This window comes from Latilactobacillus sakei subsp. sakei DSM 20017 = JCM 1157, assembly GCF_002370355.1.
GTDB lineage: Bacteria > Bacillota > Bacilli > Lactobacillales > Lactobacillaceae > Latilactobacillus > Latilactobacillus sakei.
This window is the reverse complement of record NZ_AP017929.1, coordinates 519,043-576,713: the sequence shown is the minus strand read 5'-3', so window position 1 is coordinate 576,713 and position 57,671 is coordinate 519,043. Positions and strand designations below refer to the sequence as shown.

Below are 57,671 nucleotides of genomic sequence, written 5' to 3'. Positions count from 1 at the left end.
GTGACGTTGATATCGTCCTTGATTATCTTTGGGGCGACGTTGCCGCAAACGCCATGACCGCCATCATCCCCCACCGTCAAAATGCCGAACAACTTTTGCAATGGGTTGAAATCGGCTCATCTGCCGGCCAAACCGCACCCATTCCAGGCGCTGCCTTCCGCGCCGTTGCTTTGCGCTTAATCGGCTCTGGTCAGGGTTCAGTTGCGCCTATCAATATGATGAAATCATTGAACGCCATTTTAACCGCTGAAAAAGAACAACCTTTTACTTTTACAACTCGGACACTGCCATTATCAGATGTTGAAGCTGGCTGGCACCTCCCTGGCAATGAACGCCTCGTTTTCACTATCTAGTCGGTCCCTCGCACCACAGCATCGCGCCGCATACGAATCCCGTATTCCGCCAAGCCAATTACAACCGCAATCGTCAACAGAATGAGGAGACTCTTCCAATCTTGTTTCAAGATTAATAGATCTCCAGCAAAAGCGTAAATAAAAGCAACGATCGTCGAACCGGCTAAACAAGCCCAGCTTTGTGCTTTAGCCGTTAAATGCGTATCACCGGCGGCTAGATTCACAAAAGCAGTCGGGATCATTGGTACTGCATAACCAATCAAGACGCCCACTGCCGGATGCCGCATTTTAACTAGCGCACGATAAACGCGTGAATCCGGCTTTTTGTGGCGGCGATCCCGCACTCTGGTCAATAACTGCACTTGCAGTAAATTCCCGAGCGTTAAACCAATCGCATTAACGACAAAGCCGCCCCAATGCCCTAGGCAAACCCCGACAAGCATCGCGACTGCTGACGTCGGCGCGCCAGGAATCACTGTCATCACGACCATCACTAAGCCAAACACCAAGAACGCATACGGTCCCAGATGACGAATATCCAACACATATTGCCGATAATCCTGCCACTGCGCTAAAAAAGCAATGACCGTCCTCTGATGGCGCCAACCAATCAATAAAACAATCAGCGCTAGTAAGATGATACTTACCGCCAGTATCAGCCGCTTTTGTTGGTGCGCCGTCATCCGATGACACCTTCTTTTAAGTAATGCTCAATCGTCGTCAAGATACCATCGTGATTATGATCCGCTAACGCAATGTTAGCGGATTGTTTTTTTATCGACTCATAGGCATTAGGCATCGCAAAGCCCCAAGGCGTCATCGTCAGCATCCCCAAATCATTTTCATTATCCCCAAAAGTCATCAATTCATCATCGGCAATTTGGTAACGCGTCTGTAATTGACGTAGACAGCTCACCTTATCCACACCAACATTACCAATCAACTCCGTTTGAAATCCCGAATTCTGACTCATCAAACCTACCGGTAAGGAGCCCCGTAACTGCTGAACCGCCTGTGAATAATCAACATCCGGCCCAAACGTGATCCCGACTTTAGTAATTTGATCGTTGACTGAGCGCCCCGTCAACTGATCAAAATGATCGACCAACGTCACCGCATGGTAATACTGTTTAATGATTGCTAGTGTTTCGGGTGAAGCCTGTCGCGGCACATACGTTTGGGCCAACCCAGAAATTGTTTTTTGCACAATTGTCCCCGCTGGAAAGCCCTTCGCAATTAACGCTAACAACGCTTGTAAATCATCATCAGCCAATGCGTCTACTCGCAGTAAATCATCCCCATGATGCACAATCGCCCCATTTTGAGAAATGAAATCTAACGACTGACGATACGGATCAAATTGATTTTGCAGCCGTTGATATTGCGATCCACTAGCGACTACAAACTTAACTTGGCGTGCTTGTAACGCCTGAAAAACTCGCGCAAACCGCGCCTGATTATATTGATTATTCTGGTCCAAAAAAGTCCCATCCATATCAACAACGATCATTTTAACACCCATGATGAAAACCTCACTTTTATTCAAAGTCACTTATTCTAATCTCTTTAGTATAAACAATCATAGATAAACACAAAAGATGTATTTAAGTAATGATAAAAATACTACCATACTTAAGACAACAAAAAAGGCTGAACCCTAAGGTTCAACCTTTTTAATTTGCGTGGCAACGTCCTATCCTCGCAGGTAGTTTCCCACCAACTACTATCGGCGCTAAGAAGCTTAACTACTGTGTTCGACATGGGAACAGGTGTATCCTTCTTGCTATCGCCACCACACTATTTGTGCTTTCGCACTGAGAAGAACTTCGTTCTCTCAAAACTGCATAATAAGTAATATTTTCATTTCAAAAGCCTAACATTGCACCTTTGGTTAAGTCCTCGACCGATTAGTACTAGTCCGCTCCATACATCGCTGTACTTCCACTCCTAGCCTATCTACCTGATCATCTTTCAGGGGTCTTACTTCCATAAAGGAATGGGAAATCTCATCTCGAGGGGGGCTTCACACTTAGATGCTTTCAGCGTTTATCCCTGCCATACATAGCTACCCAGCGATGCGCCTGGCGGCACAACTGGTACACCAGAGGTATGTCCATCCCGGTCCTCTCGTACTAAGGACAGCTCCTCTCAAATTTCCTGCGCCCGCGACGGATAGGGACCGAACTGTCTCACGACGTTCTGAACCCAGCTCGCGTACCGCTTTAATGGGCGAACAGCCCAACCCTTGGGACCGACTACAGCCCCAGGATGCGATGAGCCGACATCGAGGTGCCAAACCTCCCCGTCGATGTGGACTCTTGGGGGAGATAAGCCTGTTATCCCCAGGGTAGCTTTTATCCGTTGAGCGATGGCCCTTCCATACGGAACCACCGGATCACTAAGTCCGACTTTCGTCCCTGCTCGATTTGTCAATCTCACAGTCAAGCTCTCTTATACCTTTACACTCTACGAATGATTTCCAACCATTCTGAGAGAACCTTTGAGCGCCTCCGTTACACTTTAGGAGGCGACCGCCCCAGTCAAACTGCCCACCTGACACTGTCTCCCGCCACGCTAAGTGGCGCGGGTTAGAGTGGTCATACAGTTAGGGTAGTATCCCACCAACGCCTCAATCGAAACTAGCGTTCCGATTTCTACGGCTCCTACCTATCCTGTACAAACTGTACAAACACTCAATATCAAGCTACAGTAAAGCTCCATGGGGTCTTTCCGTCCTGTCGCGGGTAACCCGCATCTTCACGGGTATTATAATTTCACCGAGTCTCTCGTTGAGACAGTGCCCAAATCATTACGCCTTTCGTGCGGGTCGGAACTTACCCGACAAGGAATTTCGCTACCTTAGGACCGTTATAGTTACGGCCGCCGTTTACTGGGGCTTCAATTCTGGGCTTCGCTTGCGCTAACTCATCCTCTTAACCTTCCAGCACCGGGCAGGCGTCAGCCCCTATACGTCATCTTACGATTTTGCAGAGACCTGTGTTTTTGATAAACAGTTGTTTGGGCCTATTCACTGCGGCTGACCTGACGGTCAGCACCCCTTCTCCCGAAGTTACGGGGTCATTTTGCCGAGTTCCTTAACGAGAGTTCACTCGCTCACCTTAGGATATTCTCCTCGACCACCTGTGTCGGTTTACGGTACGGGTAGTTTATTTCTCACTAGAAGCTTTTCTTGGCAGTGTAACATCAGGAACTTCGCTACTTAATTTCGCTCCCCATCACAACTTGTCCTTAAAGAATCAAGCATTTCACTCAACTCAAGACTTGTTGCTTGGACACACATTTCCAGTCGTGTGCATTCCTTAGCTTCCTGCGTCCCTCCATCATTCAAACAAAATAAACTAGTACAGGAATATCAACCTGTTATCCATCGACTACGCCTCTCGGCCTCGCCTTAGGTCCCGACTAACCCTGGGAGGACGAGCCTTCCCCAGGAAACCTTAGTCATACGGTGGATCAGATTCTCACTGATCTTTCGCTACTCATGCCGGCATTCTCACTTCTAAGCGCTCCACTAGTCCTTACGATCTAGCTTCGTCGCCCTTAGAACGCTCTCCTACCGCGGACACTTACGTGTCCACCCACAGTTTCGGTATTATGTTTAGCCCCGGTACATTTTCGGCGCAGCGGCACTCGACTAGTGAGCTATTACGCACTCTTTAAATGGTGGCTGCTTCTGAGCCAACATCCTAGTTGTCTGTGCACCGCCACATCCTTTTCCACTTAACATAAATTTTGGGACCTTAACTGGTGATCTGGGCTGTTTCCCTTTCGACTACGGATCTTATCACTCGCAGTCTGACTCCCGGAACTAAATCAATGGTATTCGGAGTTTATCTGAATTCAGTAACCCATGACGGGCCCCTAGTCCAAACAGTGCTCTACCTCCATGATCCAATATTCCGAGGCTAGCCCTAAAGCTATTTCGGAGAGAACCAGCTATCTCCAAGTTCGATTGGAATTTCACCGCTACCCACACCTCATCCCCGCCATTTTCAACTGACGTGGGTTCGGTCCTCCAGTGTGTTTTACCACACCTTCAACCTGGACATGGGTAGGTCACTTGGTTTCGGGTCTACATCTATATACTCACTCGCCCATTTCAGACTCGCTTTCGCTACGGCTCCAGCTTTTCACTTTAACCTCGCATATAAACGTAACTCGCCGGTTCATTCTACAAAAGGCACGCCATCACTCATTAACGAGCTTTGACTAATTGTAGGCACATGGTTTCAGGATCTATTTCACTCCCCTTCCGGGGTGCTTTTCACCTTTCCCTCACGGTACTGGTTCACTATCGGTCACTAGGGAGTATTTAGCCTTGGGAGATGGTCCTCCCGGATTCCGACGGAATTTCACGTGTTCCGCCGTACTCAGGATCCAGAACGGAGGTCAAGTTGTTTAATCTACGTGGTTATCACACTCTTTGACTCAGCTTCCCAGCTGATTCGATTACAACTTAACTTGGTAACTCCAAAGTTCTGTCCTACAACCCCAAGAAGCAAGCTTCTTGGTTTGGGCTCTTCCCCGTTCGCTCGCCGCTACTTAGGGAATCGATTTTTCTTTCTCTTCCTGAAGGTACTTAGATGTTTCAGTTCCCCTCGTCTACCTTCATTAAGCTATGTATTCACTTAATGATAATACTCGATTAAAAGTATTGGGTTCCCCCATTCGGAAATCTCCGGATCAAAGCTTACTTACAGCTCCCCGAAGCATATCGGCGTTAGTACCGTCCTTCATCGGCTCCTAGTGCCAAGGCATCCACCATGCGCCCTTTATAACTTAACCTATCTTTACCTACGGTAAAGGGTTATTATTTGAGTTTAGCGATATGAACTAATTCATATTTCTATTATTAAAAAACTCTTTAAAACGCAATGTTTTTCTCGGCTTTTAAAACTAATATATTACTTATTATCCAGTTTTCAAAGAACAAAGTTTGAGAGTAGACCTCTCAAAACTAAACAAAGTTTTGATTTCGCAAATGTACAAGGTTTTCCGTATTATTCCTTAGAAAGGAGGTGATCCAGCCGCAGGTTCTCCTACGGCTACCTTGTTACGACTTCACCCTAATCATCTGTCCCACCTTAGACGGCTGGCTCCCCGAAGGGTTACCTCACCGGCTTTGGGTGTTACAAACTCTCATGGTGTGACGGGCGGTGTGTACAAGGCCCGGGAACGTATTCACCGCGGCATGCTGATCCGCGATTACTAGCGATTCCGGCTTCATGTAGGCGAGTTGCAGCCTACAATCCGAACTGAGAATGGTTTTAAGAGATTAGCTAAACCTCGCGGTCTCGCAACTCGTTGTACCATCCATTGTAGCACGTGTGTAGCCCAGGTCATAAGGGGCATGATGATTTGACGTCGTCCCCACCTTCCTCCGGTTTGTCACCGGCAGTCTCACTAGAGTGCCCAACTAAATGCTGGCAACTAGTAATAAGGGTTGCGCTCGTTGCGGGACTTAACCCAACATCTCACGACACGAGCTGACGACAACCATGCACCACCTGTCACTTTGTCCCCGAAGGGAAAGCTCTATCTCTAGAGTGGTCAAAGGATGTCAAGACCTGGTAAGGTTCTTCGCGTTGCTTCGAATTAAACCACATGCTCCACCGCTTGTGCGGGCCCCCGTCAATTCCTTTGAGTTTCAACCTTGCGGTCGTACTCCCCAGGCGGAGTGCTTAATGCGTTAGCTGCGGCACTGAAGGGCGGAAACCCTCCAACACCTAGCGCTCATCGTTTACGGCATGGACTACCAGGGTATCTAATCCTGTTTGCTACCCATGCTTTCGAGCCTCAGCGTCAGTTACAGACCAGACAGCCGCCTTCGCCACTGGTGTTCTTCCATATATCTACGCATTTCACCGCTACACATGGAGTTCCACTGTCCTCTTCTGCACTCAAGTTTCCCAGTTTCCGATGCACTTCTTCGGTTGAGCCGAAGGCTTTCACATCAGACTTAAGAAACCGCCTGCGCTCGCTTTACGCCCAATAAATCCGGACAACGCTTGCCACCTACGTATTACCGCGGCTGCTGGCACGTAGTTAGCCGTGGCTTTCTGGTTGGATACCGTCACTACCTGATCAGTTACTATCAGATACATTCTTCTCCAACAACAGAGTTTTACGATCCGAAAACCTTCTTCACTCACGCGGCGTTGCTCCATCAGACTTTCGTCCATTGTGGAAGATTCCCTACTGCTGCCTCCCGTAGGAGTCTGGGCCGTGTCTCAGTCCCAGTGTGGCCGATTACCCTCTCAGGTCGGCTATGCATCACGGTCTTGGTGAGCCTTTACCTCACCAACTAACTAATGCACCGCGGGTCCATCCTAAAGTGATAGCCGAAACCATCTTTCAACCCTACACCATGCGGTGTTAGGTTTTATGCGGTATTAGCATCTGTTTCCAAATGTTATCCCCCACTTTAGGGCAGGTTACCCACGTGTTACTCACCCGTCCGCCACTCACTCAAATGTTTATCAATCAGGAGCAAGCTCCTTCAATCTAAACGAGAGTGCGTTCGACTTGCATGTATTAGGCACGCCGCCAGCGTTCGTCCTGAGCCAGGATCAAACTCTCGATTAAAAGTTTGTAGCTCTTGTTTTGTTACTTAATTTATTTGCTAGCGAAATTGACTTCGCAAATATGTTGTGCCCCGAAGGGCGACCCTACACATTTGGTTTATCAAAACTTTGTTCAGTTTTCAAAGATCTACTGTGTTGAAACAGCTTTTTAATTATATCATATAACTAATTACCTGTCAAACACTTTTAAAATTATTTATCACTTAGAAGTTATAGCTCCGTAAGCAACATATGATATGTTATCACGATTAGAAATAAATAACAAGTGTTTTTCAAAAACATTTTAATTATTTATTTTCTCACTCATTACTGAGCTACTCGCTTGCGACAACTTTACTAGTATACCAACTTACAATAGCAGATACAAGGACTTTCTGAAAAAGATTCAAAAAAAGAAGACCCGCGACACAAATCCGTGTCTGCTGGTCTTCTCTCGTTATTAAGCGTATAGTTTAGCAACTTGTTTTTGTAATTCTGGATGTGCTAAGAATTCATCATAGTTTGTTTCGGCACGATCAACTAAACCGTTAGCTGAAACTTCAATGATGTGATCTGCAATTGTTTGAATAAATTGGTGATCATGAGATGTAAAGATCAAAGCACCCTTGAAATCGATCAAGGCATCATTCAATGATGTAATTGATTCCAAATCCAAATGGTTAGTTGGATCATCTAATAGTAAGGTGTTTGATTTTTGAAGCATGATCTTAGATAGGATACAACGAACCTTTTCCCCACCAGAGAGAACATTAATTTCCTTCGTTACTTCATCCCCAGAGAATAACATTTTCCCTAAGAAACCACGTAAGAAGGTATTGTCGTCTTCACCCTTAGCGGCAAATTGACGTAACCAGTCTAAGATAATGAGTTGATCATCATTAAAGGCTGAGTTCGTATCTCTTGGTAAGTATGATTGTTGACTCGTCACACCCCATGTCACTGTACCACTATCTGGTTCTACTTCACCAGCTAAGATTTGCATTAAGACAGCTGTCGCAACGTCATTTCGTGAAACGATTGCTGCTTTTTCGTCTGGCTTAACTGAGAAGCTGATGTTATCTAACACTTTAACACCATCGATTGTTTTTGAGACGTTCTCAACCCGTAAAAGGTCATTTCCCAATTCGCGTTCGAAATCGAACTTAATGAATGGGTATTGACGTGAAGAAGGTTGGATGTCTTCTAATGTAATCTTCTCTAATTGCTTCTTACGAGAAGTAGCTTGTTTTGATTTTGAAGCATTAGCACTGAAACGTGCGATAAAGTCTTGTAATTCTTTGATTTGTTCTTCTTTTTTAGCATTAACGTTTGATTGTAACTTAGCTGCCAACTTACTTGATTCTAACCAGAAGTCGTAATTACCAACAAATGTCTTGATGCGACCAAAGTCCACATCACACATCATTGTACATACTTGATTTAAGAAGTAACGGTCATGGGAAACAACGATCACGATGTTCGGGAAGTCAGCCAAGAAGTTTTCTAACCATTCAACTGAGGCACTGTCCAAACCATTAGTTGGTTCGTCCAATAATAGGATATCAGGTTTGCCAAAGAGCGCTTGACCAAGTAAAACCTTAATCTTTTGCCCTTCCATCAATTCACTCATCTTCACATGGTGTAAAGATTCATCGATACCTAAAGCTTGGAGTAATTGAGCAGCTTCTGATTCAGCATCCCAACCATTCATTTCAGCGAATTCAGCTTCTAGATCAGCAGCCTTCATCCCATCTTCTTCAGTGAATTCAGCTTTAGCGTATAGGGCATCCTTAGCTTGCATCACTTCATATAACTTCTTATGACCTTGGATCACGGTCTCTAACACTTCGAATTCTTCAAAAGCGTAGTGATCTTGATTCAAACTCGACATCCGTTCATTAGGGCCCATTGAGATGTGGCCTGATGATGGTTGTAATTTACCTTCTAATAATTTTAGAAAAGTTGACTTACCTGCACCATTGGCACCGATCACGCCATAACAATTTCCAGGTGTAAACTTCAAATTAACGTCTTCATATAACTTACGCCCAGAAAGCGTTAAGCTCATTTCACTAACAGTTATCACTTGATTCCCTCACTTTTCTTTCATGACTCTAAAAAGCCAACCGTTTCATGTGAAACGGCTGGCTTTCTACCATTGACAATATATGCTTAACTCTAACATATCTAATGACTAGTTATCAACCAGGCTATTTGACCTTAGCAATCTTACCTTGTTGAATATAGACGCTTAGAATCCCGATATCGGCTGGGTTCACCCCACCAATCCGACTTGCTTGTGCAAGTGTTTCGGGTTGAATTTTTTGTAATTTTTGACGACCTTCTGTTGCAAGGCCTTCAATTGCATCGTAATCGATATTGGCTGGAATCTTCTTAGCTTCCATCCGTTTTAACTTCGCAATCTTAGCCTTTTCCTTATCAATATAACCTGCATATTTGACTTGGATTTCAACTTGTTCCACAACACGGTTATCGATTCCTTCAACCGCTGGAATGAATTGAATTAAATCGGCATACTTCACTTCTGGTCGTTTTAAGAAGTCACTGGCTAAAACACCATCTTTAAGTGGCGCTTCACCCTTAGCAGCTAAAAAGGCTTGGATTTCTGGTGTTGGTTTTAAGCGAATCTTTTCTAAACGTGCTAATTCAGCTTCAACCGCTGCTTTTTTCACTTCATAACTGTCAAAACGGTCATCATTGATTAAACCTAATTCATGACCCTTTTCCGTTAAACGCAAATCAGCATTATCGTGACGAAGCATTAAACGGTATTCTGCACGTGAGGTTAATAGACGGTAAGGTTCCTTAGTCCCCTTAGTGACCAAGTCATCGATTAAGACCCCGATGTAAGCTTCACTTCGATCCAAGATGAATGGGTCGCGGCCCGTTTGTTTGAGGGCGGCGTTAATCCCGGCCATCAAACCTTGACCAGCAGCTTCTTCATAACCTGAAGTGCCGTTCATTTGGCCAGCTGTATAAAGATTTTCAACCACTTTAGTTTCAAGGGTTGGTTTTAATTGCCATGGTTCAACGACATCATATTCAATCGCATAACCAGGGCGCATCATTTGGGCATTTTCTAACCCTTCGATAGAATGAATCATTTTGTGTTGGATTTCTTCTGGCATTGATGTTGAGAAATCACCAACGTAGTATTCTTCTGTTTCGCGGCCTTCTGGTTCCAAGAAAATTTGGTGGCGAGGCTTATCCGCGAAGCGGACAATTTTATCTTCAATTGATGGGCAATAACGTGGGCCGACACCTTCAATCACACCGGTAAACATTGGGGCGCGGTCGAGATTATCGCGAATCACTTGATGCGTCGTATCATTCGTGTACGTCATCCAACAAGAAAGTTGGTCTTTCAAATAAGCACTATCAGGTGTTTCAAAACTAAAGTGGTTCGGTTCCTTATCCCCTGGTTGTTCTTCCGTCTTTGAAAAATCGATTGTTGTGCCGTCCACTCGTGGTGGTGTCCCCGTTTTAAAACGCGTCAACACAAAACCGTTATCTTCAAGACTCTCTGAAAGTTTAATAGAAGGAATTGAATTATTAGGACCTGATGAATACGTTAATTCACCAATGATAATCTTGCCTCGTGAGGCTGTTCCGGCTGTTAAAATCACACTGTCAGCACTGTAACGGGCACCTGTGTTAGTCACAATCCCTTTGCAGACACCGTCTTCAACGATCAATGATTCAGCAATCCCTTGACGGAGTGTTAAGTGGTCCGTCGTTTCGATTGTCCGTTTCATTGTCCGGTGATAGGCATGCTTATCAGCTTGGGCGCGTAATGCGCGGACAGCTGGGCCTTTACCTGTATTTAGCATCCGCATTTGGATGTAAGTCTTATCGATATTGCGGCCTATTTGACCACCTAAGGCGTCAATTTCACGGACCACGATGCCTTTTGCCGGGCCACCCAATGATGGGTTACATGGCATAAAAGCAACCATATCTAAGTTAATCGTTAATAATAATGTTTCGCGGCCCATTCGTGCAGCAGCTAATGCCGCTTCGGAACCCGCATGGCCGGCACCAACAACAATTACGTCGTAGTGCGCTGCGTCATATTCTCGCATGTTTTGTTCTCCTTTAATATGGTTCAAGACCTATTTACCTAAACAGAATTGGCTAAAGAGTTCCGTAATCAATTCATCTGGCGCTGAATCCCCGGTAATCTCACCGAGCTTGTCCCAACAGTTGGTCATATCGATTTGCACGAGGTCAACTGGCATGCCAGCTGCAATCCCGCTAATAACTTCATCTAATGATTGTTGTGCTTGGTTTAATAAGCCAATTTGACGGGCGTTGGTAATCATCACCGTACTTTGGCTATTTTCAATCCCACCGAAGAAGAGTTTGGCGATTTGGGCTTCCAAATCAGTCACCCCTTCACTCGTTAAAATTGACGTTTGAATCACTTCATCTGCACGTACTAATGTTTGGAGTTCATCTAAGTCCAATTGATTAGGTAAGTCAGTCTTATTTAAAATAATGATCCGTTTTTTATCAGTTGTCGCTGTGATTAGTTCGCGATCTTCAATCGTTAAAGGTTCGCTTTGGTTTAGGACCAATAAAATCAAGTCGGCTTTGGTAATTGCTGCGCGACTTCTTTCGACCCCAATCTTTTCAACCTTATCTTCGGTATCATGAATCCCCGCCGTATCAACCAGCTTCAATGGTACACCGCGGACGTTGACGTATTCTTCCAAAACATCACGGGTCGTTCCAGCAACATCCGTCACAATAGCTTTATCTTCATGTAAAAGATGGTTTAACAAACTTGATTTACCAACGTTTGGTCGCCCAACGATGGCCGTTGCCAACCCTTCACGCAAGACTTTACCTTGTTGCGCTGTTTGGAGTAATTCACCAATCCGCCCTTTAACAAGTTCAGCTTTTTCAAGTAAAATTCGGGTCGTCATTTCATCGGTATCGTATTCGGGATAGTCAATGTTAACTTCGACTTGCGCCAATACTTCTAAGATTTCTTGGCGTAAATTCTTAATGAGATGCGTTAAGCTCCCATCCAATTGATCAACAGCAACTTGCATTGCCCTGTCAGTTTTAGCCCGGATAAGATCCATCACAGATTCAGCTTGGGTTAAATCAATCCGCCCGTTTAAAAAGGCCCGCTTCGTGAATTCACCTGGTTCGGCCATTCGTGCACCGTAACTCATCAATAGTTGCAAGATTCGGTTAGTCGCCACAATCCCACCATGACAATTAATTTCAATCACATCTTCGCGCGTAAATGTTTTAGGCGCACGCATGACAGAAACCATGACTTCGTCGACCACCGCATCCGTTTTAGGGTCAATAATATGGCCATAATTAATCGTATGGCTTGCCACTTTATCGAGATCCTTGCCGCGATAAACCCGTTTAATGATGGCTAAACTGTCATCTCCTGAAAGACGCACAATTGAAATTGCCCCCTCACCAGGTGGTGTTGAGATCGCCGTAATCGTATCAAATTCTGTGACTGTCGTTGGCATTATAAAAGCTTCCTTCCTAAAATAGCTGCATAAAAAAAGCGCTTAGCGTCCACCCCTCCCGTCATTGCGTAAGGGGTGGACAAAGCACTTTCACTACTTTATCGATATTTAATTAGTTTCATTATACACGATTTCTATCGACCGTCAATTGACAAGTCTTAAAAAGAACGGGCTGATTCAACCACAATTACCCGGCGATCGCCGCGCCCTTCTGAGTGAGTTTGGACGTGACGGTTGTTCGTTAAATAGCCATGAACAATCTTCCGTTCAAACGCTGGCATTGGCTCTAAAGTGACCGCCTTACCAGTTGCGACCACTTCTCTGGCCGCCTTATCCGCTAAATGTTTAACAATTGTCGCTCTTCTTTGCCGATAATCGCCAACATCCAGCATCATCAACTGTTTTCCTTTGGTGTGATGATCGTAATACGTTTGCGCTAAATATTGGAGCGCATTGATCGTCTTCCCGTGTTTGCCAATCAGCAAACCTTCCTTAGTCGTCTTTAAATGGAAGATGACTTGCTTGTGTTCTTTTGTAACGGTCATCGTGACCGGCGTGCCAATCTGCGCTGTTATGTCGGTAATGTATTGCTTTAAAGCTTCGATCGTCGCCTCACGACTCTGACGCATTGGGGCCTTTTCTGGCTGATCTGCTGGTTCAGTTGCCACGTCTTCAACGCTTGGTTGTTCCGGTTCAACTGGGGTTGGTTCAGCGACCGTTATCGGATTTAACGTAACGATTGCTGGTTGCTTACCAAACCCTAAAAAACCCTTCTTACCTTCTTCAAGGACATCAACTGTGACCTTATCACGCGTTAATTTTAACGCTGCTAACCCCGCATCAATTGCGGCTTGAATATCCTTACCTTCAAAAGTTGGCATTTTTAAACCTCCGCTCATTAAGCGTCAGTTTGTCACTGGACGCTTATTTTTATCTAATATCAGTATAACATGCCCGCTTTTTAAGCGACACTTAATCTAAATCGGTAGCGGTTAGTTCTAAAAAGAGCGCCACATCTTTGGCAATCGAATCCGCCGCCGCTTGCCAAAAGGCCGGTTGCGTCAAATCAACGCCTAAGTGTTTTTGCGCCAATTCTTCAGTACTCATATTGGCCGTGTCTTGCAAGAGTGCGATATAATCCGCTTCAAAGTGCGGCACACTTTGCGCTTTGGCGTAAATCCCCATTGAAAAGAGATATCCAAATGTATACGGGAAGTTATAAAATGGCACATCATCGAAGAAGAAATGTTGTTTGTCTGCCCAGAATAATGGGTCATAATCTGTTAGTGCGTCCGCATAGGCTTCTTTTTGGGCGCTCAACATGATGCCTTTCAAATCGTCAGGCGTTAGTAGCCCTTGTTGCCGCATTTCATAGAAGCGATGTTCAAATAAATAGCGCGCATGAATATTCATAAACATATCGATGGCGTTTGTTATTTTTTGATCGAGTAAGTTAATCTTCGTTGCGCGATCTTGTGCTTCATTGACCGTTGCATCGACCACGATTAATTCCGCCAACGTCGAAGCTGTTTCGGCGACGTTCATCGCGTAATCTTGGCGCCAGCCAGGTAATTGATTAATCATCATTGTATGGAAGCCGTGCCCTAATTCATGCGCCAAAGTTGAGACGCCGCCGGGTGTGCCATCATAGGTCATGAAAATTCTAAAATCATTCGTCTCGGGTAAATCGGTCATGTAGCCACCCGGTTGTTTACCCGGCCGATCTTCCGCTTCAATCCACCGCTTTTCAAATGCCGTTTGTGCGACGGCTGCCATTTTCGGACTGAAATCTCGGAAATGCGCAATGATAAATTCAGCAGCTTCGTCATACGATTTTTTAGTCATCTGGAAATCATCAACCACGACCGGTGCCCAAGTATCTTGCCAAGCTAACTGCTTTTTACCCATTAAAGCGGCCTTCCGGTTCAAAAAAGCAACCAGTGGTGCTTTATTTTGGCTGACTACCGACCACATCGCATCCAGTGTAGCTGGTTTCATCCGGTTATATTCTAGCGGTTTTTTCATAAAGTCGGTGGTCCCATGAGCTTGGTAAGTCGTTAATCTAAAACCAGCTAAGTGATTCAAGGTATCCGCCAACATTGGTGAGAAACGATCCCAGGTTTGTTGCCAATTTTTAAAAACCACTTCGCGGACTTTAGAATCTGGATCTGATTCAAACTTATTTTGAGCCTGCCCAGCTGATAAGGTTTGATCTAAATAAGGAATCTGGGTTTCCGCAACGATCGTATCGTAGTGATCACTCCATCCTTGCAACCCATCGAGTGCCAATTGGTCCAATAATTTTTCGGTTTGTTCATCTAATAAGTCCGCCCCTTGTTGGCGTTTTTCCCGTAGGTTGAACTGAATCGGCGCAAAGGCTGGTTGGCTGACTAATGTTTCGAATTGTTCAGTCGTTAAAGCCACCAATTTTTTCGTCAATAAAACATCAATTTGACGGGCGGTATTTTGCAATTGATTAATCCGGTCCATCATGGGCGCCACTTGTTGGTTGCGTTCGTCAACCGATTGAATCATGTTGACGAAACTGCCTGTTTGCTTCAACCCGGATTCAATTTGTTGTAATTGCGTCGTGATGGCCTGCATTTGTTCAAAGGCCGGTTCATCAAACACAAATTGCCAGTCACTTGTCATTTTTAAAACAACCGGAATCTGTTGCCCCAATGCTTGGAGTCGATTTTCTAAGGCTGGTGAGGCTAAGCCCCCTTTAAAAATGGTTTCTAAATCCCATTGTTCTGAGTAAGTCATATCCTTGCCCTCCGCTTTTCAACTATTGCGCCTATTATAACGAATTTTAACGACCAGTGCGACGATTTTAAGCGGCCGCCTACTAGACATTTAATTTAAATCTGTTATATTAGCGATGTAAGCAGATACATAACTGCTAGAAAGGCGATGCTGAACATGACCATTGAACAAATACCAGCCAACACATTGGCAGATTTAGCCGCATTATTAAATAGGCGTGAAGTCCCTGACGAAATCATGGCGACCGGACCAGAATTGATCCAGTACGGTCAACATCTCATGGCTAGCCAACTATCAGATGAAGCCCACCTCGGCAGCGATCTAGGTGGTGCCGGTCTTTTAACCCTTATCGAACAAGCTAACACGGCGTTTTTCGATCACTTTCATCTCTTTGATGACGCAACCCCAATCGACGCGAAATTAACGCGCAAAGTGGTCACGCTCTATCGTCTAAAACCAATTGACGACCAGCACTTCTTATTCCGCTTGAAGCAGTTGGATTATTAAAACACAAAAAAGACCGACCAGCATAAAATGCTGGTCGGTCTTTTAATTTTAAAATTAACGTTTTTTCGTTGCTTTCTTACGTGCTTTAGCAAGTGCTTTTTCCCGATCACGTTTAGCTCGTTCTTTAGCTTCACGTTCCCGACGGATCTTGAATGGGTTTTGAATCACCATTGTTTGACCAACAGAAAAGGCATTTGTGACCACCCAGTAAATTGAAACGGCTGACGCAATGTTCATCGCCATCACGAAAATCATGATTGGCATTACCCAGAGCATTGCGGTCGTTGTGGCATTCTTCGTTGGTTGTGACATCATCGTTAAATATGATGTGGCAAACGTAAAGACGGCCGCCAAAATCGCCATAATAAAGTACGGATCAGCTTTACCAAGTTGCATCCATAAGAATGACCCACTCTTCAAAGCAGATGTCCGGTAGATGGCTTGATACAAGGCAATCAAGACTGGCATTTGGACCAATAATGGTAAACAACCAATCACAGGATTGACCCCTGCTTCAGCGTAAAGTTTCTGTGTTTCTTCACGTAATTTTTGTTGTGTTTCAACATCTTTAGAAGCGTATTTCTTTTGAAGGGCTTGAATTTCAGGTGCCACTTCTTGTTGCTTCATCATTGTCTTACTTTGCCACCAAGTTAATGGCAAAATAATCAACCGGATAATAATAGTAAAGGCAACGATGGCCCAACCATAACTACCACCAAAGATATCAGCTAACCACAACAGGAATCGTGAGAAGTTATAAATAATATAGTGATCCCAGAAACCAGTGCTAGCACTGCTAACAGGTGCAGTACTACACCCAGCAGCAATTAGCATAAATAAGAATAAACTAGCGACTAATAATAGTCGTTTGCGATTTTTTGAATTCACTCTCAATCCCTCACTTATTCAGAAGCAGAATCTGCTTCTTCCTTTAATAACTTAGCTAGCTTGAAGACATGGATTAAATTTTGTTTTGTTTCTGCCATCGTTAATTGGTTAGCGCCACGTCTTGCGATCACCAAAAAGTCAACGGGTTGCAACAAATCTGGTTTCAACTCCGTAATACTTTGGCGAATATAACGTTTCACCTGATTACGCATCACTGCGTTACCCACTTTTTTACCGACAGAAAGACCGACTCTAAAATGTTTTTGACCAGGTTTATCTAAGCGGTAAACCACAAAATTGCGGTTGGCCACTGATTGACTTGCATCAAAAACCGTTTGGAAATCTTGTTCTTTTTTAACACGGTACGACTTTCTCATAATTCACTCCGGCATTTCTATTAATAAATTGAGGATAATAAAAAAACCACTGAAGCATCAGTGGCCTATGCAGATAATACTTTTCTGCCCTTAGCACGGCGTCTTGCAAGTACCTTGCGACCGTTCTTAGTATTCATACGTTTCATGAAACCATGAACACGTTCTTTATGGCGTTTCTTTGGTTGAAATGTTCTCTTTGTAGTCATTAATCTGGCACCTCCTAATTGACTATGTCTATTGTTTTCTTATCTGAGAAACAACTGGCGGCAATAACCACCTATGACATTCACTAAAATATAATAGCATATTTCTATAGAAGTTAAAACACTTTCTGTAAAAAAATTCGTTAAATTTGGTTGTCCACAGATCTGAAAAATTTTGTTTTTCTTGTGGATAACCTGAATAGTCGATTTTAACATAATTTTTATCCCCAGCAAACCTACCAGAGTTATCCAGAGAATCACAGGGTGTTTATTAGTTATCCACACCTGTTTTTAACGTTGTGAATAAGTCTGAAGAACCCGCACTATGAAAGCGTCTATTTTCAATTCGTTTTTGTGGATAACTCTAAAATTGCTGTGTATTTCTCAGTTGTCCACACCCCAGAATAAAAGTTATCCGCCTCGTTGTGGATGAGTGCATAACTTTTTATTTTTATCCTGTGGATTTTGTTCTTGTTGTGGAAAACTTTTTTTAGAATGCTAGAATGTATTTAGTCTTTCTTTATTGAGTATTTTTCAATAAAGTGGTGATTTTATGTGAGGAGGACACGCTACATGCCTGATCTTCAGGAACTTTGGAATTATCTGCAAGAAAAATTCCAAACCGATCTAACCACGGTTGGCTTTAACGCTTGGATTAAAACCGCTAAGCCGCTTGCTTTTAGAGCTAACGAACTACTAATTGAAGTGCCTTCTGTCTTGCACAAAGAATACTGGGAAAATAACTTGGCGACTAAAGTCGTTGAAGGGGCCTATGAGTTTGCGGAAATCGAGCTGACCCCTATTTTTGTGTTACCTGGTGAATCTGACAACTTAACACCGCTTGAACCAGAAGAAGAACACGTTTTAACGAAGGCTGAAACACCAACCTTTTTACGTGAAACGCATTTAAATAGTAAATATACATTTGATACGTTTGTCACTGGGAAAGGCAATCAAATGGCCCACGCTGCGGCGTTGGTGGTTTCCGAAGAACCCGGTGTCTTATACAATCCCCTCTTCTTATATGGTGGTGTTGGTTTAGGTAAAACCCATTTGATGCAAGCAATTGGTCACCAATTACTCGAATCAAAACCCGAAACGAACGTTAAGTACGTGACGAGTGAGGCTTTTGCCAACGATTTTATCAATTCGATTCAAACGAAGAATCAAGAGAAATTTAGACAAGAATACCGGAACGTCGACCTTTTATTAGTGGATGATATTCAATTTTTCGCTGATAAAGAAGGAACGCAAGAAGAATTCTTCCATACATTTAATGATCTCTATAATGATAAGAAACAAATTGTGTTGACCTCTGATCGCCTCCCAAATGAGATTCCCAAGCTGCAAGAACGCTTGGTTTCTCGGTTTAAATGGGGGTTACCAGTCGATATCACGCCACCTGATCTTGAGACGCGAATTGCGATTTTAAGAAATAAAGCCGATGCGGAACATCTGGAAATTCCAGAAGATACGCTCAGTTATATTGCTGGGCAAATCGATTCCAACGTTCGGGAATTAGAAGGCGCACTCGTGCGGGTCCAAGCCTATGCAACGATGCAAAACGCTGAGATTACAACCAGTCTAGCGGCCGACGCGCTCAAAGGCTTGAAACTCAACGGTAAATCTAGTCAGCTCTCGATTGCCAAGATTCAATCGGTGGTTGCTAAATATTACAGCTTAACCGTTGCTGATCTTAAAGGTCGCAAGCGGGTCAAAGAGATTGTGTTGCCGCGCCAAATCGCAATGTACCTTGCTCGCGAAATGACCGACAGCTCATTACCTAAAATTGGCCAAGAGTTTGGCGGTAAAGATCATACGACCGTCATGCATGCTCATGAACGGATTAGTCAAAGTTTGACAACCGATCAAAACCTAAAAGATGCCATTTTGGATTTAAAGAACACAATGAAGTCTTAAAAATGGGTTGTGGATAAAGGTAAAAGTTATCCTAAGGATTTCTCACATTTTATCCACAGGTGGAAAACTATGAGATTCTTGGCTTTCAATACTTATCCACAGGTTCCACAGGCCCTACTACTATTACTTTAAAATCTTTTAATATATATATAATATTCACCCTCGGAGGTAGCACCTATGAAATTTTCAATTAACCGCGCCCTATTTATCAAAACGCTCAATGATGTGCAACGGGCCATTTCAGCTAAAACAACGATTCCGATCCTAACAGGGCTTAAACTTGTTCTATCGCAAGAAGGCTTGACGCTAACCGGTAGTGATGCGGATATCTCAATTGAAGCAACATTGTCAGCCTCAGATGAAAAAAACCAATTAGTCGTCGAAGAAGTTGGCGAAATTGTGTTACCAGCACGTTTCTTTAGTGAAATCGTTAAAAAATTACCAGAAGATCAGATGCGAATTGCAGTTGGAAATAATTTCCAAACAACAATTCGCTCCGGTAAATCAGAATTTACAATCAACGGGTTAGACGCTAATAGTTATCCACACCTTCCTGAAATTGCAGGGCAAAATACATTTAGCATCAGCACTGATGTTTTGAAACAACTCATTCACCAAACCGTCATCGCTGTTTCTAATCAAGAAAGTCGCCCAATCTTAACTGGGGTCCACTTGGTCCTAGCCAATGGCGAAATGTTAGCCGTTGCGACTGATAGCCATCGTTTAGCACAACGTAAATTAACAGTTGCGCTTCCAAGTGATGCCAATTATGACGTCATCATTCCTGGTAAGAGTTTGGTAGAACTTTCAAGAACGCTTGCGGATGATGCCGAAGACGTTGAAATTCGGATTGCTGAAAACCAAGTCCTCTTTAAAGCTGGCAACTTAGCCTTTTATTCACGCTTATTAGAAGGTAACTATCCTGATACAGCACGTTTAATTCCAACTTCATCAAGTACCCAAATCGAATTTAACGCGCCAGTCTTATTGGCCGCTATCGAACGGGCGTCATTGTTATCCCATGAAAGTCGGAATAACGTTGTCCGTTTAACACTCGACACAGAGGCTAACACAGCGATTATTTATGGTAATTCACCAGATGTGGGGAATGTTGAAGAAGCCCTTCAATTTGAAAACCTCACGGGTGAATCCCTTGAAATTTCATTTAACCCTGACTACATGAAGGATGCCTTGCGTTCATTTGGCCAAACAACAATCGTGATTAACTTTACGGCTGCTTTACGACCATTTACGTTGGTTCCAAGTGAAGATCAAGAACACTATATTCAATTGATCACACCAGTCCGGACATTCTAAAATTAAATAACAACTCAAAAACGCCTCGATGAGAGGCGTTTTTTTGTGAACTAGAATTAAAATAAATTCGGTTACAGCGATTTAAGATATTTCTAGTAGGAGAGGGGTAATTTTGTCAAAAACGCTGAGAAAGCATTTTAACCATGTTTATTTGTTTTTAGTGCTAAAAAAGTCTATAATTACTAGGTATAACGGATCGTTATTTTTCCAGTAATTAATATCGTTAAGAATGGTGGGTTAATATGACACAAGAAATTAAACTTGAGGCTGAATTCGTCACATTAGGACAACTCCTAAAAGAAGCCGGCATTATTGAAACGGGTGGCAAAGCCAAATGGTTCCTAAGAGAAAATACGGTTTTAGTCAATGGCGAACCTGATGATCGACGTGGCCGGAAGTTATATCCAGAGGATGTCATTGAAGTCCCAGATAACGGCCAATTCATCGTTAAACAACAAGAAAGATTGTAGGCAGCTATGTATCTAAGCGAACTACAACTGAATCATTATCGTAATTATGAGTCAGTTGATGTGCACTTTTCACCAGATACGAACGTCTTGATTGGTGAAAATGCGCAGGGGAAAACGAACTTACTAGAAGCAATCTACGTTTTAGCCTTGGCCCGCTCACATCGCACGAATACCGATCGCGAATTAATTCAATGGCATGAAGACTTCGCTAAAATTACCGGTTTGGTCCAACGTTCTGCAGGGAAAACCCCGTTAGAGCTCGTTTTAAGCCAAAAAGGTAAAAAGGCGAAGGTCAATCATTTAGAACAGGCCAAGTTATCACAATATATTGGTCAGCTAAACGTCGTGTTATTTGCGCCGGAGGATTTAAACATCGTTAAGGGTTCGCCCGCTGTGAGACGTCATTTCATTGATATGGAATTCGGGCAGATGAGTAGCAAGTATCTCTATAATATTTCGCAATACAAATCAATTCTGAAACAACGTAATCAATATCTTAAGCAACTCCAACGGCGCCAAGCCAAGGATCTTGTTTATTTAGGTGTTTTATCGGATCAATTAGCGGCTTACGGGGCGGAAGTGACCGTCGCCCGTCGCCAGTTTCTCCAACAAATGGAAAAATGGGCCCAAAAATTGCATCAGGAGATTACGAAGGATCGGGAAGTCTTGACGTTTAAATATCAAAGTCAAATTCCAGAAGAACAATTAGATCAAAGTGTCGAAGAACTCTATCAACAATTTCAAACCTTGTATGAGAAACAACAAACCCGTGAGGTTGAACAAGGCACGACGTTGATTGGTCCCCACCGCGATGATGTTCAATTTTTAGTCAACGATAAGGATGTGCAGGCCTTTGGTTCCCAAGGGCAACAACGGACAACCGCGTTGAGTGTCAAATTGGCCGAAATTGACTTGATGAAGGCCCAAACCGGGGAATACCCGATTTTATTACTGGACGATGTGTTGTCGGAATTAGACGATTTACGCCAAACACATTTGTTGAAGACGTTCCAAAACAAAGTCCAAACATTCCTCACAACAACCAGTTTAGAGAATGTTAAAAAAGAAATTATTGCGACGCCGCGCGTGTTTACAGTCACCAACGGGGTCGTCACAGAAGAACAAGCAGAATAGTTGGCATAATAAGACGATCAAATGGAGGTATTTTTCTTGGCAGATGATCAATTGAACAAAGAAACAGAAGCCCAAATTGAGGCAAAAGAAGAACGGGCCAAATCTTATGATGCGAGCCAAATTCAAGTCTTAGAAGGACTCGAAGCGGTTCGTAAACGACCAGGGATGTACATTGGGACAACGAGTTCTCAAGGGTTACATCATTTGGTTTGGGAAATTATTGATAACGGGATTGATGAAGCGCTCGCTGGGTTTGCGACTGAAATTAACGTTGTCGTTGAACCTGATAATAGTATTACGGTGACCGATGATGGCCGGGGGATTCCAGTTGGGATTCAAGCTAAAACGGGTAAATCAGCGCTAGAAACCGTCTTTACGATTTTGCATGCCGGTGGTAAATTTGGCGGCGGCGGGTACAAAGTTTCTGGTGGATTGCATGGTGTTGGGGCCTCAGTCGTTAATGCCTTGTCAACCGAATTAGATGCCGTTGTTACACAAGGCGGCAAGCGTTATTACATCGATTTCAAACGTGGGAAAGTTCAAACACCAATGAAAATGATCGGCGACGCGCCCGAACATGAACATGGGACTAAAGTCCATTTCGTGCCAGATCCTGATATTTTCACGGAAACGACAATCTATGACGATAAAATTTTAACGACTCGGATTCGCGAATTAGCATTCTTGAATAAGGGCTTAAAACTAACGTTTACCGACAAACGGGCTGATACCCATGAAAAGCTTGAATTCCACTATGAAGGTGGGATTAAGAGTTACGTTGAATTCTTAGACGAAAAGAAGGAAACACTCCTTGATGAACCAATCTATGTTGAAGGCGAACAAAACGGGATTACCGTTGAAGTGGCGCTTCAATATACGAATGATTATCGGACCAATTTGTTAACATTTGCCAACAATATCCATACCTACGAAGGTGGGACGCATGAATCCGGCTTTAAGACGGCTTTAACGCGGGTCATTAACGACTACGCAACAAAGCAAAATATTTTCAAAGCAAGTGATGCGAACCTTTCAGGGGAAGATGTTCGTGAAGGGTTAACGGCTGTTGTCTCAGTTAAACATCCAGATCCTCAATTCGAAGGTCAAACTAAGACGAAGTTAGGAAATGCGGATGCTCGTTCAGTTACTGATCGGATGTTCTCAGATCACTTTACGAAGTTCTTGATGGAAAACCCATCAATCGCTCGTCAAATCGTTGATAAAGGCTCATTGGCTGCTAGAGCACGCTTAGCCGCTAAACGCGCACGTGAAGTTACCCGGAAGAAAAATGGGCTTGAAATCTCTAATTTACCTGGTAAGTTAGCTGATAACAGTAGTAAAGATCCTGAAATCTCAGAATTATTCATCGTCGAAGGGGATTCTGCCGGCGGTTCAGCGAAATCAGGTCGTTCACGTTTAACGCAAGCCATCTTGCCAATTCGTGGGAAAATCTTGAACGTTGAAAAAGCTAGCATGGAAAAAATCTTAGCGAATGAAGAAATTCGGACGCTCTTTACGGCCATGGGAACAGGCTTTGGACAAGAATTTGATGTCGAAAAGGCCCGTTATCATAAATTGATTATCATGACCGATGCCGATGTCGATGGCGCCCATATCCGGACGTTATTATTGACGTTATTCTATCGTTACATGCGCCCAATCGTTGAAGCTGGCTACGTCTATATCGCGCAACCACCTTTGTACCGGGTTAAACAAGGTAAGATGATGCGCTATATCGATTCTGATGAAGAATTGCAAGATGTCTTAGGCACCCTACAACCAAGTCCTAAACCAGAAGTACAACGTTACAAAGGGTTAGGTGAAATAGATGCCAGCCAATTATGGGAAACAACGATGGATCCTGAAAACAGACGGATGCTCCGCGTTAACGTGGAAGATGCTGAAGAAGCGGACCAAATTTTCGAAATGTTAATGGGTGATCGTGTTGAACCAAGACGCTTATTCATCGAAGAAAATGCCGTATACATGGATCCAAAGAGTATTGATGCGTAGTAATCTACTGATCAATGAAGACTGACTGAGAGGGGTTTAATAGATTAATGGCAAACGAAAATGGCCAAGATGGTCGGATTGAAAACGTCAATTTATCTAAAACAATGCGTAAATCATTCCTTGAATACGCAATGAGTGTCATTGTTGCCCGTGCTTTACCAGACGTTCGTGATGGTTTAAAGCCCGTACAACGCCGTATTTTATACGGGATGAGTGAATTAGGGGTTACCCCTGAAAAACCTTATAAGAAGTCCGCCAGAATCGTTGGGGACGTTATGGGGAAGTACCATCCACATGGTGATTCAGCGATTTATGAAGCAATGGTGCGGATGGCGCAAGAATTTAGTTATCGTTACATGTTAGTTGATGGTCATGGGAACTTTGGGTCTGTCGATGGTGATGGCGCGGCTGCGATGCGTTATACCGAAGCTCGGATGAGTAAAATGGCTGTTGAAATGTTACGCGATATCAACAAAAATACAATCGATTATGTGCCTAACTACGATGAATCAGAACGCGAACCTGCTGTTTTACCAGCGCGCTTCCCGAACCTGTTAGTCAATGGGGCCACTGGGATTGCGGTCGGGATGACGACCAATATTCCACCTCATAATTTGGCTGAAGTGATCAGTGCCATCCATATTTTGATGGATAATCCTGATGCAACAACCGCCGACTTGATGGATGCTTTACCAGGACCTGACTTCCCAACTGGTGGGTTAGTAATGGGTAAATCTGGCATTCGTCATGCGTATGAATCCGGTAAAGGAACGATTACGTTACGGGCCAAAGTCGATGTTGAAGTTAAGAAAAACGGTCGCGAACGGATTATCGTGACTGAAATTCCTTACATGGTCAACAAAGCAAAATTGGTCGAAAGAATTGCCGAATTAGCACGGGACAAGCGTCTTGAAGGGATCACTGATTTAAACGATGAATCTGATCGTGACGGGATGCGGATCGTGATTGATGTTCGTCGTGATATGAGTGCTTCAGTGATTTTAAATAATCTCTACAAACTCACACCATTACAAACCTCATTCTCATTCAACATGGTGGCCATCGTTAACGGTGCCCCAAAAGTCTTAAGCTTAAAATCAATTCTTGAACACTACTTAGTGCATCAAGAAGAAGTGATTCGTCGTCGGACTGAATTTGATTTGAAGAAAGCCGAAGCAAGAGCCCATATCTTGGCCGGTTTGCGAATTGCATTAGATCATATCGATGCTATTATTCAAATCATCCGGAGTTCAAAGACTGGTGATACCGCTAAAGTCTTGTTGATGGAACGTTATGACTTATCTGACAAACAAGCCCAAGCTATTTTGGATATGCGACTCGTTCGTTTAACCGGTTTGGAACGTGACAAAGTTGAAAATGAATACAATAATTTGATGGCGTTGATCACTGATTTGAAAGATATCTTAGCCAAACCAGAACGGATTAAGAAAATCATTTATGATGAATTGTTAGAAATTCAAAGTAAATTTGGCGACAAACGTCGGACTGAATTATTGGTCGGCGAAGTCCTCAGTATCGAAGATGAAGACCTAATCGAAGAAGAAGATGTAGTGATTGCCTTGACGCATAACGGCTACATCAAACGCTTGCCAGCGAGTGAATTTAAAGTTCAAAATCGTGGCGGCCGTGGGATTCAAGGGATGGGTGTTCACGATGATGATTTCATCGAACACTTAATCTCAACTTCAACGCATGAAGTGCTCCTCTTCTTTACGAATACTGGGAAAGTTTACCGTGCTAAAGGGTATGAAATTCCAGAATACGGTCGAACAGCCAAGGGGATTCCAATTATTAATCTCTTAGGGATTAATTCGGATGAACGCGTTCAAACCGTGGTCAATATCGGTAAGGAAGTCAAGCCTGAACAAGCCTTGTTCTTCATTACCCGCTTAGGGACGGTTAAACGGACAGCCGTTGGCGAATTTGCCAATATCCGGAGCAACGGTCTGAAAGCATTGACCTTGCATGAAGATGATGAGTTGAGCAACGTCTTAATGACTGATGGGCAACAAAACATCTTTATCGGGACGCATAATGGTTACGCCGTTTCCTTCAGTGAAACAGCCGTTCGTTCAATGGGGCGGACAGCAGCCGGCGTTCGTGGGATTCGTCTACGCGAAGGCGACTACGTTGTTGGTTCTGACTTGTTGATTCCGGGCCAAGAAATCTTAGTGATTTCTGAAAAAGGTTACGGGAAACGAACAGCCGTTAGCGATTACCCAATCAAGGGTCGTGGTGGTAAAGGGATTAAGACTGCCAATATCACTGAAAAGAATGGCCCATTAGCCGGGATTGCAGCAGTAACTGGTGAAGAAGATATTCTCTTGATTACTGATACTGGCGTCTTGATTCGTTTCAAGGTGGCTAACGTGTCACAAACCGGTCGGGCAACACTTGGTGTGCGCTTGATCCGTGTGGATGACGAAGCGAAGGTGGCAACAATGGCCAAAGTCGAAGCTGAACCAGATGAACCTGAAACACAAACTGCAACGACTGAACCAACAGTGCCAACTGAGAACGTAACGGACACTGGCTTAGCACAAGTTGATGATTTATTAGCCCGTGCTGAAGAGAATCAAAACGAACCAAATAACGACTAATTTAAAAAATAAAAATCGTTTTTGCGTAATTACACTTGTAAGGATTAACAAGCGTGTTAGCAAAAACGATTTTTTTAAGTTTGTATTTACGTACTATTTATGATAGACTTTTATCTTGTGAGTATCTGTGATTTAGGCACAGGGTCTAAATCGTGAGGCTAATAGTAATATTAGTCAGTTACTCCTTGTTCTTACACAGGTAAGAACCTAAAGTCCATAAGGAGGTGAACAGTCATGGCTCAATCAAAATACGAAGTTACTTATATCATCTCAACAACACTTGATGAAGAAAGTAAAACAGCCCTTGTCAACCGTTTCGACGGCATCTTAAAAGACAACGGTGCTGAAGTGGTTGATTCAAAAGACTGGTCAAAACGTCGTTTAGCTTATGAAATCAACAATCAACACGAAGGCATTTACCATATCGTAAATGTTTTAGCTGATAATGATGAAGCTTTAAACGAATTTGATCGTCTAGCTAAGATTGATGGCGCAATTTTACGTCATATGATCGTTAAACGCGAAGACTAATTTTGAATTGTAATATTGAATAGAGGGGAGCTGACAGAATGATTAATCGAGTTGTACTCGTTGGTCGGCTAACACGCGATGTTGACTTACGTTACACTTCTAGTGGTGCTGCAGTTGGGACTTTCTCAATGGCAGTTAACCGTCAATTCACGAACGCTAACGGCGATCGTGAAGCAGACTTTATTAATTGTGTCATTTGGCGTAAATCAGCGGAAAATTTCGCTAACTTTACTAAAAAGGGCTCATTAGTAGGGGTTGATGGCCGTCTACAAACTAGAAATTATGAAAATCAACAAGGTCAACGTGTCTACGTGACTGAAGTGGTTGTCGATAATTTCTCATTGTTAGAATCACGGACAACAACAGAGCAACGGCAAGGTGATGGCGCAAGTCAGAACTTTAATAGTAATCAAAGCAATGGTAGCCAACAATCTGGATTTACCAGCCCTCAACAAACGGGTAACGCACCAGCCGCAAATAACACTCAAGCCGATCCATTTGCAAATAATGGTCAAGCGATTGATATTTCGGATGATGACTTACCTTTCTAAAATAAACTGTTTTGGAAGGAGGAACTTTCAATGGCTCAACAAAGAAGAGGCGGCAACCGTCGTCGTCGTAAGGTTGATTTCATCGCTGCTAACCACATCGAATATATCGACTACAAAGACACTGATTTATTGAAACGTTTTATCTCAGAACGTGGTAAGATTTTACCTCGTCGGGTATCTGGTACAAGTGCTAAGAACCAACGTCGTTTGACAATTGCAATCAAACGCGCACGGATCATGGGCTTATTACCATTCGTTACAGAAGACTAAAAATTAATTTTAGAGTCATCAACCAAGTTTACTTGGTTGGTGACTTTTTTAGTTTCCAAGAGGCGAACATGGGATTAAATTGCGGGCTGAGAGCGGTTTTTAATTGGTATTTGTGCTAGAATAAAGTATGATTCTTTAAGATTTAGTAAAGAACCAAGTTGTTCAAATCAAGATGTGCTGCCTAAAATACTTGTTTCTTTAGAGTTAAGGAGTTTACATGAAAAATAAAATTAAGCAATTAAAATTACCGCAGTTTTTAGATGATGCGCGCTTGCGGATGGTGGCCCTAGTCTTATTAGGGTTGACCGCCGTCAGCCTGATCTTTGCAGCGATGTTAAATTGGCTCATCGCTTTGATTTTGTTCGTGCTCTTAATTGGGACCTTAATCACCGTCTTGTACGCGATTGAGACGGTCACGGAAAATACTGCCAAGTATGTTTCGGATTTGTCCTACCGGATTAAACGGGGCGAACAAGAGGCCTTAATCAAGATGCCAATCGGAATTTTGCTCTACAATGAAAAAGGCGAAATTCAATGGACCAATCCCTATTTACAACAATACTTGGGGAATAAGGAAGTCCTTGGAAAAACGATTAAAGAAGTCGATCCGGAATTGGCCGAATTAGTCGTCCAAAATGAAGATTCCAACGAAACTAAGCTCGTTCACTGGGGCGATAATCAATTCCAGATTATCATTCAAGAAAGTATCGGGGTGGTTTACCTTCTCGATATCACGCGTTATGCGGCGATTGAAGATCGTTATGAAGACGAACAGGTTGCAATCGGCCAAGTCTTTTTAGATAATTATGACGAAATCACCCAAACAATGGATGATCAAGCTATTTCTAATCTGAATAACTACGTCACTAACGAGCTCTCTCGGTGGGCTAATCAGTTCCAAATGTTCTTAAAACGGGTTGATGATGATCATTTCTTCGTCCTCGCCTACGCCAAGTCGCTCCACGCGGCTGAAAAAGAGAAGTTTAAGATTCTCGATGAGATTCGTGAAGAAACTTCAAAACAAAACTTCCCGTTAACCTTGAGTGTTGGCTTTGCCTATGGGGAATCTGATTTAGCCGTTTTAGCGACGACTTCTCAGAGTAATTTAGATTTAGCACTTGGCCGTGGTGGTGATCAGGTGGTCGTTAAGGCCAACGATGGGCAAGCCCGGTTCTACGGTGGTAAAACGAACCCGATGGAAAAACGGACTCGAGTGCGTGCGCGCATGATTTCGCAAGCCTTGCAGGAAGTTTTCAAGCAGGTCGATTCAATCTTTGTCATGGGGCATATTCGGCCTGATATGGATGCGCTCGGTGCGTCCTTTGGGATTCGGCGGATTGCTGAAATGAACGGCAAGAAATGTTATGTCGTGGTTGATCAAAACAATATTCATACCGATATTCAACGTTTGTTGGAAGAGGTTAAGGGTTATCCGGAAATTGCAGTCGAAGTCCTTTCCCCTGAAGAAGCAGTGGAAAAGGCAACGGCTAACAGTTTATTAGTAATGGTTGATCATTCCAAACCATCGATTACGATGGCGCCTAAATTGTATGAGAAATTGGCGCAACGGACAATTGTGCTTGATCACCATCGTCGGGGGGAAGAGTTCCCAGAAAACCCAATGTTGGTTTATATCGAACCCTACGCCTCTTCAACGTGTGAGTTAGTGACTGAAATGTTTGAATACCAACCACAAAACGTGGCCAACATTAACAAGTTTGAAGCAACCACGATGTTAGCCGGGATTACGGTTGATACGCAGTCGTTTTCAATGCGGACCGGGACGCGGACGTTTGATGCCGCTAGTTATTTGCGGTCTGTCGGAGCGGACGCATCAATGGTCCAACATCTGTTAAAAGAAAACGTCGATAATTATATTCAAAAGAATCATTTGATTGAAACCATTGAAATGGTTGAGGACAATATGGCATTATGTATGGGGGAAGACAATCGCAGTTATGATCCCGTCATTGCAGCTCAAGCAGCTGATACCCTCTTGTCGTTATCTGGCATTGAAGCGGCCTTTGTTATTGTGAAACGCCCAGACGGCATGATTGCCATCTCGGCACGCAGTTTAGGGGACGTCAATGTTCAAGTGATTATGGAAAAATTGGGTGGCGGTGGTCACTTATCCAACGCGGCAACCCAATTGAAGGATGCGACGGTTTCAGAAGCCAAAGCTAAGTTATTAGCCGTTCTGGCCGAATTATTTGATCCAGAAGAAGCGGAAGAAAACGCAACTAACGATTAATTAAAAAGGTGGTAAACGTAATGAAAGTTATTTTTTTAGAAGACGTACGCGGTAAAGGTAAAAAGGGCCAAGTGAAAGACGTGCCAGATGGTTACGCACAAAACTTCTTAATTAAAAACGGTAAGGCTAAACCAGCGACGACGGCCGCTGTCAGTGCTTTAAAAGGCCAACAACACGCTGAAGCTAAGAATGCCGCTGCTGAATTAGCAGAAGCTAAGGTTTTAAAGACGAAGATTGAAGACGATAAAACAATCGTTGAAGTGAAGTCTAAAGCTGGCGAAGACAGTCGTTTATTCGGTTCAATTCCAAGCAAACAAATCGCACAAGCCTTAGAACAACAATACAAAATCAAAGTTGATAAACGTAAAATTGATTTACCAGAACCAATCAAAGCGCTTGGTTATCGCAATGTTGACGTCCGGATTCACCCAGATGTAACAGCGACAATCCGGGTGCACATCGTCGCAGAATAAATTTTTTAATTATCCAAAAGACCGTGATTGCAATCAAAGTCACGGTCTTTTATTATGGTGACAGGTTGTATCTGGAGAGAAATTTAAGTAAACTAGATGCAATAACGCAAACAAGCCAAAAGGAGATAAAATGGTGAATAATGAACTAATCGAACATACGCCACCGCAGAATAATGAAGCGGAACAGGCGGTTTTAGGCGCTGTTTTCATTAATAGCGACGCATTAGTTGAAGCGATGGAATACGTGACTGCCGATGATTTCTATCGTAAGGCGCACCGCCTAATCTTCGAAACGATGGTTGAACTAAATGAACGGGGAGAAGGCATTGATGCGGTGACGATCAAGAGTGAACTTGATGCCCGCAATCAATTGGAAGATATCGGCGGGATTGGCTATTTGGCTGAATTAGCCGATGCAGTGCCAACCGCAGCCAACGTGGTTTATTACGCGAAGATTGTCTCTGAAAAAGCGATGCTTAGACGCTTAATTCAAACGGCACAAAATATTGTCGCCAAGGGTTACGCGCAAGACGAAGATGTAACGGATATTTTGGATACGGCTGAACAAGAAATCATGGCGGTTTCTGAACAGCAAAATAAAGCCGGCTTCAAGTCAATTTCAGACGTCCTAACCACGTCGATTGAACATATCGATAAGCTCTATCAAGAAGAAGAAAGTATTACCGGTCTTTCAACGGGCTATCCAGACCTCGATAAGATTACGGCTGGGTTGCATGAAGATGAATTGATCATCTTAGCGGCTCGTCCTGGGGTTGGGAAGACCGCCTTTGTCTTGAATATCGCACAAAATATCGGCAAAATGACTAACGAAAACGTCGCTATTTTTAGTTTGGAAATGGGTGCCGAACAACTGGTTAACCGGATGTTGTGTGCAGAAGGCAGTATTGATGCCAACCATTTAAGAACCGGTCAATTAGAAGAATCAGAATGGCAAAATCTGATTATTGCGATGGGCAGTTTGTCGAAAGCCAATATTTATATCGATGATACACCCGGCGTGAAAATGGCTGAAATTCGGGCTAAATGTCGGCGTTTAGCGAAGGAAAAAGATGGTATTGGCCTAATCGTGGTCGATTACTTGCAATTGATTGAAGGTTCCGGTCAAGAAAACCGGCAACAAGAAGTTTCAGCAATCTCTCGGCAATTGAAAAAGTTAGCGAAGGAATTACGGGTTCCCGTAATTGCCTTATCACAACTTTCTCGTGGCGTGGAACAACGTCAGGATAAACGACCAGTATTATCTGATATTCGTGAATCAGGATCAATCGAACAAGATGCCGATATCGTGGCTTTCTTGTATCGTGATGATTATTATCGTGATGAACCAGGTGAAGACGGCGAGGATGGTGGCAGCCAACCAGCACCAGATCCGGAAAATGCGGATGTCGGTGAGGTCGAAGTAATTATCGAAAAAAACCGGGCCGGCGCACGGGGCACGGTAAAGCTGTTATTCGTTAAAACCTATAATAAGTTCTCGTCAATATCGTATTCGCAAGGTGAATACTAATTTAAGAGTGCGTTTGAAACGGTTTGACTTTGAGCATTAGCACAGCCCGGTGAATAACTGCTGCAGGCAGTTGTTTGACGAGTGACGCTAAGCGCAAAAGTCAGTTTCAAAAAGCGCGTTTAAATCAAGAGTGCGTTTCAGGCGTTTATATTGTGAAGGCTTAACCTAGTACCGTGAATAAGCGACGCAGTCGATTGTTTGCGGGACGTAGTTAACCGCAACAATATGCCTGAAAAAGCACGTTTAGATCAAGAGTGCGTCGTAACCCTCAGGATATGACTTGTAAAACACGTTTAAACGAAAAAAGCGTCAGACAAAAATTAATTTGTCTGACGCTTTTTATGTGCTTATTGTTGATGTTTTGCTTCAATTAACGAGCGGTAGTTAACAAGGAGGTTTAAGATCACCGCTGTTAAACTGCCGACAACTAAGCCGTTACCCAGAATGGTTTGGACACTAGCTGGTAAAGCTTGTAGTAGGGTTGGGTGAATGGCAATCCCAAGGCCCATACCGATTGAAAGGGTTGCGACTAAGAGGTTACGGTTGTCTTCAAGATCAACCTTGTGGAGCATTTTAATCCCTTGAATCCCAACAATCCCAAACATGACGACCATTGCACCCCCTAAAACTGAGGTTGGAATAATCGTGGCAACCGCACCAATCTTAGGTAAGAGACCCAAGAAGATGAGGAAGAAAGCTGAATAGTAAACAGGTTTCTTTGTTTTGATGCCTGATAATTGCACAATCCCAACGTTTTGAGAGAAGGTTGAATAAGGGAAGGTATTGAACAAGCCACCTAAGATTGCGGCTAATCCTTCAGCGCGGAAACCGCGTTTTAAGTCATTACTTGTGATATTACGACCGACGATTTCGCCAAGTGCGAAGAAAACACCGATTGATTCAATCATCGTGGTTAAGGCTGCCAATGACATAGATGCGATTGACGTCCATTCAAACCGTGGTGTACCGAAGTAGAAGAGTTCTGGTAGTTTAAACCAGCTAGCTTGGCCAACTGGATCAAGTGAAACCAATCCGACAGCAGCGCCGACTAATGTCCCACCGATAATGCCGATTAAAATTGCAATTTGTTGAATGAAGCCGCGGCCCCAAATGCTAAAAATTAAAATCAGAACAATCGTTGAAAAACCAGCGATTAAGTTTGGGACGCTCCCAAATGACTTAGCAGTAATATCGCCACCACCAAGATTTTGGAAGGCAACGGGAATTAAAGTGAAGCCGATTAAAGTAATTAATGAACCAGTAACGATTGGTGGGAATAACCAGCGTAAGCGGGCAACCACACCAGAAATTAAGAGGATGAAGACCCCAGCGCCGATAATACTACCGTACATGACGTCAATCCCTAATTGACTGTTAGTCCCGATAGCGGTTAGTGGACCGACGTATTCGACCGCACAGCCCAAGACGACGGGTAAAGCAATCCCGGTTAAAGGTGTTCGTTTCAATTGGAGTAACGTGGCGATCCCACACATGAAAATATCGACAGAGACAAGGTAAGTCATCTGTGCGGCGTTAAAGTGAAGTGCTGCGCCGACTAATAATGGAATCAGGACGTCACCAGAATACATTGCTAGAAGATGTTGCAGGCCTAAAATGGCCGCTTTAATATGAGAAAGCTTTGGAGCTGGTTCAATAGTACGTGCTGAGTCGGACTGGAAATCTGCCACAGGTGTCCCTCCATATCTATAGGTTAAAATTTATTTAATATCCAGTTTAGCACACGCTTTGGGCGACTTCAATTAGAATATGACTAAAAAACGAATATAATAATCGCATAAACTAGCGATAGTTCGCCTTTAAATGATAGGGTAGTCGCCACATTCTGATAAAACTGCTTACTTACTGAATGTTAAAACGAATAACGCTGTAAAATGTTCCTAATATTCGGAAAAAAGTTGTTCCACATGAAACGGAATCGATTGATGGCCGTCCCTTGTTTTTTAGACTTACTTACGTTAAACTAAATTGTATACGTGAAACAATAAATGTTCCACAGATTCAGCATACAATTAAGCTAGTAATAAGAGGAGAAGCAATGACACCAAAGACATTTGTCGCGACATTGAAAGAACATCAAATTGATGTTTCACAAAAACAATTAGACCAGTTTGAGATTTATTTCGAACGGTTAGTGGCTACCAATCAAAACGTTAATTTAACGGCGATTACAGAAAAAGAAGCCGTTTATTTAAAACACTTTTTTGATTCGGTCGCACCAACCTTATACTTGGAATCATTGAGAACGATGCCCCTCAATATTTGTGATATCGGTGCCGGTGCCGGGTTCCCATCATTACCGATGAAAATCTTGTTCCCTCAATTAAAGGTGACGATTGTTGATTCATTAAATAAACGGATTCACTTTCTAGAAGAATTAGTGGCCGAATTAGGGTTAACTGATGTGACACTCGTGCATGATCGGGCTGAACTGTTCAGCCAAGTCAAGCGCCCATATCGCGAACAATTTGATATGGTGACAGCTCGTGCGGTCGCCCCAATGAACGTTTTAGCGGAATTCTGTTTACCCGCTGTTAAAGTGGGTGGGCAATTCGTTGCTTTAAAGGCGAGTCAAAGTGACACTGAATTAGCGGAAGCCGCTTTTGCAATTGAGACGTTAGGTGGTCAGTTAAAAGAAGATATCGCGTTTAACTTACCCGAAACTAACGATCCCAGACATTTAGTAATTATCGATAAGGTTCAATCAACACCAGATAAATATCCACGGCGCGCGGGTGTGCCGGTTAAAAAACCATTAATGGCTAAGGAGGAGAAATAATGGCAATTTCATTTTTTGGTAAGAAAAAAGAAGAAACAAGTTCAAGTGTTAATCAGGTGGTAATGGTACCAGTTGCTGCGATCATACCGAACCGTTTCCAACCACGGAAGGTTTTTAATGCCGATCACATTGGTGAATTGGCAAGTACCATCGAACAACATGGTTTATTACAACCAATTGTTTTAAGAGAATATGAAGATCAAAAGTTTGAAATCATCGCTGGTGAACGGCGTTTTAGAGCCATTCAAACCTTGAAATGGGCTGAACTACCAGCAATCGTTCAAAAGATGGATGATCATGAAACAGCTTCAATGGCCTTGATTGAAAACCTCCAACGGGAAGAATTGACGGCAGTTGAAGAAGCAGATGCTTACCAAAACCTTATGAAGTTAAACGGCTTTACACAAGCAAGTTTGGCTGAAAAAATGGGTAAGAGTCAATCATTTGTCGCTAATAAATTACGACTATTGAAGCTCTCACAACCGGTTCAAGAAGCCATCATGAATCATGAAATTTCAGAACGTCATGGTCGGAGTTTATTGAAATTAGATGAATTCAACCAACAAATGGTCTTACACCAAATCCTAGCGGAACAATTAACGGTTAAGGATACAGAAGCCTTAGTCGCTTCAATTATTAACCCAGAACCAGCCGTTGAAGAAGAAGTAGCGGACATCGAAGAAGAACCAGCAACCACTGAAGAAGCAACAGAAACACCTAAAAAGGCTGGCAAGAAAAAGGCGCCTAAGAAAGAAATGACGACAGCTGACACGAAAGTGGCCGTTAATACCATCAAAAAATCAATTGAATTGATTGAACAAAGTGGGATTCCAGTTTCAGCAGTCGAAGACGATCAAAAAGACGTTTATCGGATCACAATCGAAATTCCTAAGAAATAGGGAGGCACATTATGGCGCATGTTATTTCAATTGCAAACCAAAAAGGCGGTGTTGGTAAAACAACAACGACCATTAATTTAGCGGTTTGTTTAGCAGATGCGGGTAACCGAGTGTTAATCATTGATTCTGATGCACAAGGTAACGCAACGAGCGGTATCGGGATTCAAAAATCACAAGTTGAAAAAGATATTTATGATGTTTTAGTCGATGAAATTCCAATTAAAGAAGCAATTTTGAAAACAAATCATCAGCACGTTGATATTGTGCCGGCAACGATTCAATTAGCCGGTGCAGAAATTGAACTAACGGCCCAAATGGCCCGTGAAATGCGTTTAAAACTTGGTTTAGAAGCCGTTTTAAACGACTACGATTACTCTTGATTGACTGTCCACCTTCATTAGGACAACTATCAATCAACGCCTTTACAGCTAGCAATTCAATTTTGATTCCAGTCCAAAGTGAATATTATGCGCTAGAAGGCTTGAGTCAATTATTAAATACGGTCCGTTTGGTGCAGAAGCATTTTAATCCGAACCTTGCAATTGAAGGGGTCTTATTAACGATGTACGATGCCCGGACAAACTTAGGGGCCCAAGTGATTGAAGAAGTGCGCAAGTACTTTGGCGATCGCGTTTACGATACAATTATTCCACGCAACACACGATTAGCGGAAGCACCCAGTCATGGGGTTTCAATCATTGATTACGATCCTAAATCTCGTGGGGCTGAAGTTTATCAAGAATTAGCCAAGGAGGTGTTAGCAGCTAATGGTCAATAAAAATGGTAAAGGACTCGGTCGAGGACTCGAAGCTGTTTTTTCAGCATTTGAAGGACCCAATAAGAATCGTGCGGATGAACTCGTTGAAGAGATTGCCCTCGAGGATATTCGTCCTAATCCTTATCAACCACGTAAAACGTTTGATGAAGCGGCACTAGCGGAACTTGCTGCTTCCATTAAAAAATCAGGCGTTTTCCAACCGATTATTGTGCGTAAAAGCATTAATGGTTACGAATTAATCGCTGGCGAACGTCGTTTCCGTGCTTCTAAATTAGCTGGCAAAACTACGATTCCAGCGATTACCCGTCAATTCGATGAAGAAGCGATGATGGAAATTGCAGTCTTGGAAAATCTTCAACGGGAAGATTTAACACCGCTAGAAGAAGCGCAAGCCTACGACACCCTTTTGAAGAAGTTAAACTTAACGCAAGCTGAATTGTCAGAACGCTTAGGCAAGAGTCGCCCTTACATTGCCAATTACTTACGCCTGTTGGGCTTGCCAGCAGATGTTAAGCAATTGTTGCAAGAAGGCCAACTCTCAATGGGACAAGCACGGACGCTTTTATCATTGAAGAAAAAGAGTCAAATTAGCGCCCTCGCCAAGCGGACGATTGCCGAAAGTTTAACGGTGCGCCAATTAGAACAACTCGTCAACCAAATGAATCAAACCAAAGCGGCTAAAGTCGCTAAGACTAAGATTAAATCACCTTACATTCAAGCTAGTGAAAACCAATTAGTTGATAAATTCGATACCAAGGTTAATATTGCGATGAACAGTAAGGGCCGGGGGAAAATCGAAATTGATTACGGCACGGTAGAGGATTTAAACCGAATCTTGGCTTTACTAGATGTCAATATTGATTAGATTAAGGAGACATTTGTGATGTATGCATTAGGCGATCTCGTTCAGATGAAAAAACAACATGCCTGTGGCACCAATCGTTTCGAAGTGGTCCGCTTAGGGATGGATATTCGAATTAAGTGTATGGGCTGCGGACACGCGGTCTTATTACCCCGCCGGGAATTTGAAAAGAAGCAAAAGAAAGTGTTGGTTGCAGCTGCCGATGTTGATGTAACAACGGAACCACATTATCAATTGTTGTCAAAAGGTCCCAATCAAACTAATTTTTAACGTAAAGGAAAGTGTAAAAAACTATGTCATTAACTGCAGGAATTGTTGGGTTACCCAACGTCGGAAAATCAACTTTATTTAACGCCATTACTAAGGCCGGAGCCGAAATGGCGAACTACCCATTTGCGACTATCGATCCTAACGTTGGGATGGTTGAAGTGCCTGACAAACGTTTAGACCGGATTCAAGAAATCATTCCCGCTAAGAAGATTGTCCCAACGACTTTTGAATTTACCGATATCGCCGGGATTGTTAAGGGCGCTAGCAAGGGTGAAGGTTTAGGGAATAAATTCTTGGAAAACATTCGCCAAGTGGACGCTATCGTGCATGTTGTCCGTGCTTTTGACGATGATAATATCACGTCTGTAACGGGGACTGTTGATCCGTTAGACGATATCGATACAATTAACCTAGAACTTAGTTTAGCCGACTTAGAAAGCGTCACAAAGCGTTATGCGCGTGTTGAAAAGATTGCCCGCACTAAGGACAAAGAAGCTTTGGCTGAATTCGAAGTTTTAAAGAAAATCAAACCCGTTCTTGAAGAAGGTGGCTCAGTTCGTTCAATCGAATTTAACGAAGACGAAGCTAAGATGGTTAAGGGCTTCTTCCTATTAACATCAAAACCGGTCTTATACGTTGCCAACATCGCTGAAGATGCAATGGGCGATCCTGATAGCGTTGATTACGTTAAACAAATTCAAGATTTTGCAGCTAAAGAAGGCGCAGAAGTAATTGCGATTTCAGCAAGAACTGAAGAAGAAATTGCCTCATTAGATGACGCTGATAAAGCTGAATTTTTAGAAGCAGAAGGCGTTACTGAATCAGGTTTGGATAAATTAATCCGTGCTTCATACCACCTATTAGGACTTGCAACCTTCTTTACCGCTGGTGGCAAGGAAACCCGTGCTTGGACTTTCCGTCAAGGCATGAAAGCCCCACAAACTGCCGGTGTGATTCATTCCGACTTCGAACGGGGCTTCATCCGGGCCGAAACAGTTTCGTTTGCTGACCTTGACCAATACGGTTCAATGCAGGCTGTTAAAGAAGCTGGTCGTTTACGTCTTGAAGGTAAAGAATACATGGTCGAAGACGGCGACATTATCGAATTCAGATTCAACGTTTAATTTGAGGAGGAGAACAATTGGCTAAGACAGAACCAGCAGTAGAAACAGAGCAAGTGGATGTTGACGCGCTCAGTAAACAATTAAGTAAGAAAAACGCGGACTATTTATTTAAATTCAAGCGTGCTTTAAAAGAAGATGATGTTTCAGACGAAAAACAAGCTGAAATGCTTGCTGAAATGTTACCCGAAATGCTTGAAGCGCAACACAAAGGACAACCCGCAACACAAATTTACGGGCCAGTCAGCACGAAGATTAATCAATTGTTACATGCGCCAAAAGCACCCGTTAAAACGAGTTTACAATTACAAATGCTGGATAATGCTTTGATTTTCTTGATTATGTATTTAGCTTTCAACGGGATTGCAGCGCAATTTTCAAGCAAGAATTCAAATGCAATGATTGGGATTACCTCAATCGTGATTACAGCTGCGATGGCCGGCGTTATCATGACTTATCCAATGCGCTATACACAAATGCCTAAGGAACAACGCCCACCATTCTGGAAGATGGCGTTAATCGTTGTCGGTTTAACCTTGGCCTTTGTCGCCGCGTATGGTGTGACAATCTTAATTCCAGGTTTCATGAACCCAGTCTTACCAGCATGGATTCAAATCGTGATTGCGGCATTATTAATCGTAGTTCGCATCTACATTAAGCGTCGTTATAAGATTACCGGCACTTTCTTCGGGTAGTATTGCCCGGGAAATTAAAAAGAGGGAGACAGATGAATGATTAGTATCGAAGAACGCCAATTTGGCGCCGTCAGCACGTTAATTGTGACGCCGAGTGGGCAAGAACAAACCTTGTTACCAACGGTATTTGTCTATCACGGTTGGACGCATCGGAAGGAATCTGAATTGATGTTGGCTAACTTTCTCGCTAAAGCAGGTTTTCGGGTTGTTTTACCGGACGCTAAGTATCATGGTAAACGTCACGGTAGCCAAATGTTTTCAGAATTAATGTTTGAATTCTGGCAGATTGTGATGCAATCAGTCGATGAATTTGGCCCATTAGTCGCTGCATTACAAGCGGAAGGCTTAGTTGACCCAGAACGGATTGGTGTTACTGGGACATCAATGGGCGGGATTACAACGGATGCTATTTTAGCTCGTTATCCCAACGTTAAAGTCGGGGTTGATAAGATTGGCTCACCAATGCCGGTTGCTTTTGCCAAATGGCAAACCAGTCAATTACCGCAATCGATTCAAGAACGATACCAAGATCAAATTGAAACGACACTCGCAGATTTAGCAGAATATGATTTGGCATTAAATGCTGAGCGCTTAGCGGGTCGTCCGCTCCATTTTTATCACGGGACCGCTGATCCAATGGTGCCCTACCAATTTACCGCTGATTTCATCACGCAGATTACTGAAGATGAAACACCGGCAACAAGCCAAGTTACATTGACGACTGAAAATAACGGTCAACACAAAGTATCTGACGAGCCCCAACTGGACACCGTCACATTTATGCAGGCCCATCTGAAATAAAAAAATAGCTAGCGGTTAACCGATGTTGGTTTAATCGCTAGCTATTTTTATGCAAACAAAAAGTCGGTCTTGGGGGGACCGACTTTTTGCAGATCCGAAGATCTAAAAAGGAGTAAGGGTTTTACAGATTATTTTGGGGGGATAATCTGTGCGGTGAAGCCACGCTTCACCGGTATTTTACTTTGGAGGAGTAAAATGAAAAAGTTAAGTAGTATGAAATAGAAAAGTATCGCTTTTCTATACTCATAACTATAATGGGGAAATGTGAAGATTCTGTGAAGCGCACTTTATAGATTTATGAAAAAAAGAATAAGGAAAGTTTAAGGTAAAAATAGTATGCTAAAATAAAGTATATTCAAAGGGATTGAGGATGAGAATCGATGACAAAAGGAACAGTTTTATTTGATTTAGATGGTACGATTGCCGACTCACAAAAGGGCATTATCAATGCCTTAGAGTACATGATTGAAGAATTGGCCTTGCCAACGCAAACGACGGCCCAATTAATTAGTTTTATTGGCCCACCACTTAACGAAACAATTATGAGAGTCTTTGGTTTAGATGAAGCAGCGACGCAACAGGCGATTAAAACATTCCAAGAATATTATGCGCCTAAAGGCTTATATGAAAATGAACTTTATCCAGGCATGCACGAAACATTGGCAGCCTTACAAGCACAAGATTTACAATTGGCGATTGCAACGTCTAAACCTGAACCTTTTGCCAAGAAGATTATCGACCACTTAGAGTTAACGCCTTACTTTAGCGGTGTCTACGGTGCAAGTGTTGATGAAACAACGCGGGTTAAAAAAGCGGATGTTATCACTTATGCGTTGGCAGAACTTGGTTTATCAACGAAGACCGAACCACTCTTGATGGTCGGCGATCGTCAAAATGATATCCTTGGTGCCAAACAAAATGAAATGGCGGCTGTTGGTGTCAGTTATGGTTTCGGGAGTATCGCCGAACTGAAAAAAGCCGGTGCGGTCCAAATTGTGACCCAACCGACTGATTTAATTACGACGTTACCCGCTAATTTGAAGCTCTAAGCGTGTTTTTGCGCATTAGCGACTAATAACATGTAGATTCGGCCAACATCACGTGAGTTACCGCGGAGTTCGTAATCCGCGATGAAGGGGACGTTAAATTGTTCGGCATAGCGTTTAGCAGTTAAGCAATACTGTTCGTTGAAATTACGATTGCCGCTGCCAATCACGCCGTAACATAAATCAGCATTACGCCCATAAGCGATATATTCGCCTAAGCTGTTGGTCATCAATTCTTTGACGCCATTATCGATACCATTGCCACCATCTAAGTATGTGGGCACAAAAGCGTAAAAAGGTTCTGTTTCATCCTTAAAGGGGGTTGCATCTGAAATCTCAGTTAATGAAATAGTAGGCAAAGCCGGGTTAGTGGTATGTTGTTGTTGCGCATAGTCTTGTAAATCGGAAACAAAAGAACGGGTATTACCAGCTAGTGAAATATATAAAATGGATAGATTAGTGATCATTGAAGTGCCTCCTGTGAACGATACTATATACTCACTGTAGCATTTAATAATTGATATGCCTAGTCTTAAAATTTAAGGATAACTGTGAAATCGAAAGGAAAAATACGATGACAAATATGAGTCGACTGGATCAAACGCCAAAGACGACAAGACCGAATAAGGGTCTCAGCCGTTTTCTGACTTTTTTAATTTTTTGCTGTGCCTTCTTCGGGATTGGCGGCATCATTTTAAATCAAACAGTCTTAAAAGAATCATTCACCCAAGAACAACTTAATCAGCCGAAGACCTTGAAACTCGTGACAAACGAATTCAATACAGTCTTATTAGATGCGGCGCAAAAAAATGGCTTACCGCAATCGGTTCAAGTCCAATTGCTCTCAACTGCAGACGTTAAAACGGATATGAACAAGACCGTTAAGAATATCTATGCGTTCAAAGATCGGCCATTAGATAGTGATCAAATGGTTGAACAAATGGCTGGGAATTTAACAGCGGCGATTCCCAGCAACCCCATTGAACAAGCTTTAGTCAAAACGGCGGTGGCGGCTGTTCAACCACCATTGAAGACTTATTTAAATGATCAAATTCAAACGCCTTATTTGGCACCAATGGTTTCTGAATTGGCCATCATGACAAGTGTCGTTAACATTGGGATGTGGATTGCGATTATCATGGGGATCGTCTTATTAATCGTCCAATATGCAGTCAGTGGGAAGTTCCGCTACCTATTCGGGAGTTTGGGCGCAGCACTTGCTTGGAGTGGCTTATTCCTCCTCTTAGGGACTGAAACGGCCAAATTCAGTGGCTTGATTGAAGAAGTCGCCCAACGTGCTGGTGAGTTCAATACAGTCATTATTAACTATGCAACAAGCGTCTTGGATTATGCTTGGCAAATCAGCCTGATCACATTGATCAGCGGGGTTGTTTTGTGGATTCTAGCGAAGATTTTCCAGAAGGTTCGTTAACCAAAAAAAGGTGTGAGGACGAAAGTGACTTTCGTTCCCGCACCTTTTTTTATTTAATAAGCCGTGATGACAATTTGATGGTCGAGATAATTGGCCATGTAGATCTGTTGTAGTTCGTACCCTTGTTGGGCGACATCAGCGAGTAACCAGTCTTCATCTTTGTCGATTAAACTTAATGCATCGACGTTGATTTGCCCATCCATAATCAGTGGGTATTTGATTGTTGCGTCGCCTTTTTGGGTAATCGTCAGTTGGCCGTTTTGTTCTAGAATTGCTCGTTGAACGGTCCGAATATCGCTAATCCCGGCAATTCTGAGTTTAAAAGCGAGATCTTGGGCTGACAAGCTGTTTTTGGCAGCTGTTTGGGCATCGATGCGGCCATTAGTGATAATCGTTTGGGGAACACCAATTACCCAACGTTTAATTCGTTGATTATGTGTGGTTAGGAATTTCATGGTGAAGACAATCAGCGTCCAGATTAAGAGCACGAGGAAAAATTGGATAAACGAGATATCGGCGTTATAAATCATACCGCCGACAATCCCGCCGAGGACGTAATTTTGAAGTTGATCGATCCCACTGGAAGGGGCTAAGTTACCCTTACCAGAGAGGTTAATTTGTAAAACGAGGCAGAAAAAACCGAGAATAAGTTTAATTGTGATATCTAAATAAGATGGCATGTGGCTGACTCCTTATTGTTGGTAGGTTATTTTAGGATTGATGACTTGTGCTTTTTTTAGTTGGTAACTGGTAAAGTTATTGTCGAAAACCACTTGATAGTAGTGCTGATGAACTTTGACGACCATATTTTGTTGAAGTGAAGTGGCGTTGACGGAAACCGATTTGACCGGTACTTTCTGTGCCTGAGCAATGCTCTTCATGAACTGCGTCATTTGTGCTTGTTGTGAGTGCGCAGTGTTGAGCTGCTCCACTCTTGTATACTGAATGCCACCGAGCAAAACGCCGACTAAGACGAAGATAATCAAGAGGTCCCGATATTTTGAATCGGACCGGTGGCGTAGGTATTGGACAAAGAAAATGAGAATTAAACTCCCAACGAGCAGTGAGAGTAATATTTTGAAATAGAACTCGAAATCATTTTGATTGATGAAATAAGAATAGCGATAAAAAAACATCGAAACGCCTCCTGGATAGATAAGTACTATAACTATTGTAGCACACTCACTGTGAGCATATAAATTGTGTAAAATCTAAATGGTGGTAAGCTAAACGTATGAAAGGGATGATTAATATGGTATTAAAAATAACAGCAGCAGCTCAAGAGAAGATTCAAAAACAGATGACGACTGATCAAGCATTATTACTCGACTTAAATGACGGTGTCGGCCCCTTCTCAAAGGTTGGTTTTTGTTCATTAGATACTGATTTTCGTTTATTAATTGTACCAAATGATGCAGATCTAAAGAGCTATACAGAAACGTTTGACTCGGAAATGGGCCCTATTCACTATAAGGCATATACGGCCGACTATTTTGACGGTCACGAGGTCCTCGATTTAGATGAAAAACGCCAAGTATTAACCTTAGTTAATAACAGCGGTGTCGTTGATAACCGGGTGCCAATTATCGTTTTTGATCATGAAAAAATAACAGAATAGGGACTATTTTAAAAAGCAGTGTCCAAAGGCGACACTGCTTTTTGCTTGCTTGTTATTTCAGGATTAAGGTGGGATAATGGCAAAAAATAGTGTTACAAAGGAGTCTTACATGAAAACGGCAATTGTAACAGATAGCGCCGCTTACCTTGATCCTCAGGTTGCGCAGGCCAATCAAATCATCGTTGTACCGATCACGGTGATTTTTGGCCAACAAACTTATTTAGAAAATATTGAAATTTCAACCACTGAATTTTATGAAAAAATGCGTACCACCGATAAATTACCAACTACGTCCCAAATTACGATGGGTCAAATGCAGATGGTTTTTGACCAACTGATCGAAGATGGTTTCGATGAAGTCATTTGTATTCATTTATCGAGTGGGATTACGAGTTTTATCAATAACCTGCAAGCTTATGCTCGCCAAGTCGAAGGTATTAGAGTTTATCCATTTGATTCGAAAGTCACGAGTGCTGGCGAAGCTTTCCTAGCATTAGAAGCAGCGCGTCTAGTGGCCCAAGGCGAACACGCTGAAACCATTATGCCTAAATTGGCTGCTTTGCGGGAGACAATCGGTGTTTACTTCGTCGTCGATGATTTGAGCCATCTGATGCGGACTGGGCGGATTTCTAACGGGGCCGCCTTTGTCGGCAACTTATTACGGATCAAACCAATTTTAAGTTTCGATACAGCTGGCAAAATTGTTGCGTTGACCAAGGAACGGACGAAAAAACGGGCCTTTCAAAAAGTGTTAACGGATTTTGAAGCCGCCGTGGCAGCCGCTGATTATCCGATTCGCGCGTGCGTGATCGATGGGAATAACCCAGAAGAAAGTGCGCAGTGGGTTGAGACCCTGACGACCAAATTCCCAGGGATGCCAATTGAAACCAGTCATATCGGACCAGTTGTTGGGGTTCACACTGGTGAAAAGGTGATGGGCATTATTTGGGGCCGCGATTATCTAATTTAAAGCGATTAAAAAGGCGTCGACAATTATGTCGACGCCTTTTTTGACTTTTAAAGTGTTGTATCTGCACGTTGTGGATTGACGGAAACTTCAAACCAATCAATGTAACCACGGTTAAATTCAGCGACCGTTAAATCGAAGCGGTCAATTGAAACAACGGAATCTTGATGTAAGTTAGCGAAGTTTTCCAAGACATAACCGGCAACGGTTACGCTATCTGATGCTTCAAAGGCTTCAATGTCTGCCTTGAAGAAGCGTTCAAAATCGTAAAGCGTTGTTTTACCGCTAACGCGATAACGGTTGTCATTTTCTTTGATGATATATTCATCCGAAACGTCATCGATTTCATCTTTGACAGTCCCGAATAATTCTTCGTAAATATCTTTATCGGTGACAATCCCACTCGTCCCACCGTATTCGTCAACAACGACCACAATCGGTGTTTGTTTATTAATCATTTGCGTTAATAAACTATGGATGGGTGTTGTTTCGGGAACAGAGATGATTGAGCGGAGTAATTTGCTAACGCGGATTGAATCATCGACTTGTGCTTGGCGCACCAAGTCGTAGGCGTAGACGTAACCGAGAATTTTATCTTTATCATTTTCAGCGACCACTGGGAAGCGACTAAAGCCTTGTTGGAGATAATCCTTAACAACGTCTTTGACGGTATCTGTAATATCGACGACGTATAAACTAGTTCGATCGACCATCACGTCTTTGGCAATTCGATCGTTAAAATCAAAGGCCCGTTGCATGTAAACTAAATCGTTACGATCCAATTCACCACCGGTTACGGCATTTTTAGAAAGGCTGATGATTTCAGCTTGTGATAAAACATCGCTACTTTCGTCAGCAGGTGCAAAACCGATCAGTTTAACAACGCCGTTTGCGGAAACATTTAGTAACCAGACAAATGGGTAGAAAATGATGTGACAGTAATGAAGTGGCTTAGCGACGGCCATCAACATCTGCATTGGGATATCGATACTGATATTCTTCGGTACAATTTCAGTGAAGACAACTTCTAAATAGGTTAGGACTAAAACACCGGCAACTGCGCCGATAATGTGCAGGCCGCTCTCAGAGACAAGATGCGTCAAGCCTAATAAATCAACTAACACTGTTTCGACAGTTGATTCACCAATCCACCCTAAAATAATCCCCGCAACACTGACCCCAACTTGCGTGGTTGAAAGATACTCATTGAGATTTTGAGTCATCTTAAGGGCGAGTTTTAATTTTTTAGGACTACCATTTCCGGAATGAATCGCATCTTCTAAGGCACTTGGACGTGTTTGAACGAGTGCGAATTCTGCAGCAACGAAAAAAGCTGCTAGAAAGAAGGTAACGAGCATGACGAACAGATTGGTAAATATCTGACCACTTGACAATATAATTCCCCATTTCTTAAATCATTAATGCTATCTTACCATTTTCGAACGTTCAACGGTAAATAACGTCGGTCATAAGTCTGATTTTCTGATATATCATAATGAAAATACCATAATTAATGGTGGAGGTAAACTAAATTTTGTAAACGACATTTTTTAATTAAAGGCTGTTCATATAAAAAGAGCAAACGACGTATCAATTCACGCGGCTGCTCTTTAGAGAGATTATCTTTAGAAGGTTGCTGTATCAGGATCTTTGGCTTTACCAACAACCCCATCGAGTTGATCGATAGTTTGCATATCTTCAGGTGTTAATTCGAAGTCAAATAGTTGCGTATTTTCTTGAATGTAGTTGGCGTGAACTGATTTTGGTAATGGTAAGAAACCGTGTTGCAATGACCAGCGCAGTGCAATTTGTGGAATTGAGCGTTGGTACTTAGCAGCGAGGGTCTTCATTTCTGGCACATCAAAGATTTTACCAGTGCCAAGAGGGCTGTAAGCTTCTAATAACATACCGTTATCGCGTGAGTATTGCACCGTTTCAGCTTCCAATTCACCAGGTGCTAAGAAGATTTGGTTCACCATTGGTTGCACCTTAGCAGTCTTTTTCAAGGCTTCTAAGTGGTGTGCACGGAAGTTGCTGACACCAATTGCCTTGGCTTTGCCAGCATTGTAGAGTTCTTCCATTGCTCGCCAAGTTTCAGCGTTGGCTGCTTCCCAGTTATCACGGAAATCAATTGGGTTAGGCCAGTGAATCAATAATAAATCGACATAGTCGGTTTGCAATTTTTGAAGTGATTCTTCGAAAGATTGCATTGTTAAATCGTAGCTGTGATTAGCGTTCCAAATTTTAGTTGTTAAAAAGAGATCCTGGCGTGCCACACCACTTTCTTGGATGGCAGTGCCGACGCTGGCTTCGTTTTGGTAAGCTTGGGCAGTATCAATGTGGCGGTAACCCGCTTCAAGTGCTGCCTTAACTGATTTAATGGCTGTGTCGCCATCTGGTGTTTGCCAAGTCCCAAAGCCGAGCACTGGGATTTGAACGCCGTTTGCTAACGTATATGTTGTTGTTAATGTCGTCATTTAAAAAGCACTCCTTCTTGAACAGAATTGATTACAGGGTTAATTTTACACTTTTGGTTTGTTTTTGAGTAGGAAAGTGCTTTTTATTGCCCGGGAAATGTTGCCGTTTGTAACGCTAATAAGTGTTTTTGTAAAGCGGGATCGAGGGCGTAGAGGTAAAGGCCGTTGCGGGCCCGGCTCATCAAGACGTAGAGGCTATTGAGGATGATTTGAGTCTTAATCTGGGTTGGATTATCAAAGCGATTGGCACCGGCAAACGCCGCTTGATCTTCATAGTATTCCGGTTTGATCAGTAAGCAATCTTGTTGTGGGTCATAGCCAATTGACGGGCCTAAAATGACGCCGGCATAGTTTAAATCGAAACCTTGTATTGTATAAACCGAACCAACTTCATCAATACTATCTTCACGTTCCGCCCAATAAGTCTTGGCGGTTGGTTGATACCGATCCCAGCGTAATTTGAAATGCGGGGCACTTACGTAATGGTCGTGCGGGTCATTGAGTGTTGCTGGGAAATCATAGGTTGCCAGTAACCGAGCCAAACCACTGTCTTGATTACGTTGGCGAATAGCGGCGTACAGTTGGGCTGCGTCTGTAAAAATTTTGAATTCAAAATGCGGATCTTGGGGCAAGACTTCGATCTGCATTTTGTGAAAGGCTTGTAACCAAGATTCAACCGAGGGATTTGCCTGAATTCGGAATTGATGGTGTAGCTGTGCTAATTGATAAGGCCCGGTTTGGAGTTTAGTGAGTAGCTGTTGTTGCTGCCAATAACTTTTGACCTTAAGGACCTGTTGTTCATCAAAAATGAGAATCGTGATGCGACTGTGCTTGCGAATCTCATCTAACTGATTATCCTGTCTGAAGTGGTTATAAGGATCGCTGTGCGTCAATAAGAGGTGCGCTTCATCGACTAAAACGATATCGGCGCGGGTCTCTTGTTTGCTGGCCTGGTTGATAAAAGTTGTCGGGCGTTGAAAGTCTTTTTTCAAGAGCGCGTTAGTTGGTTGAACGTTATTTTGGTAGAGTTTCAACATTTCTGGATGATTAACCAGTAATTTGTTGTTAGTTTGGTACAGCGGTGAAGTCGGCGTTTTACGTGCAAGTTCTTGGAGCGTCGAGAAGACGCTGTTTAAAATCACACTCTTACCGGTTCCGGCGGCACCTTGAATTAAGAAGGTGGCGTGGTCCGCATCACGATTTTGTTCGCAAAATTGGATAATCGCGGTTTTGAGTTGCTGTTGCTCGGTAGTAAGTTGATTAGCCGGGCGTGTCAATTTGTAGAGGGCGCTGTTTTGGTGCTGAGCATTAGGCAAAAATAGGACTTCTTTCTAAATAACGTGATAAAAGAACCCCTGACAATGTATGCCAGAGGTTCTCTAGTAGTGATTAATCGACAAAGACTAATTGGAATTCGTGTTTTGCTAGGTCGATATTGACTGAGACGTGGCGGTTTAAGTCGGCCACAATTTTGTGTGCAAGGGTGACGCGTTCTTCGAAGCTCTGTGCATAGGCTTCAAAAACGGTACCTTTAAAATTAAAGTTTTCAGTGATAAAAATGGCATCGGTCACAAATAGCAGATTATTTTCATCGTGGCGTGAACCAGCTTTTAAGGTTGTGTCGATGTAATGATACAAGTCGGTTGGATCGAAGTTTAACGGTTTTTCCAAGATTGGTTTGATTTGAAAGCCAGCTAAATCGTCAACCATCTGCGCATTGAGCGTCACTTGTGTTAGAGCTTGATATAATTTCATAATAGACACCTTCCTTATTGTGAATTAATAAGCCAAATTTGATTGGTTAACCTTATTATAACATTTTGGGAAACGCTAGCGTGAGTCATAACCTTAGCGTGTTGCTTTAGGCCGGTAGAGCACAAAATGAACGAGCAAGGCGGCGATTTGGCAGCCAAGTGCTAGATAACAAACAGCTGCCCAACCACCGAGACTCCAAGCAAGAGCGCCGAAAAATGAGCCGGAAGCCCCACCAATGAAGTAGGCAAACATGAAGACCGTGTTATTACGACTGCTGGTAGCTTCGCCTAAGGCTTGGACCCGCGTTTGGTTGGACACCTGACCACACTGATTACCAACATCTAATAAAACGATTCCGAGCATCATAACTGGCAAATACTGTCCCCAGAAAAGGAATAAGAGGTAACTGACAGTCATCATCAAGAGACCAACTGCGATGATAAACTGCGGTGTCTTTTGATCGGCAAAGCGGCCAATCACAGGGGCCGCAAGCGCACCGGCTGCACCGAGAATGGCTAATAAACCAACGGTGCCACTGCCAAGATGATAGGCAGGACTTGCCATGTAAAAGACGAGAGTTGACCAAAAGATGCTGAGGGTCCCAAACATGAAGAAGCCGTTAATGGCCGCTTCGCGTAAAAGTGGTTGGGTGCGCACTAAACCAGGTAAGAAACTGATGGTTTGCCAATAACTAGGCCCGTTTTTGGGACGCGAATCTTTAGGTAATTTGATGGCCGCTAAGATAATCAGACAGCCAATCGCAATGACGGCTAAAAGGTAAACCCAGCGCCAATTGACGTAGCTACTGATAATGCCACTAAAACTCCGAGAAAGTAAAACCCCCATTAAGAGGCCACTTAAAATCGTCCCGAGCACGGCCCCACGTTTTTGGGGTGCCGCTAAAACGGCTGCATATGGAATGATAATTTGTGGGACGACTGAGGTTAAGCCAATCAGTAAGCCGGAAAGTGCGAATAAGATGAAGTTCGGCGCTAAAAATGCGACTAACAAAGAGAGTAGCGATAAAATCAGCATCCGAATGATTAAATGGTAACGACTCATGACATCGCCAAAAGGGACGATTAATAATAAGCCGAGGGCATAACCGACTTGAGTTAACATCGCGACCGTGCCAATGGCGCCAGTGTTAACGTGGAAGGTTTGGGCCACCAGGGATTGAATCGGTTGAATATAATATAGATTAGAAACCGCAACCCCCGTGATAAAAGCCATTAAAAGAATCAATGGTTGTGTGAGTTGCGTCTGTTGTTGCTTATTTTGCATGTGCTATGGTGCCTACCTCTCTTCAAAACGTTCATTGAGAATTAATAATGCTTTGTGAAACTCGACTTGGGCTTCAGGTTCTTCTTCTTTATCAGCGGATTGTTGCAAGAAGTCTAACATCTCAGGCGTGACATCTCTGACCAATTGGCCTAGTGCCCACGCCGCAGTCCCGCGAATAACGGGTCGGGGATCGTTATCGATTAATTGCAATAACTGGGGAATCGCAGTTCGATCTTTGACGTTGGCAAGCGCGATAATGGCGTTGCGCTGGATTGGTTTCTTCCCTCGCCACGAACCAGATAAGTGACCGAATTTAACTTTGAATTCTTTATTGCTGATTGTTAGCAATGGTTGTAATTCTGGCATCACTACTTCTGGATCGGGTTCCATGTCAGGATGGAAGTGGAAGTCCTTGCCTTTATTAAAGGGACAAACTTGTTGGCAAATATCGCAGCCATAAATCACGCTCCGGATTTTAGGGCGAAATTCTTCTGGCATAAAGCCTTTTGTTTGCGTTTGATAAGAAAGGCACCGTGTCGCATTTAACCGACCGTCACCTAATAGGGCGCTAGGTGGACAATAATCGATACAGCGGGTACAGCTGCCACATTGGTTGGCCATAGGGGTATCAGGTTCAAACGGAATGTTGGTAATGATTTCGCCGAGATAGACGAAAGACCCGAATTCAGGGGTAATCAATAATCCGTTGAGGCCGATAAAACCAAGGCCGGCGCGTTGTGCAACGGCGACGTCACTTAATTCGCCTGTATCAACCATTGGTTTGAAAGTGACTTCATCATCCTCATCGGCAAGTTCTTTGATCGCGTCGATCAATTGGGCCATCTTGTCCCGTAAGATATCGTGGTAATCAATGCCCCAAGAAGCCCGTGCAAAACTACCGCGTTTGGCACCTGTTCTGGCGGGTTTGTTGTGAATTTTGGTTGGGTAAGCAAGCGCGATAGCGATAATTGATTTGGGTTGGTCAAAAATTAATTCGGGATAGAGGCGTTCTTCCAGCACCTTGTGTTCAAAACCGCTAGAATGACCGTTTTTCTTTTGTTCGATTAAGCTGGCCTCTAAATAGTCAAAAGGCGCCGCTGAGGTAAAGCCAATTTTATCGATGCCAATTTCTCGACTGGCCGCGATGACTTGTTCTTTTAAAGTTGGCATAATGGGACTCCTTATTTGTTTCGGTTACATTAAGTAAATTTTTTGTAAGTCAGTTAAATCATGATTGGTTAGTTGTAATTCAGTCTTGAGGTAATTTTGAATTGTGCCGGATTCTTGGCGAATCGCCATTTGTGCGGTTTGAAGATAATCCAAGTGAACGGTCAATAAGGATTGAACGCTTTGGTAAATGCCTTGATCGGCCGTCTTTTGTTGGAGGCGCTGTAAGGACTTCTGCACAAAATCAGCCGATGCGAGGTTAGTGAGCAGGTAATCAGCTTGGATCGTCTCTGCGGGCACATTAAGGGCACTGAGTAAGAAGACAGCGGCCATGCCGGTCCGATCTTTGCCAGCCGTACAGTGGAAAAGAGTTGTTTGATGATCTTGATCGTTGGCGAGCAGTAATTCAAAAAAGCGGCGGTAAGCTTGCTTAGAATGGGGCTGATTAATCAAATTGTCATAAACCTTTTGCATCCGGGTGTGGCCGCTGAGTGGGTCCTTGCTAAAGAGTTGATAGAGTTCATCCTGACTCGCTGAATTGGCTGTTTCATCAACGGCAAAAACAGGGAGGAATTCGTAAGTTGCATTAGCGGGTAGTCGATCGGGCGCTTTGGCTTTTTCATCTTCAGAACGCAAGTCAATATCATAGCGCAAACCGTATTGATCAAGATAGTTTAAATCCGCATCAGTGAGGTGGGCTAAGTTGGCTGAGCGCAGTAATTTATGCCATTTAAGCGTGCGGCCATCAGTCGTTTGATAGCCACCTAATTCTCTAAAGTTATGGCCTTTTTCGAGTGGTAAAATCCGTTGTGTCATCTCTAAAACCTCCCTATTTTCGTATAGATTTATTGTAGCATATTTACTATTAGCATGACTGTTACTTGTCAAGCGTGTAGGAAAGCTCGTATGATAAGAAGAAAAGGGCGGAGACGGATAAATGATTACCTATTTCGAAATACAGACGACCGGTGAGATTCACGAAAACCGCTCGGAAAAAGCAGCCAATTGGATTCACTTTGAAGATCCTAGCAAGCATGAAATGCAGCATTTTGCGCGGAAGTACCATTTGCCGCGCATGTTGTTTGAGGTCGCCCAAGATATCAATGAAGTGGCCCGGTATGAAACGTTTACGACGGAAACGGGTGAAATACTTAGTCATATCTGTCTGTTAGTGCCGGTCAAAACCCATGATTCTGAAAAACATGCTGAATACATTACGCGGCCGTTTTCATTTATCATCAGTGGGCAAACCTTACTGACAGTTGGACACCAACAAAGTGAATTGGTGGCCGAGATGCAACGGATTACGGGAACTGATCAACAGGTCGAAAGCATTGTGTTACAGAGTATCTCGTTGATTTACCAACGTTATTTGACCGCCTTAGATGTGGTCGCCCAACAGATTCATCAGTTGGAGAAAAACGTCCATATTTCGACGCGGAATCAAATTTTATACGCACTCAAAGCACTTAAAAAGAGTGTCGTTTACTTGGATTTGGGTTTAAAAAGTAATCAGCAGAGCTTACCGCAGATTAAAGAGGCGGCGTTATTTGAAGAAGTGGCTGATCAAAAAGATCGTCTTTACCGCATCGATTTACAGTTTGCTAAATCAGATAAGGCGATTACGACTTATCGCGCTTTGTTAGAACAATTAAGTGATTTATTATCAGATATCATTTCCAATCGTTTGAATAACATCATGAAGACGTTGACGTCGATTTCGATTGTTTTAACGGTCCCGACCATTATTGGTGGTTTCTGGGGGATGAATGTGCCAGTGCCGCTAACGCATAGTGGTAAGGGGTTTATCCTGCTATTGGGCTTATCGGGAATTGTGAGTGCCTTGGTTGGCTGGTGGCTGAAGAAGAAGGATTATTTTTAAAGGGTACACTTAAGAAAACGCTATTCTTTTTGCTTGAATTGTCCGCGAAAGCGGTATATTCTTAATGTAGTATCATTGTGACATTGTGCATAAAGAGAAAGTGAGATGAACAGCATGGTTCAAGAATATAAGAGAATATTAGTACCAGTTGATGGTTCCGAAGAAGCTGAATTAGCCCTTAATAAGGCAGTTCAAGTGGCTAAGATGAATCACGCTCAAGTAGATATTTTAAATGTATTAGATACGAAACAATATGCAGGGAGTTATAGCGGCATGCTTTCTGGAGATGCTATTTTCCAAATCTCAGAAGACGCACAAAATTATCTCAATAGTTTGAAATATGATATTCAAACCAATGATAATTTGATGGACGTTGAAATTCACGTCCGTTTTGGCAATCCGAAGAATGTCATCGCACGTGATTTCCCATCAGAATACAAAACAGATTTAATTATGATGGGTTCAACCGGTTTGAACGCTGTTGAACGGATGTTAATGGGTTCTGTCACAGAATACGTTAACCGGACAGCGATTTGTGACGTGTTGATTGTGAAGACTGACGTCAATAACAATCCCTACAAAAAATAATTTTAAGTAATCAAAAAAGCCATGACAGCACAAGTTGTCGTGGCTTTTTAACGTACTTTAATGTAGAAGGGAGTCGATGAACATGGCAAGCGATAATTGGATGAATGCGACAGCAGAGCTGTTAACTTACTACGAACAAGAATGGGGCCAACCGGAACACGATGACCAGCGCTTATTTGAATTGTTGTGTTTGGAAACCTACCAAGCGGGTTTGAGTTGGCAAACGGTGCTGGCAAAACGGGCGGCTTTTAGAACTGCTTTTTACCAGTTTGAGATTCAAAAAGTCGCGCAAATGACGACGACTGATATTGACCGTTTATTACAAAATCCAGCGATCATTCGCAACCGGCGTAAGCTAGCAGCAACGGTGAATAATGCGCAAGTTGTTTTAGCAATTCAACAAGAACAGGAAAGTTTTGCGCACTATCTGTGGGCTTTTGTTGACGGGCAACCAATCGTTAATCGACCAAAAACGTGGGCAGACGTCCCTGCACAATCAGCATTATCGGTTGCAGTGAGCCGGGATATGAAGCGTCGGGGCTTCCAATTCGTTGGTCCAGTGACGGTTTATTCTTACTTGCAAGGTGCGGGTTTAATTGACGATCATCCCCAGCATCTGAAGGGATAGACTGTCCCTTAAATCGCGGATGGTGTATGATGATAGGGAAGATTAAAAGTCTATTTTAGATAATTTAAAGGAGTACACAAAAATGGCACAAGATAACGTTCGCCAATTAGCGGATTGGTTAGAAGAAAACATGACGGCAATTATTGATCGTAAAGTTAGCCTCAATGTTTCAGAAATTTTTGCAGTATTAGATGGTTTTGGTGTTTTGAATAATCCAGTAGCAAAATACTTGGATATTACAGAAGAAACTTACTATCAATCCGAATCAGACCATAAATTAACCTTATCAGATGACCGTAAATTATTGATGGATGTTACTGACCGGATCATGGTAACCCACGTTGATGACATTTTAGCCGATAACAAAGTTAACTTTGAATACAGTCACGAAGCTGTTTATGAAGATCAATACTTAGTGAAACGCGACTTAGAAGTCCTCACTTACGGCTTAGCCGTGATTGGCGCTGTTGCGGCCACTGTTAAACATAACCTCATTCAAGCGGACCTTTCTAAGGATGCTGTCTTGAGTTTGGCACTTGCTGCTCAAAATATTGCGAACTGGCAAGTAAATCAATAGCATACAAACGGAGTTGGGCCAAAAATCACTTTTGGCCCAACTTTTTTAATACCCGATAGTTGCTAAACGTGTGCTATCAGTCATATCCTTGTGGTTAACGTCGAATGGTAAACGATTGCTGGTGCAATCATTCACCATTCTTTGTTAATCCTCAGGATATCCCCGACTGATAGCACACTCTTTTTTTATTTATCATAAATTAAGCGGTTTCTAGTGAAAAAAAGCAGAAAATATGGCATGATTAAACAGTAAATAAGAGTTGAGGAGCTGTTGAATAAATGACAAAAATTGCAATTGCCGGTTCTGGTGCAATGGGCAGCCGTTTTGGCTACATGCTACAAGCAGCCGGGAACGATGTCGTCTTACTAGACAACTGGGTCGAACATGTTCAGGCAATTAATACCAAGGGTTTAACGGTGGCGATTGCGGGGCAAGACGTGCAACACGTTCAGATTCCAGCAGCCTTACCCACAGCGATTAAAGACGTTCAAGATGTGATTATCATCTTCACGAAATCGATGCAACTAGGGGCGATGCTCCAATCGATTAAACCGCTGATTGGTGAGAAGACGAAGGTCGTTTGTTTATTAAATGGCTTGGGTCATCCCGAAACAATCGAACGCTACTTACCCAAACATAATATTTTCGTCGGCATTACGTTGTGGACTGCTGGTTTAACCGGTCCCGGTGAAATTAGCCTTAGTGGTTCCGGCAGTGTTGAACTTCAAAACGTGGCGCCAGAAGCTAAAGGTGCTGCTGAAGAATTAGTCGCGATGTTGAGTGCTGCAGGATTACATGCGACCTATAGTGCTGATGTCTTGTTTTCAATTTGGCGCAAAGCTTGTGTGAATGGCACCTTGAATAGCCTCTGTGCTTTATTGGATTGTAACATTGCCCAACTCGGTCGGACGAGTCAGGTCAACTCATTACTGGCTTCGATTGTGGCTGAATTTTCAGCAGTGGCAGCGACCGAAGCGGTTGATTTGGATGTGCCAACAACGATTGCGCATATCGATCAATTATTTGATCCCACCCAAGCTGGTGAACATTATCCATCAATGCACCAAGATTTAATCCAACACCATCGTTTAACTGAAATTGACTACTTAAACGGCTACGTTGCGCGCAAGGGCCAAGAACGTGGCATCCCAACGCCGGTCAACCAATTGATTACCCAACTTGTGCATACTAAAGAAGCACTCGTCATCGAAAAATAAAGGAGTCTTTTAAAATGACAGAAAAACAACCTTTAAACATTGAAGTCACTTCAATGCACTACCAAAAACTATTAATCGCAATTGATGATGATGATCCAACGTCATCAAAACGCGCTTTTAATTACGCTTGTACCGTCGCTAAGATGTACCAAATTCCAATGGGGATTGTCAGCATCTTAGAAACCGGCGATTTAAATATCTATCAATCACTCTCACCAAACGTGGTCGCTAAACGACGGGAAGAAATTGCCGCAGACCTAGACATCTTCGTTCAAAAGGCGCAAGAATTTGGGGTGCAAGAAGTGACACCAATTCTTGGTGAAGGCAATCCAGGCCACGTGATTGTTGAAGAAATCATTCCTGAATTCAAACCAGATCTTGTCATCTGTGGTTCGAAAACAAAACCTTCAAAACACTTAATCGGTACACATGCGAGCTACTTATCTAAATATGCCCCTAGCTCAGTAATGGTTGTCCGTTAAGTTAAAAAGCTAAAAGCACCCAAACAAGTTTTATTTTGTTTTGGGTGCT

At 43.0% G+C, this 57,671-nt stretch carries 52 protein-coding genes, 3 rRNA genes and 1 pseudogene (1 of these 56 running past the window's edge); 32 read left to right on the top strand and 24 right to left on the bottom strand.

The window, feature by feature from the left end; translation table 11 throughout:
• Nucleotides 1–353, top strand: the 3' portion of a protein-coding gene (locus LEUCM_RS02845) for a quinone oxidoreductase family protein (RefSeq protein ID WP_025016152.1). It extends 589 nt beyond the left edge of the window; the window shows 353 of its 942 coding nt (coding positions 590–942); the start codon falls outside the window, past its left edge; the stop codon is at nucleotides 351–353.
• On the opposite strand, the gene LEUCM_RS02840 is transcribed toward LEUCM_RS02845, so the two are convergent.
• The 10 genes from LEUCM_RS02840 to LEUCM_RS02795 all read right to left on the bottom strand — a co-directional run bounded on the left by LEUCM_RS02840 (nucleotide 350) and on the right by LEUCM_RS02795 (nucleotide 15,225).
• The gene (locus LEUCM_RS02840; RefSeq protein ID WP_016265824.1) at nucleotides 350–1,036 is read right to left on the bottom strand and encodes a TVP38/TMEM64 family protein; all 687 of its coding nucleotides are present in this window, start codon (nucleotides 1,034–1,036) and stop codon (nucleotides 350–352) included. The two genes, LEUCM_RS02845 and LEUCM_RS02840, sit on opposite strands and share 4 nt — an antisense overlap.
• Nucleotides 1,033–1,875 carry an HAD-IIB family hydrolase gene (locus LEUCM_RS02835; protein ID WP_025016151.1) on the bottom strand — a complete coding sequence of 281 codons (843 nt, stop codon included), beginning with the start codon at nucleotides 1,873–1,875 and terminating at the stop codon, nucleotides 1,033–1,035. The genes LEUCM_RS02840 and LEUCM_RS02835 overlap by 4 nt, the downstream gene beginning before the upstream one ends.
• 158 nt (nucleotides 1,876–2,033) lie before the next feature.
• Nucleotides 2,034–2,150, bottom strand: a 5S ribosomal RNA gene (gene rrf, locus LEUCM_RS02830).
• Between the two features lie 90 nt (nucleotides 2,151–2,240).
• A 23S ribosomal RNA gene (locus LEUCM_RS02825) occupies nucleotides 2,241–5,159 on the bottom strand.
• 226 nt (nucleotides 5,160–5,385) lie between these two features.
• Nucleotides 5,386–6,959, bottom strand: a 16S ribosomal RNA gene (locus LEUCM_RS02820).
• Together the 16S, 23S and 5S rRNA genes form the textbook arrangement of a ribosomal RNA operon.
• Before the next feature lie 438 nt (nucleotides 6,960–7,397).
• Nucleotides 7,398–9,023 carry an ABC-F family ATP-binding cassette domain-containing protein gene (locus tag LEUCM_RS02815; RefSeq protein ID WP_016264305.1) on the bottom strand — a complete coding sequence of 542 codons (1,626 nt, stop codon included), beginning with the start codon at nucleotides 9,021–9,023 and terminating at the stop codon, nucleotides 7,398–7,400.
• 124 nt (nucleotides 9,024–9,147) lie between these two features.
• Nucleotides 9,148–11,040: a tRNA uridine-5-carboxymethylaminomethyl(34) synthesis enzyme MnmG gene (mnmG, locus tag LEUCM_RS02810; protein WP_056936469.1), complete on the bottom strand. Its 1,893-nt coding sequence runs from the start codon at nucleotides 11,038–11,040 to the stop codon at nucleotides 9,148–9,150.
• A 30-nt stretch (nucleotides 11,041–11,070) separates the two neighbouring features.
• On the bottom strand, nucleotides 11,071–12,459 hold the full coding sequence (mnmE, locus tag LEUCM_RS02805; protein WP_011375560.1) for a tRNA uridine-5-carboxymethylaminomethyl(34) synthesis GTPase MnmE: 1,389 nt from the start codon (nucleotides 12,457–12,459) through the stop codon (nucleotides 11,071–11,073).
• 158 nt (nucleotides 12,460–12,617) lie between these two features.
• On the bottom strand, nucleotides 12,618–13,340 hold the full coding sequence (gene jag, locus LEUCM_RS02800) for an RNA-binding cell elongation regulator Jag/EloR (protein WP_016264307.1): 723 nt from the start codon (nucleotides 13,338–13,340) through the stop codon (nucleotides 12,618–12,620).
• 91 nt (nucleotides 13,341–13,431) lie between these two features.
• Entirely contained in the window at nucleotides 13,432–15,225 is a 1,794-nt protein-coding gene (locus LEUCM_RS02795; RefSeq protein ID WP_016264308.1) for a M3 family oligoendopeptidase, read from the bottom strand.
• Between the two features lie 156 nt (nucleotides 15,226–15,381).
• Between LEUCM_RS02795 and LEUCM_RS02790 the strand changes: the two genes are divergently transcribed.
• Complete coding sequence (locus LEUCM_RS02790; protein ID WP_016264309.1) at nucleotides 15,382–15,732, top strand: hypothetical protein; 351 nt, start codon at nucleotides 15,382–15,384, stop codon at nucleotides 15,730–15,732.
• 54 nt (nucleotides 15,733–15,786) lie between these two features.
• Here the strand turns inward: LEUCM_RS02790 and yidC are convergent, their stop codons facing one another.
• The 3 genes from yidC to rpmH form a co-directional block, all read right to left on the bottom strand.
• Entirely contained in the window at nucleotides 15,787–16,566 is a 780-nt protein-coding gene (gene yidC, locus LEUCM_RS02785) for a membrane protein insertase YidC (RefSeq protein WP_051524304.1), read from the bottom strand.
• A 68-nt stretch (nucleotides 16,567–16,634) separates the two neighbouring features.
• Entirely contained in the window at nucleotides 16,635–16,997 is a 363-nt protein-coding gene (gene rnpA / locus LEUCM_RS02780) for a ribonuclease P protein component (RefSeq protein WP_011375565.1), read from the bottom strand.
• Between the two features lie 65 nt (nucleotides 16,998–17,062).
• Entirely contained in the window at nucleotides 17,063–17,203 is a 141-nt protein-coding gene (gene rpmH, locus LEUCM_RS02775) for a 50S ribosomal protein L34 (RefSeq protein ID WP_004265830.1), read from the bottom strand.
• 570 nt (nucleotides 17,204–17,773) lie between these two features.
• Here rpmH and dnaA point away from each other — a divergent pair.
• The 12 genes from dnaA (at nucleotide 17,774) to dnaB (ending at nucleotide 32,279) form a co-directional block, all read left to right on the top strand.
• Nucleotides 17,774–19,120, top strand: a complete 1,347-nt coding sequence (dnaA, locus tag LEUCM_RS02770; RefSeq protein WP_011373719.1) for a chromosomal replication initiator protein DnaA — start codon at nucleotides 17,774–17,776, stop codon at nucleotides 19,118–19,120.
• 177 nt (nucleotides 19,121–19,297) lie between these two features.
• Nucleotides 19,298–20,437: a DNA polymerase III subunit beta gene (gene dnaN / locus LEUCM_RS02765; RefSeq protein ID WP_016264311.1), complete on the top strand. Its 1,140-nt coding sequence runs from the start codon at nucleotides 19,298–19,300 to the stop codon at nucleotides 20,435–20,437.
• A 242-nt stretch (nucleotides 20,438–20,679) separates the two neighbouring features.
• Entirely contained in the window at nucleotides 20,680–20,907 is a 228-nt protein-coding gene (gene yaaA / locus LEUCM_RS02760; protein ID WP_016264312.1) for a S4 domain-containing protein YaaA, read from the top strand.
• Nucleotides 20,908–20,913: 6 nt separating this feature from the next.
• Complete coding sequence (gene recF, locus LEUCM_RS02755) at nucleotides 20,914–22,041, top strand: DNA replication/repair protein RecF (protein WP_016264313.1); 1,128 nt, start codon at nucleotides 20,914–20,916, stop codon at nucleotides 22,039–22,041.
• 36 nt (nucleotides 22,042–22,077) lie between these two features.
• A complete protein-coding gene (gyrB, locus tag LEUCM_RS02750) occupies nucleotides 22,078–24,054 on the top strand; it encodes a DNA topoisomerase (ATP-hydrolyzing) subunit B (protein ID WP_373879104.1) in 1,977 nt (658 codons plus the stop codon).
• 47 nt (nucleotides 24,055–24,101) lie between these two features.
• Nucleotides 24,102–26,675, top strand: a complete 2,574-nt coding sequence (gene gyrA / locus LEUCM_RS02745; protein ID WP_016264314.1) for a DNA gyrase subunit A — start codon at nucleotides 24,102–24,104, stop codon at nucleotides 26,673–26,675.
• 234 nt (nucleotides 26,676–26,909) lie between these two features.
• Nucleotides 26,910–27,206, top strand: coding sequence for a 30S ribosomal protein S6 (gene rpsF, locus LEUCM_RS02740; RefSeq protein ID WP_011373725.1), 297 nt, complete (start codon nucleotides 26,910–26,912; stop codon nucleotides 27,204–27,206).
• Between the two features lie 38 nt (nucleotides 27,207–27,244).
• Nucleotides 27,245–27,757 carry a single-stranded DNA-binding protein gene (gene ssb / locus LEUCM_RS02735; RefSeq protein WP_011373726.1) on the top strand — a complete coding sequence of 171 codons (513 nt, stop codon included), beginning with the start codon at nucleotides 27,245–27,247 and terminating at the stop codon, nucleotides 27,755–27,757.
• Between the two features lie 30 nt (nucleotides 27,758–27,787).
• Nucleotides 27,788–28,027, top strand: a complete 240-nt coding sequence (gene rpsR, locus LEUCM_RS02730; RefSeq protein ID WP_004265822.1) for a 30S ribosomal protein S18 — start codon at nucleotides 27,788–27,790, stop codon at nucleotides 28,025–28,027.
• Between the two features lie 217 nt (nucleotides 28,028–28,244).
• Complete coding sequence (locus tag LEUCM_RS02725) at nucleotides 28,245–30,278, top strand: DHH family phosphoesterase (RefSeq protein ID WP_016264315.1); 2,034 nt, start codon at nucleotides 28,245–28,247, stop codon at nucleotides 30,276–30,278.
• Between the two features lie 20 nt (nucleotides 30,279–30,298).
• Complete coding sequence (gene rplI, locus LEUCM_RS02720) at nucleotides 30,299–30,751, top strand: 50S ribosomal protein L9 (RefSeq protein WP_011373728.1); 453 nt, start codon at nucleotides 30,299–30,301, stop codon at nucleotides 30,749–30,751.
• Between the two features lie 130 nt (nucleotides 30,752–30,881).
• Entirely contained in the window at nucleotides 30,882–32,279 is a 1,398-nt protein-coding gene (gene dnaB, locus LEUCM_RS02715; RefSeq protein WP_016264316.1) for a replicative DNA helicase, read from the top strand.
• Between the two features lie 347 nt (nucleotides 32,280–32,626).
• On the opposite strand, the gene LEUCM_RS02710 is transcribed toward dnaB, so the two are convergent.
• Nucleotides 32,627–33,967: a nucleobase:cation symporter-2 family protein gene (locus LEUCM_RS02710; protein ID WP_011373730.1), complete on the bottom strand. Its 1,341-nt coding sequence runs from the start codon at nucleotides 33,965–33,967 to the stop codon at nucleotides 32,627–32,629.
• A gap of 368 nt (nucleotides 33,968–34,335) precedes the next feature.
• Here LEUCM_RS02710 and rsmG point away from each other — a divergent pair, with 368 nt between their 5' ends.
• From rsmG to LEUCM_RS02665, 9 genes and pseudogenes are all read left to right on the top strand, one after another.
• On the top strand, nucleotides 34,336–35,076 hold the full coding sequence (gene rsmG / locus LEUCM_RS02705) for a 16S rRNA (guanine(527)-N(7))-methyltransferase RsmG (protein ID WP_011373731.1): 741 nt from the start codon (nucleotides 34,336–34,338) through the stop codon (nucleotides 35,074–35,076).
• On the top strand, nucleotides 35,076–35,975 hold the full coding sequence (noc, locus tag LEUCM_RS02700) for a nucleoid occlusion protein (RefSeq protein WP_096695388.1): 900 nt from the start codon (nucleotides 35,076–35,078) through the stop codon (nucleotides 35,973–35,975). Before rsmG ends, noc begins: the two co-directional genes overlap by 1 nt.
• Nucleotides 35,976–35,986: 11 nt before the next feature.
• Nucleotides 35,987–36,753, top strand: a pseudogene (locus LEUCM_RS02695) (ParA family protein).
• Nucleotides 36,743–37,618 (top strand): ParB/RepB/Spo0J family partition protein, encoded by an 876-nt coding sequence (locus LEUCM_RS02690; protein WP_025016425.1) that lies wholly within the window; start codon nucleotides 36,743–36,745, stop codon nucleotides 37,616–37,618. Before LEUCM_RS02695 ends, LEUCM_RS02690 begins: the two are co-directional and overlap by 11 nt.
• 18 nt (nucleotides 37,619–37,636) lie before the next feature.
• Entirely contained in the window at nucleotides 37,637–37,885 is a 249-nt protein-coding gene (locus tag LEUCM_RS02685; protein ID WP_016264320.1) for a DUF951 domain-containing protein, read from the top strand.
• A 23-nt stretch (nucleotides 37,886–37,908) separates the two neighbouring features.
• Nucleotides 37,909–39,009: a redox-regulated ATPase YchF gene (gene ychF, locus LEUCM_RS02680; protein WP_011373736.1), complete on the top strand. Its 1,101-nt coding sequence runs from the start codon at nucleotides 37,909–37,911 to the stop codon at nucleotides 39,007–39,009.
• Nucleotides 39,010–39,026: 17 nt separating this feature from the next.
• On the top strand, nucleotides 39,027–39,701 hold the full coding sequence (locus tag LEUCM_RS02675; RefSeq protein ID WP_016264321.1) for a DUF1129 domain-containing protein: 675 nt from the start codon (nucleotides 39,027–39,029) through the stop codon (nucleotides 39,699–39,701).
• A gap of 36 nt (nucleotides 39,702–39,737) precedes the next feature.
• Entirely contained in the window at nucleotides 39,738–40,502 is a 765-nt protein-coding gene (locus LEUCM_RS02670; protein WP_025016424.1) for a prolyl oligopeptidase family serine peptidase, read from the top strand.
• A gap of 380 nt (nucleotides 40,503–40,882) precedes the next feature.
• Nucleotides 40,883–41,551 (top strand): HAD hydrolase-like protein, encoded by a 669-nt coding sequence (locus LEUCM_RS02665; RefSeq protein ID WP_016264323.1) that lies wholly within the window; start codon nucleotides 40,883–40,885, stop codon nucleotides 41,549–41,551.
• Here LEUCM_RS02665 and nrdI read toward each other — a convergent pair.
• The gene (gene nrdI / locus LEUCM_RS02660; RefSeq protein WP_016264324.1) at nucleotides 41,548–42,015 is read right to left on the bottom strand and encodes a class Ib ribonucleoside-diphosphate reductase assembly flavoprotein NrdI; all 468 of its coding nucleotides are present in this window, start codon (nucleotides 42,013–42,015) and stop codon (nucleotides 41,548–41,550) included. The genes LEUCM_RS02665 and nrdI overlap by 4 nt on opposite strands.
• A 107-nt stretch (nucleotides 42,016–42,122) precedes the next feature.
• Between nrdI and LEUCM_RS02655 the strand changes: the two genes are divergently transcribed.
• Nucleotides 42,123–42,980, top strand: coding sequence for a hypothetical protein (locus LEUCM_RS02655; RefSeq protein ID WP_016264325.1), 858 nt, complete (start codon nucleotides 42,123–42,125; stop codon nucleotides 42,978–42,980).
• A 53-nt stretch (nucleotides 42,981–43,033) separates the two neighbouring features.
• Here LEUCM_RS02655 and LEUCM_RS02650 read toward each other — a convergent pair whose 3' ends face one another.
• Together LEUCM_RS02650 and LEUCM_RS02645 are read right to left on the bottom strand one after the other, a co-directional pair.
• Nucleotides 43,034–43,660 (bottom strand): DUF421 domain-containing protein, encoded by a 627-nt coding sequence (locus tag LEUCM_RS02650; protein WP_016264326.1) that lies wholly within the window; start codon nucleotides 43,658–43,660, stop codon nucleotides 43,034–43,036.
• A gap of 12 nt (nucleotides 43,661–43,672) precedes the next feature.
• Nucleotides 43,673–44,116 (bottom strand): DUF3290 domain-containing protein, encoded by a 444-nt coding sequence (locus LEUCM_RS02645; protein WP_025016423.1) that lies wholly within the window; start codon nucleotides 44,114–44,116, stop codon nucleotides 43,673–43,675.
• 116 nt (nucleotides 44,117–44,232) lie between these two features.
• On the opposite strand from LEUCM_RS02645, the gene LEUCM_RS02640 reads away from it, so the two are divergent.
• Nucleotides 44,233–44,598, top strand: a complete 366-nt coding sequence (locus tag LEUCM_RS02640; protein ID WP_011373743.1) for an iron-sulfur cluster biosynthesis family protein — start codon at nucleotides 44,233–44,235, stop codon at nucleotides 44,596–44,598.
• A gap of 109 nt (nucleotides 44,599–44,707) precedes the next feature.
• Nucleotides 44,708–45,568 carry a DegV family protein gene (gene fakB / locus LEUCM_RS02635; protein ID WP_016264329.1) on the top strand — a complete coding sequence of 287 codons (861 nt, stop codon included), beginning with the start codon at nucleotides 44,708–44,710 and terminating at the stop codon, nucleotides 45,566–45,568.
• Nucleotides 45,569–45,615: 47 nt separating this feature from the next.
• Here the strand turns inward: fakB and LEUCM_RS02630 are convergent, their stop codons facing one another.
• The 7 genes from LEUCM_RS02630 to LEUCM_RS02600 form a co-directional block, all read right to left on the bottom strand.
• Nucleotides 45,616–46,959, bottom strand: coding sequence for a hemolysin family protein (locus LEUCM_RS02630; protein ID WP_035144411.1), 1,344 nt, complete (start codon nucleotides 46,957–46,959; stop codon nucleotides 45,616–45,618).
• Between the two features lie 231 nt (nucleotides 46,960–47,190).
• Nucleotides 47,191–48,042 carry an aldo/keto reductase gene (locus LEUCM_RS02625; protein ID WP_016264331.1) on the bottom strand — a complete coding sequence of 284 codons (852 nt, stop codon included), beginning with the start codon at nucleotides 48,040–48,042 and terminating at the stop codon, nucleotides 47,191–47,193.
• Nucleotides 48,043–48,125: 83 nt separating this feature from the next.
• Entirely contained in the window at nucleotides 48,126–49,358 is a 1,233-nt protein-coding gene (locus LEUCM_RS02620; RefSeq protein ID WP_025016422.1) for a DUF2075 domain-containing protein, read from the bottom strand.
• 73 nt (nucleotides 49,359–49,431) lie between these two features.
• The gene (locus tag LEUCM_RS02615) at nucleotides 49,432–49,797 is read right to left on the bottom strand and encodes a hypothetical protein (RefSeq protein ID WP_016264333.1); all 366 of its coding nucleotides are present in this window, start codon (nucleotides 49,795–49,797) and stop codon (nucleotides 49,432–49,434) included.
• 93 nt (nucleotides 49,798–49,890) lie between these two features.
• Complete coding sequence (locus tag LEUCM_RS02610) at nucleotides 49,891–51,081, bottom strand: MFS transporter (RefSeq protein ID WP_056936471.1); 1,191 nt, start codon at nucleotides 51,079–51,081, stop codon at nucleotides 49,891–49,893.
• A 12-nt stretch (nucleotides 51,082–51,093) separates the two neighbouring features.
• Complete coding sequence (queG, locus tag LEUCM_RS02605; RefSeq protein ID WP_016264335.1) at nucleotides 51,094–52,251, bottom strand: tRNA epoxyqueuosine(34) reductase QueG; 1,158 nt, start codon at nucleotides 52,249–52,251, stop codon at nucleotides 51,094–51,096.
• A gap of 24 nt (nucleotides 52,252–52,275) precedes the next feature.
• Nucleotides 52,276–53,064 carry a tyrosine-protein phosphatase gene (locus LEUCM_RS02600; RefSeq protein WP_016264336.1) on the bottom strand — a complete coding sequence of 263 codons (789 nt, stop codon included), beginning with the start codon at nucleotides 53,062–53,064 and terminating at the stop codon, nucleotides 52,276–52,278.
• 121 nt (nucleotides 53,065–53,185) lie between these two features.
• On the opposite strand from LEUCM_RS02600, the gene LEUCM_RS02595 reads away from it, so the two are divergent.
• The 6 genes from LEUCM_RS02595 to LEUCM_RS02570 all read left to right on the top strand — a co-directional run bounded on the left by LEUCM_RS02595 (nucleotide 53,186) and on the right by LEUCM_RS02570 (nucleotide 57,622).
• Nucleotides 53,186–54,130, top strand: a complete 945-nt coding sequence (locus LEUCM_RS02595; protein WP_016264337.1) for a magnesium transporter CorA family protein — start codon at nucleotides 53,186–53,188, stop codon at nucleotides 54,128–54,130.
• A gap of 114 nt (nucleotides 54,131–54,244) precedes the next feature.
• Entirely contained in the window at nucleotides 54,245–54,718 is a 474-nt protein-coding gene (locus tag LEUCM_RS02590; RefSeq protein WP_025016421.1) for a universal stress protein, read from the top strand.
• Nucleotides 54,719–54,800: 82 nt separating this feature from the next.
• A complete protein-coding gene (locus tag LEUCM_RS02585) occupies nucleotides 54,801–55,346 on the top strand; it encodes a DNA-3-methyladenine glycosylase I (protein WP_016264338.1) in 546 nt (181 codons plus the stop codon).
• 82 nt (nucleotides 55,347–55,428) lie between these two features.
• Nucleotides 55,429–55,923, top strand: coding sequence for a hypothetical protein (locus LEUCM_RS02580; protein WP_056936472.1), 495 nt, complete (start codon nucleotides 55,429–55,431; stop codon nucleotides 55,921–55,923).
• Nucleotides 55,924–56,201: 278 nt separating this feature from the next.
• Nucleotides 56,202–57,140 carry a 2-dehydropantoate 2-reductase gene (locus tag LEUCM_RS02575; RefSeq protein ID WP_011373756.1) on the top strand — a complete coding sequence of 313 codons (939 nt, stop codon included), beginning with the start codon at nucleotides 56,202–56,204 and terminating at the stop codon, nucleotides 57,138–57,140.
• Nucleotides 57,141–57,154: 14 nt separating this feature from the next.
• Complete coding sequence (locus LEUCM_RS02570; protein ID WP_016264340.1) at nucleotides 57,155–57,622, top strand: universal stress protein; 468 nt, start codon at nucleotides 57,155–57,157, stop codon at nucleotides 57,620–57,622.
• The last annotated feature ends 49 nt before the right edge of the window (nucleotides 57,623–57,671 follow it).

Coding starts and splice junctions, on each gene's coding strand:
- LEUCM_RS02840 (WP_016265824.1), bottom strand. CDS start 1,036: ATGACGGCGCACCAACAAAAGCGGCTGATACTGGCGGTAAGTATCATC.
- LEUCM_RS02835 (WP_025016151.1), bottom strand. CDS start 1,875: ATGGGTGTTAAAATGATCGTTGTTGATATGGATGGGACTTTTTTGGAC.
- mnmG (WP_056936469.1), bottom strand. CDS start 11,040: ATGCGAGAATATGACGCAGCGCACTACGACGTAATTGTTGTTGGTGCC.
- mnmE (WP_011375560.1), bottom strand. CDS start 12,459: ATGCCAACGACAGTCACAGAATTTGATACGATTACGGCGATCTCAACA.
- jag (WP_016264307.1), bottom strand. CDS start 13,340: ATGCCAACTTTTGAAGGTAAGGATATTCAAGCCGCAATTGATGCGGGG.
- LEUCM_RS02795 (WP_016264308.1), bottom strand. CDS start 15,225: ATGACTTACTCAGAACAATGGGATTTAGAAACCATTTTTAAAGGGGGC.
- LEUCM_RS02790 (WP_016264309.1), top strand. CDS start 15,382: ATGACCATTGAACAAATACCAGCCAACACATTGGCAGATTTAGCCGCA.
- yidC (WP_051524304.1), bottom strand. CDS start 16,566: ATGCTAATTGCTGCTGGGTGTAGTACTGCACCTGTTAGCAGTGCTAGC.
- rnpA (WP_011375565.1), bottom strand. CDS start 16,997: ATGAGAAAGTCGTACCGTGTTAAAAAAGAACAAGATTTCCAAACGGTT.
- rpmH (WP_004265830.1), bottom strand. CDS start 17,203: ATGACTACAAAGAGAACATTTCAACCAAAGAAACGCCATAAAGAACGT.
- dnaA (WP_011373719.1), top strand. CDS start 17,774: ATGCCTGATCTTCAGGAACTTTGGAATTATCTGCAAGAAAAATTCCAA.
- dnaN (WP_016264311.1), top strand. CDS start 19,298: ATGAAATTTTCAATTAACCGCGCCCTATTTATCAAAACGCTCAATGAT.
- yaaA (WP_016264312.1), top strand. CDS start 20,680: ATGACACAAGAAATTAAACTTGAGGCTGAATTCGTCACATTAGGACAA.
- recF (WP_016264313.1), top strand. CDS start 20,914: ATGTATCTAAGCGAACTACAACTGAATCATTATCGTAATTATGAGTCA.
- gyrA (WP_016264314.1), top strand. CDS start 24,102: ATGGCAAACGAAAATGGCCAAGATGGTCGGATTGAAAACGTCAATTTA.
- rpsF (WP_011373725.1), top strand. CDS start 26,910: ATGGCTCAATCAAAATACGAAGTTACTTATATCATCTCAACAACACTT.
- ssb (WP_011373726.1), top strand. CDS start 27,245: ATGATTAATCGAGTTGTACTCGTTGGTCGGCTAACACGCGATGTTGAC.
- rpsR (WP_004265822.1), top strand. CDS start 27,788: ATGGCTCAACAAAGAAGAGGCGGCAACCGTCGTCGTCGTAAGGTTGAT.
- LEUCM_RS02725 (WP_016264315.1), top strand. CDS start 28,245: ATGAAAAATAAAATTAAGCAATTAAAATTACCGCAGTTTTTAGATGAT.
- rplI (WP_011373728.1), top strand. CDS start 30,299: ATGAAAGTTATTTTTTTAGAAGACGTACGCGGTAAAGGTAAAAAGGGC.
- dnaB (WP_016264316.1), top strand. CDS start 30,882: ATGGTGAATAATGAACTAATCGAACATACGCCACCGCAGAATAATGAA.
- rsmG (WP_011373731.1), top strand. CDS start 34,336: ATGACACCAAAGACATTTGTCGCGACATTGAAAGAACATCAAATTGAT.
- noc (WP_096695388.1), top strand. CDS start 35,076: ATGGCAATTTCATTTTTTGGTAAGAAAAAAGAAGAAACAAGTTCAAGT.
- LEUCM_RS02690 (WP_025016425.1), top strand. CDS start 36,743: ATGGTCAATAAAAATGGTAAAGGACTCGGTCGAGGACTCGAAGCTGTT.
- LEUCM_RS02685 (WP_016264320.1), top strand. CDS start 37,637: ATGTATGCATTAGGCGATCTCGTTCAGATGAAAAAACAACATGCCTGT.
- ychF (WP_011373736.1), top strand. CDS start 37,909: ATGTCATTAACTGCAGGAATTGTTGGGTTACCCAACGTCGGAAAATCA.
- LEUCM_RS02670 (WP_025016424.1), top strand. CDS start 39,738: ATGATTAGTATCGAAGAACGCCAATTTGGCGCCGTCAGCACGTTAATT.
- LEUCM_RS02665 (WP_016264323.1), top strand. CDS start 40,883: ATGACAAAAGGAACAGTTTTATTTGATTTAGATGGTACGATTGCCGAC.
- nrdI (WP_016264324.1), bottom strand. CDS start 42,015: ATGATCACTAATCTATCCATTTTATATATTTCACTAGCTGGTAATACC.
- LEUCM_RS02655 (WP_016264325.1), top strand. CDS start 42,123: ATGACAAATATGAGTCGACTGGATCAAACGCCAAAGACGACAAGACCG.
- LEUCM_RS02650 (WP_016264326.1), bottom strand. CDS start 43,660: ATGCCATCTTATTTAGATATCACAATTAAACTTATTCTCGGTTTTTTC.
- LEUCM_RS02645 (WP_025016423.1), bottom strand. CDS start 44,116: ATGTTTTTTTATCGCTATTCTTATTTCATCAATCAAAATGATTTCGAG.
- LEUCM_RS02640 (WP_011373743.1), top strand. CDS start 44,233: ATGGTATTAAAAATAACAGCAGCAGCTCAAGAGAAGATTCAAAAACAG.
- fakB (WP_016264329.1), top strand. CDS start 44,708: ATGAAAACGGCAATTGTAACAGATAGCGCCGCTTACCTTGATCCTCAG.
- LEUCM_RS02625 (WP_016264331.1), bottom strand. CDS start 48,042: ATGACGACATTAACAACAACATATACGTTAGCAAACGGCGTTCAAATC.
- LEUCM_RS02615 (WP_016264333.1), bottom strand. CDS start 49,797: ATGAAATTATATCAAGCTCTAACACAAGTGACGCTCAATGCGCAGATG.
- LEUCM_RS02610 (WP_056936471.1), bottom strand. CDS start 51,081: ATGCAAAATAAGCAACAACAGACGCAACTCACACAACCATTGATTCTT.
- queG (WP_016264335.1), bottom strand. CDS start 52,251: ATGCCAACTTTAAAAGAACAAGTCATCGCGGCCAGTCGAGAAATTGGC.
- LEUCM_RS02600 (WP_016264336.1), bottom strand. CDS start 53,064: ATGACACAACGGATTTTACCACTCGAAAAAGGCCATAACTTTAGAGAA.
- LEUCM_RS02595 (WP_016264337.1), top strand. CDS start 53,186: ATGATTACCTATTTCGAAATACAGACGACCGGTGAGATTCACGAAAAC.
- LEUCM_RS02590 (WP_025016421.1), top strand. CDS start 54,245: ATGGTTCAAGAATATAAGAGAATATTAGTACCAGTTGATGGTTCCGAA.
- LEUCM_RS02585 (WP_016264338.1), top strand. CDS start 54,801: ATGGCAAGCGATAATTGGATGAATGCGACAGCAGAGCTGTTAACTTAC.
- LEUCM_RS02580 (WP_056936472.1), top strand. CDS start 55,429: ATGGCACAAGATAACGTTCGCCAATTAGCGGATTGGTTAGAAGAAAAC.
- LEUCM_RS02575 (WP_011373756.1), top strand. CDS start 56,202: ATGACAAAAATTGCAATTGCCGGTTCTGGTGCAATGGGCAGCCGTTTT.
- LEUCM_RS02570 (WP_016264340.1), top strand. CDS start 57,155: ATGACAGAAAAACAACCTTTAAACATTGAAGTCACTTCAATGCACTAC.